A 57,671-nucleotide genomic window follows, 5' to 3' on the forward strand; every position below is an offset into this window, starting at 1 on the left:
CGCGTTTATAGGTTCTAGCGTATGTTTCATTCAAATGTATACCCAAACTGTTGCAAAGCTTTACTATGCTAAGCCTAGCTTTATCCATTAAATAAACATCGTGTGGGTGTTTGATATTCTTAATTTGTACAGTCGTATCAGCGATGATTAATTCCAAATCTTTTTTTTTAATTGTGTTAGTTTTTATCCCAACCCTGATCAACTCCGATAATATCTCATTATATCCAGCTTCACCTAATACACTACGAAACCGTCGTATACTAGTTTCCGAGATAGCTATGTCTTTTTCTATATATTCCCACCCGCAGAAATACTGCCAATACATATTCTCTTTTAGCTCTTCCTCTGATAATGAATCTGAAAAATTATACATTGCTTGTAGCATCGTTATGCCAAGCATCACTCTATGACATTTTCTATTTCTACCAAATTTCTTAATACAAACATTTTTTGATAACCACTCTTCGAGCCTAGACCAATTTATTAATTCTCTTAATTTATATAGCTTATTATTTGGGTTTAATTCTTCTTTTAATTTATAACCAAACAGTTTCCCTTGTTCTTGCGATTTGATAATGTTGTCTATTGGCATTGACTGAAATCCATAAGGTTTATGACCATATTTTATCATTTTCTTACGGATTGTTGTATTACTTCTTGTCTTAAAACCATATTATCTATAAGGCTTGTAGAGTTTTGGCGGACGGACTAGTTAGTCTATCCGCCAAAAACACTTCAAATCCTGATCATTTGTAATGGGATAGAGTTTTGACAACAAATTGCTAAGATTTTCAATAAAAATTAATAAGTTATGTTAATTTTTACTGATACATTTCTGTGTTGGTCTAATTTTGATATGGAGCTATTGTTAACGATTTTTTATCGTTCATCTAGTTTTTGCATGATGATATTTTTGATTTATGTGGAGTTAGACACGATTTGTAAATGATTTGCAATGCATCGTAAATTCAAACCAATAGCAGAGATTATTGGATTGATAATATCTCCTATCATACCTTTCAAGAAGTTTCTACCCATCCGACCATATTGCTTTAAGTGACCTATTATTGGTTCTATGGCACTGCGTCTCTTGATCATAGACTTGTCCTCTTGTAACAACTTCTTCCGCGTTTTTGGGGTATATACCTTACTCTTCTCCTTTACATTGCTACCACTATACCCAAGATCAACAAATGATTTCTTTATCTTGATTCCAGTGACACTCTCTACTGCTTCAAAGCTCTGATGCAATGTATGACCATCATAAGGATTATTATGAAACGATTTTGCGGATAAAACAAAATTTCTACGACCACTTACTACTACCGCTACTTTATTGCCAAACTCATATGGCTTGTTGCGTTTTCCCTTTCCTATACACTCTACTTCAGGGGCATGAAAACTATATAATACTTTGTTATCTTCTTTATATTGCTTTTTAGCTTCTCTTTTTAAAACAGATTGGTTATGTATTTGTTTTATTTTTTGCAATACTTCTTGATTTTTGAGAGACAAGTTTAATTGCTTATTTTTGATCTCACGCTCACATACTCTAATCAAACGACCCAGTAATATTTTTAAATGCTTCATTATTTTCCAACGCTTCTTGGCTTTACTATGTTCTTTATATTTCCATAGCTTTACTATATCGCGTTTATAGGTTCTAGCGTATGTTTCATTCAAATGTATACCCAAACTGTTGCAAAGCTTTACTATGCTAAGCCTAGCTTTATCCATTAAATAAACATCGTGTGGGTGTTTGATATTCTTAATTTGTACAGTCGTATCAGCGATGATTAATTCCAAATCTTTTTTTTTAATTGTGTTAGTTTTTATCCCAACCCTGATCAACTCCGATAATATCTCATTATATCCAGCTTCACCTAATACACTACGAAACCGTCGTATACTAGTTTCCGAGATAGCTATGTCTTTTTCTATATATTCCCACCCGCAGAAATACTGCCAATACATATTCTCTTTTAGCTCTTCCTCTGATAATGAATCTGAAAAATTATACATTGCTTGTAGCATCGTTATGCCAAGCATCACTCTATGACATTTTCTATTTCTACCAAATTTCTTAATACAAACATTTTTTGATAACCACTCTTCGAGCCTAGACCAATTTATTAATTCTCTTAATTTATATAGCTTATTATTTGGGTTTAATTCTTCTTTTAATTTATAACCAAACAGTTTCCCTTGTTCTTGCGATTTGATAATGTTGTCTATTGGCATTGACTGAAATCCATAAGGTTTATGACCATATTTTATCATTTTCTTACGGATTGTTGTATTACTTCTTGTCTTAAAACCATATTATCTATAAGGCTTGTAGAGTTTTGGCGGACGGACTAGTTAGTCTATCCGCCAAAAACACTTCAAATCCTGATCATTTGTAATGGGATAGAGTTTTGACAACAAATTGCTAAGATTTTCAATAAAAATTAATAAGTTATGTTAATTTTTACTGATACATTTCTGTGTTGGTCTAATTTTGATATGGAGCTATTGTTAACGATTTTTTATCGTTCATCTAGTTTTTGCATGATGATATTTTTGATTTATGTGGAGTTAGACACGATTTGTAAATGATTTGCAATGCATCGTAAATTCAAACCAATAGCAGAGATTATTGGATTGATAATATCTCCTATCATACCTTTCAAGAAGTTTCTACCCATCCGACCATATTGCTTTAAGTGACCTATTATTGGTTCTATGGCACTGCGTCTCTTGATCATAGACTTGTCCTCTTGTAACAACTTCTTCCGCGTTTTTGGGGTATATACCTTACTCTTCTCCTTTACATTGCTACCACTATACCCAAGATCAACAAATGATTTCTTTATCTTGATTCCAGTGACACTCTCTACTGCTTCAAAGCTCTGATGCAATGTATGACCATCATAAGGATTATTATGAAACGATTTTGCGGATAAAACAAAATTTCTACGACCACTTACTACTACCGCTACTTTATTGCCAAACTCATATGGCTTGTTGCGTTTTCCCTTTCCTATACACTCTACTTCAGGGGCATGAAAACTATATAATACTTTGTTATCTTCTTTATATTGCTTTTTAGCTTCTCTTTTTAAAACAGATTGGTTATGTATTTGTTTTATTTTTTGCAATACTTCTTGATTTTTGAGAGACAAGTTTAATTGCTTATTTTTGATCTCACGCTCACATACTCTAATCAAACGACCCAGTAATATTTTTAAATGCTTCATTATTTTCCAACGCTTCTTGGCTTTACTATGTTCTTTATATTTCCATAGCTTTACTATATCGCGTTTATAGGTTCTAGCGTATGTTTCATTCAAATGTATACCCAAACTGTTGCAAAGCTTTACTATGCTAAGCCTAGCTTTATCCATTAAATAAACATCGTGTGGGTGTTTGATATTCTTAATTTGTACAGTCGTATCAGCGATGATTAATTCCAAATCTTTTTTTTTAATTGTGTTAGTTTTTATCCCAACCCTGATCAACTCCGATAATATCTCATTATATCCAGCTTCACCTAATACACTACGAAACCGTCGTATACTAGTTTCCGAGATAGCTATGTCTTTTTCTATATATTCCCACCCGCAGAAATACTGCCAATACATATTCTCTTTTAGCTCTTCCTCTGATAATGAATCTGAAAAATTATACATTGCTTGTAGCATCGTTATGCCAAGCATCACTCTATGACATTTTCTATTTCTACCAAATTTCTTAATACAAACATTTTTTGATAACCACTCTTCGAGCCTAGACCAATTTATTAATTCTCTTAATTTATATAGCTTATTATTTGGGTTTAATTCTTCTTTTAATTTATAACCAAACAGTTTCCCTTGTTCTTGCGATTTGATAATGTTGTCTATTGGCATTGACTGAAATCCATAAGGTTTATGACCATATTTTATCATTTTCTTACGGATTGTTGTATTACTTCTTGTCTTAAAACCATATTATCTATAAGGCTTGTAGAGTTTTGGCGGACGGACTAGTTAGACTTCAAAATCGTCATTGCAAGAAAATTACGTAGTAAATGATGCTCCTCCGCAGCAGAGCTACGAGGTATCTATCCAAAAAGCTTTAACTGTTTTTGTTGAAATGCTTTATAAGAAGGTTTGCCTGAACCTTGATTCTGTACATAATTACGTAATTTCTGCTCATCACCATGTTTACCTACTGTGCTCATAAAATATCCTTTACTCCAAAACTCACTTCCCCATAATTTTTCTTTAAGATTTGGAGATTTCTCAAACATGGTAAATTCCAGTATTAATTAAGCCAGATTTATATTTTCTTCCCATACCTCATTGGGTGTTTTATAACCGAGCACTTTTCTTGGTAAATTATTTAAAAAATCCTCAATTTCTTGTAATTGCTTTATTGTTAATTTTTTTATATCTAAAGATTTAGAGTATACTCTGTGCACCATTGAGTTAATCTTCTCTATCAATGGTTTTTGCCATGGAGAATAAGGATTGCAAAAATATACTTTTCGTTCAGATTTTGGCAATAGTTGTTCATGATTGGTAAATTCTTTGCCATTATCTAACGTTATGCTTTTGATTATATGCGACAATTGTTTAAGTTTTTTATTCATGTTACCAATCACATCTTGTGTTCTTTTTGAACGGTTTAAAGTGAGAAACACTTTTTGTGTTCTGATATCCACAAGAGCGCCTATATTACGACTTTGATTACCTTTGTTAAAAGTTAAATCACCTTCTAAATGACCTATTGCTGCTATCTTTCTATTTATCTCTGGTCTTTCAGTAATGGAAACTCGATTTGGTATTGTAATTCTTTTGTTTCTGATTCTTGTACCATGATGCAACCTATTTTTCCTTTTTCTTGCTAAAGATAAATATAATTTTTGCCTTTGTGCTATAGGAGATGTATAAATAAACTGGTATATACTCTCTGTAGAAATATTGACAGTATCTCGTGATAGTTTACGTCTACCTGAAATTATATCTGGTGAAATACCCTGTGTTAACTGCTTTATTATTTCTGCTCGTAAATTATTATCAATATCTAATTTTCTTTTTCTCTTACCTTGCCTTAAACTGCAAGCAAGTGTGTTAGCCCTATCTGGTCTATAATTATGCCTCATTCTCTTGAGTTCATAACATATAGTGCTTTTATCACGGCCAATCTTTGTCCCTATATATCGCGAGCTATAACCACTCTTATTCATTTCGTATATTTTAAATCTTTCATCTATCGTTAAATGAGCCATGATATATCTATATTTAAATGATGCTCCTCGCAGCAGAGCTACGAGGTATCTAAAAAAGTTTTAGTTGTTTCTTATGATATCACGAAGCAGAGCTTCGGGGAATTAAACCCTGAGAGATTAAAAAAAGTGGCGAGTGTATCAATCTATAATTTGTATTATATATCAAATAATTTACTTTAAATTGTAGAAATATCGCTTTTACGCTGATAAAAGCACTAAATATTGAACTTTAAATATAAATTTTTACTTTAGTCAGAAAAATTAGAATTTTTGTCAAAACTTCAGGTAAAGAGTTATGGTTTAAACTCTATTCTAGAAATTTAAGAATGATAACTAATATTCGCAAGGATATGAAGAATTATTTACTAGAATTAGAAGATAAAGCTATGTTACCTGAAGTTTTGACAAAAATTCTAATTTTTCTGACTAAAGTAAAAATTTATATTTAAAGTTCAATATTTAGTGCTTTTATCAGCGTAAAAGCGATATTTCTACAATTTAAAGTAAATTATTTGATATATAATACACATTGTAGATTGATACACTCACCACTTTTTTTAATAAAAATTTTTTGTCAAAACTTCAGTTTAAAATAATCTAATATAATAATTTTTGACTATTGGTATCGTATATGTGCTTTATTTTTAGGAGTATAATTCGGTGTTAAAGAAGGTGCTAAAGAAGTGGAATTTGTATTATAATATTGAGTTTGTTGTTGAGTTCTATTTCTATACTTTTTGATTGGGAAAATTTCAATGGTGTTGAATTTATCATGGTTATATTTAATATTCATTAAATTTAGTTTTTCATCTGATCTTGCTTGCTCAATTTCTTTTTGTTTTTTTTCTACTAGCTCTAAATCTAATTCTATTCCATTATATATAAATTTTCCTGTACTAATATCTTTAGCTGCTTCTTTTAATTCTTTGCCTATTATAGTATGAATTGTTCCTAATTCATTTGCTCCTTTTCCTATTTTACTAACATATTCTGCTTTTACACCCCAGTAACTATCAGTCTTGCTACTTTCAATTATTGCTATTTCTAAATTATATAATGCAAGTGCTGTAATTGCATATTCTTTGCCTCTTTTGCCTCCATTTTTAATAAAATCTCTTTGAATGTTAGCCATTATATTATGCTTTTCTCCTTCGTGCCAACCTTTAGGACTTAATTTATTTAGACCACTTATTCTTGTAAATTTTGAGGCTTCATCTTCTTTTAAGCTTTTTATATATTTTACTATTTCTTGAACAGATTGAAATATTGATAGATTTTGTTTTTGCTGATAAACATTGGCTATTTTTAATATTTCATTTTCATAACCTTGATTGATTAATAGTTCAATTTTTTTTGCTTGAAATTCAGTTTCACGACACATTATCGAATCATATGGATCAGTATTTACAAATAGACCAGCAATCGAATCATTTTGATTTCTACATGCTATTCCAATTAAAAAACGAGATAATGTATTTGATTTTAATTTATAAATTTTTTGTTTCATTTCATTAATTTATAATTTTTATTTACTCTTATTTTGTTCCCTAGATATATGGTTCTTATTCGGTATAAACCTAATGGAATCAGAAGGAGTATGCTTTATAACATTTCTTATTTTCTCTACAGTTGTTGAAATATTTTGTCTAGAATCTTTTATGGCATGTAAATAGAAATTTATTTTCTTTTTTTCTCGCTCAAAGGTTGTTTTATTACCTGCATTTAAGATAGCTAGTATTGCATGTTTTACTACCTTGCCAAAATTTCTCAATATATGAGTTTTATCAGTATTTATATTTTTATCGCACCAATCTTCTAAATCTCTTAATTTTTGTTTTAATAATGGAAGTTCTTTTTTACTGTCTGTATTTATAATATTATTTACTTTTTCTTTAAACTCTTTATAACTTTGATTTTGTTTTAGCATTGCTATTATATCAGCTTGTAATAATTCTTTAAGGTTATTTATTATACTAGGGATTCTTTTTTCTTCGGCTAATTCTTTCGATAAAATATCTTCTATAGACTTGTAATTTTCAAGTTGAGGAAAACTATCTTTTTCAGCACGTAGGCTTTGCATAGTTGATAAGGCTGTTAGTACTTTATCTTCTAATTCTTGTTTATTTAACTTTTTAGAATTTTCATTAATAATTGCCTTATCTTTTTCTTCAAGTTCAACAAATAAATTTTTTATATCTTCTTTATGAATTATAAAATCTTTTAAGTCATCAATAGTACTTAAATTATCATTTTGTAAGCGATTATTAACTAAATTAAATAATTTTTGTAAATTATTTTCTGTATTATTACTATCTATATCATCAAAAAATTTTTTTACTTCATTATACGTTACTTCATTTTTATTTAAGGAAATTAATTCTTCGCCTTTATAAGCAAAACCATATTTAGGATGGTTCTCAATATTTGTTTTTGCTAATAATTCTTTAATTTCTGATATAGTAGGATTCCAAGGTATTAATTTCTTATTTTTTACTATAGTCATAGGTAAATCCATATTATATTTTTCAGAAACATAATATTTTGCTTCCAAAGCATATAATTTATGCTCAAGATCATCATTTTGTAAAGCTATACCAATAAGTCCTTTAGGATATAAATTAGCTATTATTTCGTTATAATCTTTTTGGGGATTATCTTTTAAAAAATTTTTATATGTTTTTAGAAATTTTGCTTTTGAGTGGGTTTGAATAAATTTTTTATTATCAAGCCTCATATTAAAAAAATCTTCTGTTCTACGTGCATTATCGGTCCAAAAATCATGCGGCATAAAATGCCTAATGGTAGAATCATTTGCATTATATAACAAACCTATACCTGTAAAAAATAGAGATATATTTACATCGGGTACGAGAAGGGTGGCACTTCTTCCTCTATTACCTTCACGTTCAATATTTTTATAATATCCGTCTTGACGATATTGATATAAGTATTTAGTTTCGTCTTCAATACGTCCTGTTCTTGCTATTATATTTGACTCTTCAAACAATTCTTGTAGCTGTTTATTGCTTATTTTTTTGCTAATGCCCTTAAAATCTTCTTCTACTTTATCTAATGCAGTCTTACCAATCTTATTCTTAATATTTATATCAGCTCCTAACTTTATTAGTTCTTTGATCATTTCCCCATTTTGTGCTCTTGCTAAAATATGTAAAACTGTTTCACCATCTGCATTTCTAGCATTTATATCAAAACCAAGCTTTTGAAAATTTTTTATTATTTCAAATTGACTATTTTGAGCTGCTATATGTATTGGGGTATTGCGTTGTTTATCAACAAATTGAGTTAATATCTTTTTACCATTATCATGATTTTTCTTTACTAAATATTCTAGTACTTCTTTATTCCCTCCAGTAGCAATATAGTATAAATAATTTTGTCCATTTTTATCATTTATATTATTTAAAAATTCTTTTGTAAATAAATATTTTGTTGCAGTAAGGTTACCGCTTTCTAAAGCTTGACAGAATAGCTCATATCTATTTTTTTAAATTTAGCATTATTTTTTATTAGCAATTTAAATATTTTAGAATCGTTAATACGAATAGCATATTCAAGAGGAGTAAAACCATAATAATCGACAGCATTAGGATTAGCTCCACTTTTTATCAATTTTAGTACTATATTATGGATATTTTTAATATTGACTTGACGTTTATTAGCTTGAAGAATGGCATTATGTAAAGGAGTGCGTCCTAGTTTATTTTGAGCTTCTGTATTTGAACCGACTTTTAATAAAATTTTTGCCATTTTTGATGTTTTTAGCATATGTAATGCAGTTTCACCAGTTATATCCTGAGCTTCAACATTAATATTATGGTTAATTAACATTTGTGCTTTTTTAATGTTATTTCGTTCAGCAGCCTGATGTAATAATGTTCTATTAAATTTTCCTATAGTAGTATTAATATCATTTGCGGGTTTCAATAAGATTGAAAATAATTTATTATGTAAACGTGATAAAGCACGTAAATCCATAGAATTAATATTTATATTTGTTTTTAGCAGCAACTCAAATGTTTGATCGCTTGCTGAATTATACATAGCTAATTCAAATAAATTGCTCCCATTTTGAGTTTTAACATTTATATTTGCTCCAGCATCAATTAGCAATTTTGCTAATTCTGGTTTATCATTTATAATAGCATATTGTAAAGGAGTTTTACTAAGCCTTCCACGTTTGCCGAAACTATCTATTTTTATAGTATTCGAACTAATTAATTCTTTAATTTTATCAAGATCATAATCCTCTATAGCTTTTAAAAACTTTGCTTGGTTAATAGTATTAAATTTTATATTTGGTAGTGTAGAAACAGAAGGGGTTTTAGACGTTTGTAATAATACATGATCAGGCATAGGAGGTGGAACTGGTATAGAAGAATTTTTAGTATCCAAATTTAGAGGTGATTTATGAGTTTCTTCCCAAGCTTTTATCTGTTTTGGGGTGGGTTTTGGAGCAACAGCAGGCTTTCCAGATTTTAATTTGGATTTAATATTCTTAATTTCATCTAGTAGTTTTATATCTTTGTGCATAATAAACCTCAATAAAATATATTTTTTTGTTAAATATATTTACTATTTAGATACTAATTAACCTGAATTCTGGATTAATCTAGGTTTGGCAGTAAGTATTTACAAAGGATAGAAGATACTCTATATAATTTTTAGCAAAAAAACAAGAGTATCCCCATGAAGAAAGATATTACTGCATTATTTTGTTTTGTCGATGATTTTTGTAAAATTAGCGAGCAGTGGATTAATAAATCATTTCTATAGCTAACGCGAAAAGGTTTTTACCATAGTTTTTGTATTTACTCACATATTCACCAGATCTAAATCCTAATGATGCTCCTCGCAGCAGAGCTACGAGGTATCTAAAAAAGTTTTAGTTGTTTCTTATGATATCACGAAGCAGAGCTTCGGGGAATTAAACCCTGAGAGATTAATAAATCAGTATATGTAGCTTTAGGAATAGATTTATCTGGCAGAAAGGATATTTTAGGCTTATGGATAAGTGAGAATGAAGGAGCTAAATTTTGGCTTGGTAATTTTACTGAAATGAAGAATCGAGGAGTAAAAGATATCTTAATTGCTTGTAGTGATAATCTAACTGGTATGTCTGATGCTATTGCATCAGTATATCCGAAAACTGAACATCAAATTTGTATTGTCCATCAGATCAGGAATAGCCTCAAATATGTATCATATAAAGATAGAAAGCAATTAGCAGCGGATTTGAAACTAATCTATACTTCTGCTACTGAAAAAGAAGCAGCATTAGCTCTTGAGTCATTTGATCAAAAATGGAGTAAGCAATATCCGCATATAGCTAAATCTTGGTATAATAATTGGGATAATTTGATAATTTTCTTGCAATATCCAAAGGAGATTCGTAAGATTATTTACACTACAAATGCGATAGAATCGCTGAATAGCCAATTGAGAAAAGTTACTAAGAATAAACGCATCTTTCCAAATGATGACGCAGTATTTAAGGTTTTATATCTGACAATTGATTATATTACCAAAAAATGGTCTATGCCTATCCCCAATTGGAATGAAGCTATGGCTCATTTTATGATCAAATTTGATGGTAGGATTTAATGGCTCACGAAATTTACACAATTGATGAAACAGAGCCGAATCAGTATTTAATATACTAAAAAATCGAATGAACCTAGAGCATACAAGGCATAGATCTCCTGTTAATTTCTTGGTGCATATTCTAGCTTGTGTTACTTCTTATGCTATCACTAAATCTCGTATAAAACTTGATGCTTTAGCTCCAGAACAACTTCTCTTATCCTAAATTGGCGTTGATAAGGTGGCACAGATACATAGATATGTACGTGATTTGAAGCTATCTTCCCTCTTAATATCTCTACACCATTATTCTTACATATCTCTTGGATTAGGTCCTTGACTCTCCTACCAATATATTATAGCGATATTTAGTCACCCATACTATATGATAAGTGCAATCGTAAACTGTGTGGCTTAGCTTCTTGTAATACTGCATCTCTTCATTCTATATGTTAAAACGACGCACTGCAAGTGCGGGGTTTTTCTCCCAAATTTGGGACAATAAAATTTAAAGAAAGAATCTAGTCCTTTGGAAAAATTTACACACTTAATTGTGAAGACTCTTTTACATTTCATACACACGGATCCAATTATCTAAATCACATACTCCCATTACATCAGATAATTGCATATTATTTGTTATATTCATTATCATCTCTGGAGGTAAAGCCTCAATACTGTGATATAAAGTATGTAATTTTGCTTTATGGTTCAGAGTACTTACTTGTGTTAGGTTAAAATAATTTACATTAATATAATTAACCACCTTCTTGTCAAAGCACGATATGTCATTTGCTGACATCATCTCTTTTAACACTGACTGTACTAAATTATCTTTGGCATGACACTGATAAAAATTAAGCAGTTTTGCAGCATCAAGCGAATCATACTTCGAATCATCTTCACATAAGGACGAAATATTATGCATCACTTCTTTTACTTTATCATAACAAAGCATATTATGTTGTATTGCATTGTTAATACGGTATCTTATCCCTGGTTCTATCTTATGAGAACTTAAGTCTATCAGGAGTTTCGCACTTAGCAAAATTGTGTATTAGTTAGAAGCCATTTAATGTTGTTCTGAATTGATGTTTTTATAACTTCCCAAGTTTGTTGATATAAAGTAATGTTTTCATTTATCCTCCTTTTGTTCATATCAAGCCAGGCCAATACAGCAAGGCAAATATGATTTCTTTGAGCTCGACCCGTGCGTGCCTGACAGCATTCAATACCACAAGTTTGTTTCAATTCTCGATGATAAACTTCTATAGACCAACGCGCCTTAACAATTTTCTCTATTTGCTCACGTGTAGGATTCTCTAAATTAGTTGTTATGTAATCAATGCGACCATTTTTTGCCACAAACTTAAATACCGTAACCCAACCGTATCCACGTAGGTGAATTTTTAGCCCTTCATCGGGAATCTCTAAAGTTTCCAAGCTAACATTACGATTAACTTTTCTATTTTTTCTTAGGTTGGTAACCCATATCCAACCTAAATTACGTATATGTTTTAAATTATCCAAACCACTATACCAAGCATCCATAACTATAGCATCAGGCTTGATACCTCTTTCTTTAGCTAAAGTAAGCATATCACAAAAATGCTCGTTCTTTGTTTTACCATCAGTTTCTTTATCATATATTCTATAATCTACAGGAGTAGATTGATCAATTTGAGTATTGTAATGCAGTAAGTTTACCATTCCTATACCAGGTATAACATCATGTACAGCCCCAGAATATTGATAATTTACAAGCTCGATCCTCTTACTGTATTGCTTTGACAATAAGGTGTCATCTCCCACTAATAAACAAGGATCTTCCAGATCAATATATTTTGACACTTTGCTATAGATTTCGCTAGGGCGAAAATCCTTACTCTTTAACCATCGACTTGCACTATCGTGCGATAGATCTAATGGACTTACTTCAGATAATGCTTTGCTAGTATATCTTACACTACTTGCTTGTAAGAATGATTTATATAAATCTTTGCTACATTTTGATCTTGTCATTTTTATCTAAAACTATTTTTCTCTAGATTAGCATATTATTTGCTAAGTGCGAAACTCCTGTCTATTACTATTGACCTTATTAATCGATTTGATTCTATAGCAATTGTTAATTCCTCTAAGCCATAAGAAATAATAATATTGCCGTCAATATTAATAGAAGTAAGGCTAGTATGATCTTGAATAAATTCTGATAACTCTGCTGCTCCTTCATCGTCCAAACCGCACCGCGATAAATCAAGATGTGTTAGAGATTGATTCTTTTTTAATGCAGCTAATAAGTTTAATAATTCGCCGGGACGTATATAATTACCAGATAAATTAAGATGTTTAATCATATTATTGTTGCATATGATATGCTGTATAATCAATCGCATGCTTGCCGGGGCGATATTAGTATATGCCAAATCAATGTGATTAATAGTTGTGTTGTGTTGTAATTTTAGTACAATCTTTTTTATATCTGTGTAGTTAATATCAATATTTGATAACTTGATAGATGTGATAGAGTTTTGATCCGTGCTTAAGAATTCGTCAAACTTTTTGATATTTCTTGCGATATCTGCTGAGTATTCCCGTTGCATCTCGTCCTCTAATATGTCCCATGCTCTCATGTCAGGGTCTCCAGTTGATGCATTAAATTTATAGTCTTTATAAGTCTCTGTATAGATTTCACTATATCTTTGCAGAATATTTCTAGTGCCTTCGTACTCAAGTAAGTGTTTGTATTTATCCTGAGTGATATCGATTTTCTCAGGAAATTCTCGAAGATTATACACTTCTTGTTTTGTACCAGTGTTATAATTTGCATCAGTACCTGTATGGATTATTACTTTTTGTCTCTTTATGTACGGTGTATTATTGAATGGCTGATTTTCATGGGATGAGCATGTCGTAATATCACTTATTGCTTTATTGGGTTGATTGATGGTTATTGATTCTGGTTTTGTGAAGTTTATATTCAATTCCATTGTTTGAATATGATCAAGATTATTATTATCGTGTTGTGGGTAAATTCCAGTATTAATTAAGCCAGATTTATATTTTCTTCCCATACCTCATTGGGTGTTTTATAACCGAGCACTTTTCTTGGTAAATTATTTAAAAAATCCTCAATTTCTTGTAATTGCTTTATTGTTAATTTTTTTATATCTAAAGATTTAGAGTATACTCTGTGCACCATTGAGTTAATCTTCTCTATCAATGGTTTTTGCCATGGAGAATAAGGATTGCAAAAATATACTTTTCGTTCAGATTTTGGCAATAGTGGTAAATTCCAGTATTAATTAAGCCAGATTTATATTTTCTTCCCATACCTCATTGGGTGTTTTATAACCGAGCACTTTTCTTGGTAAATTATTTAAAAAATCCTCAATTTCTTGTAATTGCTTTATTGTTAATTTTTTTATATGGAAAGTTCTATAATTAATTAAGCCAGATATAATCAATTTTTAATCTCTCAGGGTTTAATTCCCCGAAGCTCTGCTTCGTGATATCATAAGAAACAACTAAAACTTTTTTAGATACCTCGTAGCTCTGCTGCGAGGAGCATCATTTAAATATAGATATATCATGGCTCATTTAACGATAGATGAAAGATTTAAAATATACGAAATGAATAAGAGTGGTTATAGCTCGCGATATATAGGGACAAAGATTGGCCGTGATAAAAGCACTATATGTTATGAACTCAAGAGAATGAGGCATAATTATAGACCAGATAGGGCTAACACACTTGCTTACAGTTTAAGGCAAGGTAAGAGAAAAAGAAAATTAGATATTGATAATAATTTACGAGCAGAAATAATAAAGCAGTTAACACAGGGTATTTCACCAGATATAATTTCAGGTAGACGTAAACTATCACGAGATACTGTCAATATTTCTACAGAGAGTATATACCAGTTTATTTATACATCTCCTATAGCACAAAGGCAAAAATTATATTTATCTTTAGCAAGAAAAAGGAAAAATAGGTTGCATCATGGTACAAGAATCAGAAACAAAAGAATTACAATACCAAATCGAGTTTCCATTACTGAAAGACCAGAGATAAATAGAAAGATAGCAGCAATAGGTCATTTAGAAGGTGATTTAACTTTTAACAAAGGTAATCAAAGTCGTAATATAGGCGCTCTTGTGGATATCAGAACACAAAAAGTGTTTCTCACTTTAAACCGTTCAAAAAGAACACAAGATGTGATTGGTAACATGAATAAAAAACTTAAACAATTGTCGCATATAATCAAAAGCATAACGTTAGATAATGGCAAAGAATTTACCAATCATGAACAACTATTGCCAAAATCTGAACGAAAAGTATATTTTTGCAATCCTTATTCTCCATGGCAAAAACCATTGATAGAGAAGATTAACTCAATGGTGCACAGAGTATACTCTAAATCTTTAGATATAAAAAAATTAACAATAAAGCAATTACAAGAAATTGAGGATTTTTTAAATAATTTACCAAGAAAAGTGCTCGGTTATAAAACACCCAATGAGGTATGGGAAGAAAATATAAATCTGGCTTAATTAATACTGGAATTTACCCATTATGACTCTTATGTATATAACTGCTTTCGTCCATTCAAGTAGTATATCACGAAGCAGAGCTTCGGGGAATTAAACCCTGAGAGATTAATCAAAAGTGCATAGAACCTAGATAATATAAGGTAAATAGAATTTACACCTTTTAAAAAACTATGTTATAATATAGTTCTATAGAGAACACATAGTATAACATGACCATAAAAATTCATTCTGAGAAAGATTTTGAGAAAATGCGTGCAGCTGGCAGGCTTGCGGCTGAAACACTTGATTTTATAGAACCGCATGTAAAGCCAGGCGTTACCACAAATAGTTTAAATGATCTTTGTCATAATTTTATTATTTCGAATAATGCCATTCCTGCCCCTTTAAATTATAAAGGTTTCCCGAAATCTATTTGCACCTCGATAAATCATGTAGTTTGTCACGGAATTCCAAACGATAAGCCATTACGAAATGGTGATATAATAAATATTGATGTTACAGTAATTTTAGATGGTTGGTATGGTGACACTAGTCGTATGTATTATGTAGGTAGCGTAGCAATAAAACCAAAACGCCTTATTCAAGTAACTTATGATGCGATGATGAAAGGAATCGAGGTAGTAAAGCCAGGAGCAAGGCTCGGTGATATAGGTCATGCTATTCAAAGCTATGCTGAGAAACATAATTATTCTGTGGTACGAGATTATACCGGTCATGGAATTGGTCGTGTTTTTCATGATGAACCATCAATATTAAATTATGGTCGTAGCGGAACAGGGCTTGTTTTAGAAGAAGGTATGTTGTTTACTGTTGAACCTATGGTAAATGCCGGCGGATATGATACTATATTAAGTAGTTTAGATGGTTGGACAGTTACCACACGTGATAAGTCTTTATCGGCACAGTTTGAGCATACTATAGGTGTTACTAAAGAGGGCTTTGAAATATTTACATTATCCCCTAAAAAATTAGATTATCCTCCCTATGTTAAACTATAAGCTAATGGAATTCTTTGACGGCGAACCTGAGATAGTTTCCGATATAGCTATAAAAGAAGAGGTAACGCCTCATGGCTTTGTTGCATAAATAAGCTTTTGAATATACTGCCCCTAACCCCGCAATGCCAGCCTAGCCAACAGGCACAGAGATAGGTTTACCAATTTCAAATGATGAACGAACATTAGAATTACCCATGACGAATATTAAAATTACCCATTTTTGAGTAAAAAATATTGTCTAAAGTGTTACATTATTATCCTCCGATTTTATAGTTAATTTTTTGCCTTTAGCTGTAGCGATTCTATAACTTTCAGTATTGAGTTCAAGAATTGAAGAATGGTGAACCAATCTGTCAATAACTGCTGACGTAGTCATTTCATCTTTAAAAATAGTATTCCATTTTGCCAAAACTAAATTGCTAGTAATTAATACAATACGCATTTCATAACGTTCAGCTAATAAGGTAAATAAAACATCAGTTTCTTCACGATTATATGGTACATATGATATATCATCAATTATCAATATTTCAGAGTCTTTTGCAATGATTGTGTAAATTTTTGTTGAGCCTATATTAGAAGTAATTAAAAATATAGGTAACAGAAATGCAAATAGAGAAGAATAAAAAAATAAATGAAGCAATAGATTTGCTGATAGAAGGTGGAGTAGATTTAAAAACAGTACTAAGTCAGAATGGATTAATTAAGGAATTAACCAAGGGTATTTTAGAGCGAGCACTGCATGCTGAGATGTCAGAACATTTAGGTTATAGCAAGTATGATAGAGCTGAAACTGAGAATGCGAGGAATGGTAGTTTTAGTAAGAATCTGATTAGTGAGAATGGTACTATAGAGCTAAATGTTCCAAGAGACAGACAAGGTAAATTTGAACCTATAATAGTCTCAAAGAAACAAACAAGAATAGATGGCTTAGACCAAAAGATAATATCCTTATATGCGAAGGGTATGAGTGTGTCTGATATTAAAACACAATTGCAAGAATTATATGGTCCGTCCGCCAAAACTCTACAAGCCTTATAGATAATATGGTTTTAAGACAAGAAGTAATACAACAATCCGTAAGAAAATGATAAAATATGGTCATAAACCTTATGGATTTCAGTCAATGCCAATAGACAACATTATCAAATCGCAAGAACAAGGGAAACTGTTTGGTTATAAATTAAAAGAAGAATTAAACCCAAATAATAAGCTATATAAATTAAGAGAATTAATAAATTGGTCTAGGCTCGAAGAGTGGTTATCAAAAAATGTTTGTATTAAGAAATTTGGTAGAAATAGAAAATGTCATAGAGTGATGCTTGGCATAACGATGCTACAAGCAATGTATAATTTTTCAGATTCATTATCAGAGGAAGAGCTAAAAGAGAATATGTATTGGCAGTATTTCTGCGGGTGGGAATATATAGAAAAAGACATAGCTATCTCGGAAACTAGTATACGACGGTTTCGTAGTGTATTAGGTGAAGCTGGATATAATGAGATATTATCGGAGTTGATCAGGGTTGGGATAAAAACTAACACAATTAAAAAAAAAGATTTGGAATTAATCATCGCTGATACGACTGTACAAATTAAGAATATCAAACACCCACACGATGTTTATTTAATGGATAAAGCTAGGCTTAGCATAGTAAAGCTTTGCAACAGTTTGGGTATACATTTGAATGAAACATACGCTAGAACCTATAAACGCGATATAGTAAAGCTATGGAAATATAAAGAACATAGTAAAGCCAAGAAGCGTTGGAAAATAATGAAGCATTTAAAAATATTACTGGGTCGTTTGATTAGAGTATGTGAGCGTGAGATCAAAAATAAGCAATTAAACTTGTCTCTCAAAAATCAAGAAGTATTGCAAAAAATAAAACAAATACATAACCAATCTGTTTTAAAAAGAGAAGCTAAAAAGCAATATAAAGAAGATAACAAAGTATTATATAGTTTTCATGCCCCTGAAGTAGAGTGTATAGGAAAGGGAAAACGCAACAAGCCATATGAGTTTGGCAATAAAGTAGCGGTAGTAGTAAGTGGTCGTAGAAATTTTGTTTTATCCGCAAAATCGTTTCATAATAATCCTTATGATGGTCATACATTGCATCAGAGCTTTGAAGCAGTAGAGAGTGTCACTGGAATCAAGATAAAGAAATCATTTGTTGATCTTGGGTATAGTGGTAGCAATGTAAAGGAGAAGAGTAAGGTATATACCCCAAAAACGCGGAAGAAGTTGTTACAAGAGGACAAGTCTATGATCAAGAGACGCAGTGCCATAGAACCAATAATAGGTCACTTGATAGTGGACTAATGGTATGGACCTCCTGATATAGAGAATGAAAAGCAGTTGCTAATCTTCTAGGGTTAATATTTAACATATTAAAACAACAATTAAGGAGGTCCATATGGAGGTTACTACAATTGGTATAGATATTGCAAAAAGAATTTTTCAAATTCATGGTGTAGATAAAAATGGCAAGACAGTATTAAAGAAAAAATTGATGAGAGATCAGGTTTTGACATTTATGGCTAATTTACCACAATGTTTAGTAGGGATGGAAGCTTGTGGTGGTTCTAGTTATTGGGCAAGAGAAATAACTAAATTAGGGCATGAAGTAAAACTAATGGCACCGCAATTTGTCAAACCATATGTTAAAACTAATAAAAATGATCAAGCAGATGCTGAAGCGATATGTGAAGCCGTGACAAGACCTAATATGAGATTTGTTGCAATTAAAACTATAGAGCAACAAGAAATTTTATCAATACATAGGGTAAGAGAGAGATTGGTAAAAAATCGTACAGCACTTGCTAATGAAATTAGGGGGCTACTACATGAGTTTGGTTTTATTGTTCCTCAAGGCATTAATAAGGTTATCACAAAATTAATTGAGATTTTAGATGCAGGGAAATTAAGCCAGTTAAGTTATCAAACATTTAGTGAACTAAAAGAAGAATTCTTAGATAATAACAGAAAAATAAAAGAGATAGAAAAACGATTAACAATGATAGCAAGTAACCTAACTCAATATCAACGATTAAGAGCTATACCTGGTCTTGGTTTAATTACTGCTACTGCTTTAATAGCATCAATAGGTAATGCTACAAGTTTTGAGAATGGCAGGCAATTATCGGCATGGCTAGGATTAGTGCCAAGACAACATTCAAGTGGTGGGAAGGATAAGCTGCTGGGAATTAGCAAGCGAGGTGATGTATACTTACGCACTTTATTAATTCAAGGGGCTAGAGCTGTACTAAATGCCAAGATAAGATTTACATCGGAAGAACAGAAATCTAAAAAAGATTTTAGCCAATTTACGAAATGGATGTTTAATTTATCTGAGCGAAGTAGCCATAATAAAACGACAGTTGCCATAGCTAATAAGTTGGCAAGAGTGGTGTTTGCTGTACTAAGATCAGGAGATGATTATGTAGAGAGTAAAGTTTGTAGCTAAAGAGTGTGTAGCATAGCACTTATAAGTAAAATAAATGGTGATTTATATAATGAATAGGTAAAAGCAAAACAATATGTAAGAGATTCCAACCCGAAATATGCTTGAGATAATTAATATTGATGGTAAATAAGACAAACCTTAGCTTACAAAAAAACTGCGTTTTTCAGTGGCTCTTTTAGAAGCCGATGGACTGATAAGTATATAGTTTGTAAGCCAGCGAATTCCATCAGGGCTGTAGAATAAATTAGGTTGATTTATCAGCTATAAGCCGGATACATGACTGCATTTGTTTGTTTTTATTATTGATGTTATTTTTTTCTTGCATTCTACAGGAGGTCCATACATGAAAAATCAAGACAAAAAAATGAGTAGTATGTTTTCCTAATTGAGTCTTTTGCAATGATTGTGTAAATTTTTGTTGAGCCTATATTAGAAGTAATTAAAAATATAGGTAACAGAAATGCAAATAGAGAAGAATAAAAAAATAAATGAAGCAATAGATTTGCTGATAGAAGGTGGAGTAGATTTAAAAACAGTACTAAGTCAGAATGGATTAATTAAGGAATTAACCAAGGGTATTTTAGAGCGAGCACTGCATGCTGAGATGTCAGAACATTTAGGTTATAGCAAGTATGATAGAGCTGAAACTGAGAATGCGAGGAATGGTAGTTTTAGTAAGAATCTGATTAGTGAGAATGGTACTATAGAGCTAAATGTTCCAAGAGACAGACAAGGTAAATTTGAACCTATAATAGTCTCAAAGAAACAAACAAGAATAGATGGCTTAGACCAAAAGATAATATCCTTATATGCGAAGGGTATGAGTGTGTCTGATATTAAAACACAATTGCAAGAATTATATGGAGCTGAGATCAGTGAGAGCCTAATCAGCAGGATTACAGATGAAGTAATAGATGAGGTCAAGATTTGGCAGAGTAGACCTCTTGAATCAGTATACCCTATAGTATATTTTGACTGTTTAGTAGTGAAAGTAAGACAAGATAAACTTATTATTAATAAATCAGTATATGTAGCTTTAGGAATAGATTTATCTGGCAGAAAGGATATTTTAGGCTTATGGATAAGTGAGAATGAAGGAGCTAAATTTTGGCTCGGTAATTTTACTGAAATGAAGAATCGAGGAGTAAAAGATATCTTAATTGCTTGTAGTGATAATCTAACTGGTATGTCTGATGCTATTGCATCAGTATATCCGAAAACTGAACATCAAATTTGTATTGTCCATCAGATCAGGAATAGCCTCAAATATGTATCATATAAAGATAGAAAGCAATTAGCAGCGGATTTGAAACTAATCTATACTTCTGCTACTGAAAAAGAAGCAGAATTAGCTCTTGAGTCATTTGATCAAAAATGGAGTAAGCAATATCCGCATATAGCTAGTCCGTCCGCCAAAACTCTACAAGCCTTATAGATAATATGGTTTTAAGACAAGAAGTAATACAACAATCCGTAAGAAAATGATAAAATATGGTCATAAACCTTATGGATTTCAGTCAATGCCAATAGACAACATTATCAAATCGCAAGAACAAGGGAAACTGTTTGGTTATAAATTAAAAGAAGAATTAAACCCAAATAATAAGCTATATAAATTAAGAGAATTAATAAATTGGTCTAGGCTCGAAGAGTGGTTATCAAAAAATGTTTGTATTAAGAAATTTGGTAGAAATAGAAAATGTCATAGAGTGATGCTTGGCATAACGATGCTACAAGCAATGTATAATTTTTCAGATTCATTATCAGAGGAAGAGCTAAAAGAGAATATGTATTGGCAGTATTTCTGCGGGTGGGAATATATAGAAAAAGACATAGCTATCTCGGAAACTAGTATACGACGGTTTCGTAGTGTATTAGGTGAAGCTGGATATAATGAGATATTATCGGAGTTGATCAGGGTTGGGATAAAAACTAACACAATTAAAAAAAAAGATTTGGAATTAATCATCGCTGATATAGCTAACGCGGAAAGGTTTTTACCATAGTTTTTGTATTTACTCACATATTCACCAGATCTAAATCCTATTAAACATTGCTGGACTAACTTTAAAAACTGTTTACGTAAAATTATTGATCAATGCCTAAGTTTTTCCTAATCTGTGGTAGAAACATTTCCGTGTTAGCTAGTCTCTCCGCCAAAACTCTAAAAGCCTTATAGGCAATAGGGTTTTAAGGCAAAAATGCATAGTAAAATCCATAAGAAAATGAAAGGTTTTATATGAAAAGCTTATGGAAATACGAAAAAATGGCAATGAGAACATTGAGTACATTTTGAGAAATAGTGTGTTTTTTCATAGAAAAATTTAAAATTAGCCCTCAAAATTAGAGTAATTTGCTCTAAAATCGCACTATTTTTGGAAATTAGTGACACAAGTGATATTTTTTAGAGTTTTGGCGGACGGACTAGCTATACGACTGTACAAATTAAGAATATCAAACACCCACACGATGTTTATTTAATGGATAAAGCTAGGCTTAGCATAGTAAAGCTTTGCAACAGTTTGGGTATACATTTGAATGAAACATACGCTAGAACCTATAAACGCGATATAGTAAAGCTATGGAAATATAAAGAACATAGTAAAGCCAAGAAGCGTTGGAAAATAATGAAGCATTTAAAAATATTACTGGGTCGTTTGATTAGAGTATGTGAGCGTGAGATCAAAAATAAGCAATTAAACTTGTCTCTCAAAAATCAAGAAGTATTGCAAAAAATAAAACAAATACATAACCAATCTGTTTTAAAAAGAGAAGCTAAAAAGCAATATAAAGAAGATAACAAAGTATTATATAGTTTTCATGCCCCTGAAGTAGAGTGTATAGGAAAGGGAAAACGCAACAAGCCATATGAGTTTGGCAATAAAGTAGCGGTAGTAGTAAGTGGTCGTAGAAATTTTGTTTTATCCGCAAAATCGTTTCATAATAATCCTTATGATGGTCATACATTGCATCAGAGCTTTGAAGCAGTAGAGAGTGTCACTGGAATCAAGATAAAGAAATCATTTGTTGATCTTGGGTATAGTGGTAGCAATGTAAAGGAGAAGAGTAAGGTATATACCCCAAAAACGCGGAAGAAGTTGTTACAAGAGGACAAGTCTATGATCAAGAGACGCAGTGCCATAGAACCAATAATAGGTCACTTAAAGCAATATGGTCGGATGGGTAGAAACTTCTTGAAAGGTATGATAGGAGATATTATCAATCCAATAATCTCTGCTATTGGTTTGAATTTACGATGCATTGCAAATCATTTACAAATCGTGTCTAACTCCACATAAATCAAAAATATCATCATGCAAAAACTAGATGAACGATAAAAAATCGTTAACAATAGCTCCATATCAAAATTAGACCAACACAGAAATGTATCAGTAAAAATTAACATAACTTATTAATTTTTATTGAAAATCTTAGCAATTTGTTGTCAAAACTCTATCCCATTACAAATGATCAGGATTTGAAGTGTTTTTGGCGGATAGACTAGCTAAATCTTGGTATAATAATTGGGATAATTTGATAATTTTCTTGCAATATCCAAAGGAGATTCGTAAGATTATTTACACTACAAATGCGATAGAATCGCTGAATAGCCAATTGAGAAAAGTTACTAAGAATAAACGCATCTTTCCAAATGATGACGCAGTATTTAAGGTTTTATATCTGACAATTGATTATATTACCAAAAAATGGTCTATGCCTATCCCCAATTGGAATGAAGCTATGGCTCATTTTATGATCAAATTTGATGGTAGAATTTAATGGTTCACGAAATTTACACAATTGATGAGACAGAGCCTCCTAATTTTTCGATTATCAGGCAGCAATTTGCTGATAATTTTGCATATAATTCAGATATACATTCATAGGCTTTTTATAACCAATACTTGAATGAAATCTGTGATAATTATATTTATTCAGATAATGATCAATCCCCTCTTTTAACTCTTTAACATTGTTAAAATCATTAATAAAGATACAATTATATTTTAAAGTTCTAAAAAACCTTTCTATTACTATATTATCAATACTTCTACCTTTGCCATTCATTGAAATTTGGATATCATGCTCCTTGAGAATATTTATGTGGTCATAACTGGTATATTGGCTACCTTGATCACTATTAAATATCTGTGGAGCGTTATACTTACTGAGAGCTTGTTTCAAGACATCAGTTACAAGAGATGCATCCATAGAATTTGACAGTTTATAGCTCAATATGGCCTTGCTATGCCAATCTATAATAGCTGCCATATACATAAAGCCACCATTAGTTCTAATGTAAGTAATGTCACCACTCCAAACCTCATTCACATTAGGCACATACACTTGCTTTGTTGAGCCAGATTTAGTCCAATATTGATCAAGTAAGTAGCTATAGATCTTATGCTCACTATCGTTTCGAGAAGTAGATTTTTTCTTATGTGGGTAAATAGCTTCTATACCCATCATCCTCATATATTTCAGTACTCGATCTTTACCGACAATAAAACCATCTTCTAGTAACTGTTGATGAATATAGCGATAACCAAATTCAGGATTATCTGTATATATTTCATCTATTCTATTTAAAATACTTAATTTATTTATACTCATCTCCTTGGATTTATAGTAGGCTGTAGATCGACTAATCTTTAATAGTTCACACTGTCTTGATTTTGAGAGTTGATTTAGCTTGGAGTGTACAAGACTCTTTTTATTTGATAAATCCAAGCTTTTGAGCTTTCCCACGGCCCAGTCCCTCTCAACTGTGATTCTACCAAGAGCTTTAGCAAGTTCATCATTTTGCTCTTGTAAATGATTTATTTGTTCTTGATATTCACTCAAAACTTTAGCTGGTTCAAAAGCTAATGCCGCATTACCTAAAAACTGTTTTTTCCAATTTTGAATTGTTTTAACACTTATTGCATATTTTGAAGCTAACTGACCAAGTGTCGACTCCTCTTTTATTAATTCTAATACTATCCCCGTTTTTTCTGAAGCACTGAAAATTTTTACTTTATTTTTCTTCATCTTTCCTCTTAAGTTTATTGCTATTTATTCTAACTTATTGCGGAAACACACTCCTTCATTTTTTTGTCCAATTTTTTCATGTATGGACCTCCTGTAGAATGCAAGAAAAAAATAACATCAATAATAAAAACAAACAAATGCAGTCATGTATCCGGCTTATAGCTGATAAATCAACCTAATTTATTCTACAGCCCTGATGGAATTCGCTGGCTTACAAACTATATACTTATCAGTCCATCGGCTTCTAAAAGAGCCACTGAAAAACGCAGTTTTTTTGTAAGCTAAGGTTTGTCTTATTTACCATCAATATTAATTATCTCAAGCATATTTCGGGTTGGAATCTCTTACATATTGTTTTGCTTTTACCTATTCATTATATAAATCACCATTTATTTTACTTATAAGTGCTATGCTACACACTCTTTAGCTACAAACTTTACTCTCTACATAATCATCTCCTGATCTTAGTACAGCAAACACCACTCTTGCCAACTTATTAGCTATGGCAACTGTCGTTTTATTATGGCTACTTCGCTCAGATAAATTAAACATCCATTTCGTAAATTGGCTAAAATCTTTTTTAGATTTCTGTTCTTCCGATGTAAATCTTATCTTGGCATTTAGTACAGCTCTAGCCCCTTGAATTAATAAAGTGCGTAAGTATACATCACCTCGCTTGCTAATTCCCAGCAGCTTATCCTTCCCACCACTTGAATGTTGTCTTGGCACTAATCCTAGCCATGCCGATAATTGCCTGCCATTCTCAAAACTTGTAGCATTACCTATTGATGCTATTAAAGCAGTAGCAGTAATTAAACCAAGACCAGGTATAGCTCTTAATCGTTGATATTGAGTTAGGTTACTTGCTATCATTGTTAATCGTTTTTCTATCTCTTTTATTTTTCTGTTATTATCTAAGAATTCTTCTTTTAGTTCACTAAATGTTTGATAACTTAACTGGCTTAATTTCCCTGCATCTAAAATCTCAATTAATTTTGTGATAACCTTATTAATGCCTTGAGGAACAATAAAACCAAACTCATGTAGTAGCCCCCTAATTTCATTAGCAAGTGCTGTACGATTTTTTACCAATCTCTCTCTTACCCTATGTATTGATAAAATTTCTTGTTGCTCTATAGTTTTAATTGCAACAAATCTCATATTAGGTCTTGTCACGGCTTCACATATCGCTTCAGCATCTGCTTGATCATTTTTATTAGTTTTAACATATGGTTTGACAAATTGCGGTGCCATTAGTTTTACTTCATGCCCTAATTTAGTTATTTCTCTTGCCCAATAACTAGAACCACCACAAGCTTCCATCCCTACTAAACATTGTGGTAAATTAGCCATAAATGTCAAAACCTGATCTCTCATCAATTTTTTCTTTAATACTGTCTTGCCATTTTTATCTACACCATGAATTTGAAAAATTCTTTTTGCAATATCTATACCAATTGTAGTAACCTCCATATGGACCTCCTTAATTGTTGTTTTAATCTCTCAGGGTTTAATTCCCCGAAGCTCTGCTTCGTGATATCATAAGAAACAACTAAAACTTTTTTAGATACCTCGTAGCTCTGCTGCGAGGAGCATCATTATGTTAAATATTAACCCTAGAAGATTAGCAACTGCTTTTCATTCTCTATATCAGGAGGTCCATACCATTAGTCCATTATACTTAAAGCAATATGGTCGGATGGGTAGAAACTTCTTGAAAGGTATGATAGGAGATATTATCAATCCAATAATCTCTGCTATTGGTTTGAATTTACGATGCATTGCAAATCATTTACAAATCGTGTCTAACTCCACATAAATCAAAAATATCATCATGCAAAAACTAGATGAACGATAAAAAATCGTTAACAATAGCTCCATATCAAAATTAGACCAACACAGAAATGTATCAGTAAAAATTAACATAACTTATTAATTTTTATTGAAAATCTTAGCAATTTGTTGTCAAAACTCTATCCCATTACAAATGATCAGGATTTGAAGTGTTTTTGGCGGATAGACTATATGGAGCTGAGATCAGTGAGAGCCTAATCAGCAGGATTACAGATGAAGTAATAGATGAGGTCAAGATTTGGCAGAGTGTAGAAGTCAAGATTTGATCTTACAGACACTATAAATTTCGTACCTGATTGTCAGTTAAATTTTGACTGTCAGATACATATTCAAGATACAAGATTTCATTATTCTTTTCAACAGCTAATTTCTTACTATCCTTAAAAGTTTGCATAGGAGTTTTACCATAACAATATTTACCAGAATGAGGTCTTTCATTATTGAAATACTCTAGCCAGATATCAAGATCTAATTGTAGGTCATCAAGATTTGTATAAATCTTTTTCCGCATAGCTGTATCAAAGAATTCTTGTTTCATTGTTTTATTAAAACGCTCACACATACCGTTTGTTTGAGGAGAATATGCTTTAGTAGTAGTATGCTCTATACCTTCGATACTTAGAAATAATTCAAAAGCATGATGCTCTATATTCCCCTTATATTCTGACCCACGATCTGTAAGAATACGAAGTATTGGTATCCCTTGAGTCTCATACCATGGTAACACTCGGTCATTAAGCATATCAGCAGCAGTTAAAGCTGTTTTATCAGTATATAGTTTAACATCAGCTACTCTGCTGTAGCTATCAATAAATACCTGAGAATAAACCTTACCTATACCCTTAAAGTTGCCTACATAATATGTATCTTGGCATCCTAGATACCCTGGATGCTGTGTCTCAATTTCTCCATGAGCTTCTTTTTCATTACGACGCTTCTCTAGCACTTGTAATTGTGCCTCAGTAAGCACAATACCATCTTGAGCCATTTTTGCTTCTAATGCTTTAAGTCTTTTACTGATGTTGTTTAAATCATTACGTAACCAAATTGATCTTACTCCCCCAGGTGATACAAGTACACCAGTTTTTTTAAGCTCATTTGATACTCTTAGCTGACCATATGCTGGATATTCTATTGCCATCTCTAGTACTGCTTTCTCTACAGCAGGATCAACTCTATTCGCTATTATTGGCTTTCTTCGACTAATTTCATACAACGCTTCTTCGCCACCAGTTTCATACAGTTCTTTAAATCTGTAATAACTATCTCTACTATATCCCATCGCTTTACATGCTGATGATATACTACCAAGGCTCTTAGCTAATTCAAGTAAACCTAATTTTGGTTTTATTATTTTTTGATTTAAGTTCATTCTTTATCTCCATTTAATAATTAATTTATTTTACTAAATGTAAGATATAATCTCAACTATTACACAGTATTTAAGGTTTTATATCTGACAATTGATTATATTACCAAAAAATGGTCTATGCCTATCCCCAATTGGAATGAAGCTATGGCTCATTTTATGATCAAATTTGATGGTAGAATTTAATGGTTCACGAAATTTACACAATTGATGAGACAGAGCCATATTTCAAAATAATCGAATTTTTTAATAATTTGCTTAAGTTTTAAACTAAGCTTTGCTTCTAGTAATTGTTGAACCAAATTAGCTGCTGTTGTATATAATACACGTCTACCAGCAAGACCACCACTCACGTGCTAAACCTATACTAAGATGACTTTTGCCAGTGCCAGGATTACCAAAAATAAGTATATTTTCATAGCGATCCATAAATTCTCCTTGTGCAAGATATTGGATCTTAGTTGGCGATAATCCTGGGATACGCTTAATATCAAAGTTGCTTAATAACTTATCTCGAGAGAGTTTTGCTTGCTTCAGCAATCTGGCAATACGTTGTTGTTGTCTATGTTCTAACTCACGTATGGCTAACTCCTGTAGATAATCTATATATGTTTTCTTTTCTTGCTCAAAGCTTTCTGCAACTGATTTATAGCACGATGCAAAAGTAGGTAAGCAAAGGTTCTTGAGTAAATTATTTAGCGGTTGCGGAGTTATTATCTGTTTACTCATGCAACCTCCATTGTTTTAAAGCAATGTAATTGATCATATTCAGACAGTATTGGTTGATTAATTTTTACTGAACAAACAGTTTGAGTCTGGCTATTTAGTAAATGGCTCTGTCTCATCAATTGTGTAAATTTCGTGAACCATTAAATTCTACCATCAAATTTGATCATAAAATGAGCCATAGCTTCATTCCAATTGGGGATAGGCATAGACCATTTTTTGGTAATATAATCAATTGTCAGATATAAAACCTTAAATACTGCGTCATCATTTGGAAAGATGCGTTTATTCTTAGTAACTTTTCTCAATTGGCTATTCAGCGATTCTATCGCATTTGTAGTGTAAATAATCTTACGAATCTCCTTTGGATATTGCAAGAAAATTATCAAATTATCCCAATTATTATACCAAGATTTAGCTATATGCGGATATTGCTTACTCCATTTTTGATCAAATGACTCAAGAGCTAATTCTGCTTCTTTTTCAGTAGCAGAAGTATAGATTAGTTTCAAATCCGCTGCTAATTGCTTTCTATCTTTATATGATACATATTTGAGGCTATTCCTGATCTGATGGACAATACAAATTTGATGTTCAGTTTTCGGATATACTGATGCAATAGCATCAGACATACCAGTTAGATTATCACTACAAGCAATTAAGATATCTTTTACTCCTCGATTCTTCATTTCAGTAAAATTACCAAGCCAAAATTTAGCTCCTTCATTCTCACTTATCCATAAGCCTAAAATATCCTTTCTGCCAGATAAATCTATTCCTAAAGCTACATATACTGATTTATTAATAATAAGTTTATCTTGTCTTACTTTCACTACTAAACAGTCAAAATATACTATAGGGTATACTGATTCAAGAGGTCTACTCTGCCAAATCTTGACCTCATCTATTACTTCATCTGTAATCCTGCTGATTAGGCTCTCACTGATCTCAGCTCCATATAATTCTTGCAATTGTGTTTTAATATCAGACACACTCATACCCTTCGCATATAAGGATATTATCTTTTGGTCTAAGCCATCTATTCTTGTTTGTTTCTTTGAGACTATTATAGGTTCAAATTTACCTTGTCTGTCTCTTGGAACATTTAGCTCTATAGTACCATTCTCACTAATCAGATTCTTACTAAAACTACCATTCCTCGCATTCTCAGTTTCAGCTCTATCATACTTGCTATAACCTAAATGTTCTGACATCTCAGCATGCAGTGCTCGCTCTAAAATACCCTTGGTTAATTCCTTAATTAATCCATTCTGACTTAGTACTGTTTTTAAATCTACTCCACCTTCTATCAGCAAATCTATTGCTTCATTTATTTTTTTATTCTTCTCTATTTGCATTTCTGTTACCTATATTTTTAATTACTTCTAATATAGGCTCAACAAAAATTTACACAATCATTGCAAAAGACTCATAATTTACAAGCTCGATCCTCTTACTGTATTGCTTTGACAATAAGGTGTCATCTCCCACTAATAAACAAGGATCTTCCAGATCAATATATTTTGACACTTTGCTATAGATTTCGCTAGGGCGAAAATCCTTACTCTTTAACCATCGACTTGCACTATCGTGCGATAGATCTAATGGACTTACTTCAGATAATGCTTTGCTAGTATATCTTACACTACTTGCTTGTAAGAATGATTTATATAAATCTTTGCTACATTTTGATCTTGTCATTTTTATCTAAAACTATTTTTCTCTAGATTAGCATATTATTTGCTAAGTGCGAAACTCCTGGAAGTAATACTTTTTATGATTTGAGTTATTTTTGTTGGGCTATACATTGGTATTGACTGTAATAAAAAATGTACGTGATCTTTATCTACTCCTATTTCTAAAAATCTAATTTCATAACGATCTTCTATGTGCTCACAAATTTTACACAAATAATCATCTAGTTCTTGATTGAATATTACTCTTCTATACTTTGCCGGCGTTACTAAATGATATATTAGTACTGTGACATTATGGCTCTTATGTATATAACTGCTTTCTTCCATTCAAGTAGTATATCACGAAGCTCTGCTTCGTGATATCATAAGAAACAACTAAAACTTTTTTAGATACCTCGTAGCTCTGCTGCGAGGAGCATCATTCCACTGCTCGCTAATTTTACAAAAATCATCGACAAAACAAAATAATGCAGTAATATCTTTCTTCATGGGGATACTCTTGTTTTTTTGCTAAAAATTATATAGAGTATCTTCTATCCCTTGTAAATACTTACTTCCAAACCTAGATTAATCCAGAATTCAGGTTTATTGCATATTTTGAAGCTAACTGACCAAGTGTCGACTCCTCTTTTATTAATTCTAATACTATCCCCGTTTTTTCTGAAGCACTGAAAATTTTTACTTTATTTTTCTTCATCTTTCCTCTTAAGTTTATTGCTATTTATTCTAACTTATTGCGGAAACACACTCCTTCATTTTTTTGTCCAATTTTTTCATGTATGGACCTCCTGTAGAATGCAAGAAAAAAATAACATCAATAATATAGCTAACGCGGAAAGGTTTTTACCATAGTTTTTGTATTTACTCACATATTCACCAGATCTAAATCCTATTAAACATTGCTGGACTAACTTTAAAAACTGTTTACGTAAAATTATTGATCAATGCCTAAGTTTTTCCTAATCTGTGGTAGAAACATTTCCGTGTTAGCTATAAAAACAAACAAATGCAGTCATGTATCCGGCTTATAGCTGATAAATCAACCTAATTTATTCTACAGCCCTGATGGAATTCGCTGGCTTACAAACTATATACTTATCAGTCCATCGGCTTCTAAAAGAGCCACTGAAAAACGCAGTTTTTTTGTAAGCTAAGGTTTGTCTTATTTACCATCAATATTAATTATCTCAAGCATATTTCGGGTTGGAATCTCTTACATATTGTTTTGCTTTTACCTATTCATTATATAAATCACCATTTATTTTACTTATAAGTGCTATGCTACACACTCTTTAGCTACAAACTTTACTCTCTACATAATCATCTCCTGATCTTAGTACAGCAAACACCACTCTTGCCAACTTATTAGCTATGGCAACTGTCGTTTTATTATGGCTACTTCGCTCAGATAAATTAAACATCCATTTCGTAAATTGGCTAAAATCTTTTTTAGATTTCTGTTCTTCCGATGTAAATCTTATCTTGGCATTTAGTACAGCTCTAGCCCCTTGAATTAATAAAGTGCGTAAGTATACATCACCTCGCTTGCTAATTCCCAGCAGCTTATCCTTCCCACCACTTGAATGTTGTCTTGGCACTAATCCTAGCCATGCCGATAATTGCCTGCCATTCTCAAAACTTGTAGCATTACCTATTGATGCTATTAAAGCAGTAGCAGTAATTAAACCAAGACCAGGTATAGCTCTTAATCGTTGATATTGAGTTAGGTTACTTGCTATCATTGTTAATCGTTTTTCTATCTCTTTTATTTTTCTGTTATTATCTAAGAATTCTTCTTTTAGTTCACTAAATGTTTGATAACTTAACTGGCTTAATTTCCCTGCATCTAAAATCTCAATTAATTTTGTGATAACCTTATTAATGCCTTGAGGAACAATAAAACCAAACTCATGTAGTAGCCCCCTAATTTCATTAGCAAGTGCTGTACGATTTTTTACCAATCTCTCTCTTACCCTATGTATTGATAAAATTTCTTGTTGCTCTATAGTTTTAATTGCAACAAATCTCATATTAGGTCTTGTCACGGCTTCACATATCGCTTCAGCATCTGCTTGATCATTTTTATTAGTTTTAACATATGGTTTGACAAATTGCGGTGCCATTAGTTTTACTTCATGCCCTAATTTAGTTATTTCTCTTGCCCAATAACTAGAACCACCACAAGCTTCCATCCCTACTAAACATTGTGGTAAATTAGCCATAAATGTCAAAACCTGATCTCTCATCAATTTTTTCTTTAATACTGTCTTGCCATTTTTATCTACACCATGAATTTGAAAAATTCTTTTTGCAATATCTATACCAATTGTAGTAACCTCCATATGGACCTCCTTAATTGTTGTTTTAATATGTTAAATATTAACCCTAGAAGATTAGCAACTGCTTTTCATTCTCTATATCAGGAGGTCCATACCATTAGTCCATTATACCCCCGTGGCTTGACCACGGGGTCTTGTATCGCAAACTACGTCCTAAGATACCGCGATCAAGTTGCGGTATGACAAGGGAAAAACTGGTCCACGCAGGCAATGCCATAACACCACTATTTTTGCTTATAGACAGTCACTCGCATCTGGTGTATTGCTTTAAAGCCTAAATAAATTGCGATACGTTCTAGTATAATTTCTTGGTAAAAAGATACTTCTAAAGCTGTTGCATGATCTTCTGCTTGTATAAACAACGTATTAATCTTTTGTTTTTTATTACTGAAGTTTTGACAAAAAGATAACCAAACTTATAAAGTATGATATAAATACGCTCAAATACAAAATGGTTTTTAGTGTGTATGATTATGCAAGAAATGTTGCAAGAAATAAAAAATTTTCCCCTATAATCAAGATGTGGTTTTAGAATTAATACTATCACTAGTAACTAATGATAGCGTTAAAGCAAGATCTGTTGTTGAATTAACAACTAATAAATATTTTCAGCGTAGTTGGTCAAGTGTATACAGAGCTATAGAGAATTTTTACTGTGCTCGTGATGAATCATTAAATATAAGAGATGAGCAACGTTTTAAGACTCGAGAAGATATAGAAAAATACTTAATAAGTAAACTGATTAATGAGGGTAAAAACTTACTGCAAATAGATACTACAGTGAGTAGCAAGAAAGATTCCAAGAAAGCAATTGATCGTACATATATTAGACAGAATGCTAATAACCGACCAGTTGCGGGTTATGAATATAGTGTAGTTTGCATCGGTGCTCAGCCTAAATGGTCTGTACCAATATCTATAAATAGAGTAAAATCAGATGAGAATAAGTATAGCAAAGGTAGCAAACAAATAATGAAAATTGTTAAGCAAATACCACAAAAGGCTCTAAATATAACAGTAGGTGATGCAGGTTATAGCGCTCTATCTTTTATTCACCCGCTGCACAATGAAGCAAATACGGTAACAATAACCCGCCAAAGAATTAATCGCAGTATTTACAAAATATATATAGAGGAGCAAAAAACAAGAGGTCGTAAAAGATCTTATGGAGCTAAGATTTCTTGTAGTAGTTCTGATAATTTACTGATTCCAGATACAGCAGAAACTGTAGTAAAGGCTACAAAAAATGGTGACATATCAATTAGTATTTCACTATTTAAGAATTATCTAATCAAGGGTAAGAAACAGCATATCATGTCTGATAAACCGCTGAATTTTATTCAGGTTAAGGTGTTAGATGCATCAGGAAATAGGAAATATAACAGAGATTTATGGTTATGTGTTTCTGGCCAACAAAAAGATAAAATCAGTGGTAAAGAAGTATATGAATACTATAGACAAAGGTTTGATATTGAGCATTTTTTTAAATTTGGTAAGTCAAAATTATTGATGGATAAATTTCAAACGAATGATCCAAATAAAGATGAGGATTATATGTTATTCGTAATGCTAGCGTACAACATATTGTATCATGCACAATCTTCAGTTAAGGCAAGAAAAGTAAGGGCATGGGATAAAAAAATCAATAGCAATATGTTGTCTCCAAGTGAAGTTTATAGATCTATGCCACAAATTGCCCTTGAAGAAATATTAGAAAAGTCTGTATCCAGAGGGATACCAGATCATAGAAATATTAGAAATAATCATCAGGTCAAACCATTTGCACCAGTAATACGCAAAAGTAATAAACACGGTAAGTTGGAAATTACAATAAAATCAAGTTTTGATGGAAGTAACCAAATTACCAAAACCTCATTTAATAAAAAGCTAGAATTACCAAATAATATTAGTAAGTATAAACCAGCAATATTAGACAAAATTGCTACAGTTTTTGACACATTATGTACCCAAATAGAATAAATAAATTTTGTTATTACTAAAAAAGTATAAAAAAATTGGAATACATTTCTCCTTATGGAAAGGATTTTGTCAAAACTTCAGTTATTAGTATCAGCAATTATTTTTAAAGGTAATACCTTATCGCTAAATTTAAATCCGACTATTTGGTTCCAATTAAACATAATTTCAGGAAGCAAAGGATGTTGCCTTGCAAATATATGCCTAACTATTTTATGAACATCACCTTTAATTAGCTTCATCTTAATAAACTTTGGACAGTTAAAGTAATTACTGCTAAAGCAAGCATCACAGATATTATAGGTAAGTATAACGACAGTACGGATAATATCATCAAGAATATATTACAAATTGCTATAATTGATACTACCCGTTTATGAGATTTGCCTTTTTTGACAGCTTTTTGGAAAAAATGCTTTAAGTGAGGTTGCCAAATTTTTTCTTTATTTACTAATCTAATTAATATAGTCAGTACCGCATCGGTTAAGTAATATAAACTAGCGATAAAGCAAGCTATAAATAAGTTAATATTTGTAGTAGCAAGCATCAACAAACAAAAACCTAGTAAGAAACCAAGGCTAATGCTACCCACATCTCCTAAGAATATTTTTGCCGGCTGCCAATTAAATATTAAAAAGGTAAATTCCAGTATTAATTAAGCCAGATTTATATTTTCTTCCCATACCTCATGGCTTTGTTGCATAAATAAGCTTTTGAATATACTGCCCCTAACCCCGCAATGCTAGCCTAGCCAACAGGCACAGAGATAGGTTTACCAATTTCAAACATTTTGTTTAATAAGTGGCATTTAATCTCTCAGGGTTTAATTCCCCGAAGCTCTGCTTCGTGATATCATAAGAAACAACTAAAACTTTTTTAGATACCTCGTAGCTCTGCTGCGAGGAGCATCATTTAAATATAGATATATCATGGCTCATTTAACGATAGATGAAAGATTTAAAATATACGAAATGAATAAGAGTGGTTATAGCTCGCGATATATAGGGACAAAGATTGGCCGTGATAAAAGCACTATATGTTATGAACTCAAGAGAATGAGGCATAATTATAGACCAGATAGGGCTAACACACTTGCTTGCAGTTTAAGGCAAGGTAAGAGAAAAAGAAAATTAGATATTGATAATAATTTACGAGCAGAAATAATAAAGCAGTTAACACAGGGTATTTCACCAGATATAATTTCAGGTAGACGTAAACTATCACGAGATACTGTCAATATTTCTACAGAGAGTATATACCAGTTTATTTATACATCTCCTATAGCACAAAGGCAAAAATTATATTTATCTTTAGCAAGAAAAAGGAAAAATAGGTTGCATCATGGTACAAGAATCAGAAACAAAAGAATTACAATACCAAATCGAGTTTCCATTACTGAAAGACCAGAGATAAATAGAAAGATAGCAGCAATAGGTCATTTAGAAGGTGATTTAACTTTTAACAAAGGTAATCAAAGTCGTAATATAGGCGCTCTTGTGGATATCAGAACACAAAAAGTGTTTCTCACTTTAAACCGTTCAAAAAGAACACAAGATGTGATTGGTAACATGAATAAAAAACTTAAACAATTGTCGCATATAATCAAAAGCATAACGTTAGATAATGGCAAAGAATTTACCAATCATGAACAACTATTGCCAAAATCTGAACGAAAAGTATATTTTTGCAATCCTTATTCTCCATGGCAAAAACCATTGATAGAGAAGATTAACTCAATGGTGCACAGAGTATACTCTAAATCTTTAGATATAAAAAAATTAACAATAAAGCAATTACAAGAAATTGAGGATTTTTTAAATAATTTACCAAGAAAAGTGCTCGGTTATAAAACACCCAATGAGGTATGGGAAGAAAATATAAATCTGGCTTAATTAATACTGGAATTTACCAATCTATACTTCTGCTACTGAAAAAGAAGCAGAATTAGCTCTTGAGTCATTTGATCAAAAATGGAGTAAGCAATATCCGCATATAGCTAAATCTTGGTATAATAATTGGGATAATTTGATAATTTTCTTGCAATATCCAAAGGAGATTCGTAAGATTATTTACACTACAAATGCGATAGAATCGCTGAATAGCCAATTGAGAAAAGTTACTAAGAATAAACGCATCTTTCCAAATGATGACGCAGTATTTAAGGTTTTATATCTGACAATTGATTATATTACCAAAAAATGGTCTATGCCTATCCCCAATTGGAATGAAGCTATGGCTCATTTTATGATCAAATTTGATGGTAGAATTTAATGGTTCACGAAATTTACACAATTGATGAGACAGAGCCGGAAATAGGAAATATAACAGAGATTTATGGTTATGTGTTTCTGGCCAACAAAAAGATAAAATCAGTGGTAAAGAAGTATATGAATACTATAGACAAAGGTTTGATATTGAGCATTTTTTTAAATTTGGTAAGTCAAAATTATTGATGGATAAATTTCAAACGAATGATCCAAATAAAGATGAGGATTATATGTTATTCGTAATGCTAGCGTACAACATATTGTATCATGCACAATCTTCAGTTAAGGCAAGAAAAGTAAGGGCATGGGATAAAAAAATCAATAGCAATATGTTGTCTCCAAGTGAAGTTTATAGATCTATGCCACAAATTGCCCTTGAAGAAATATTAGAAAAGTCTGTATCCAGAGGGATACCAGATCATAGAAATATTAGAAATAATCATCAGGTCAAACCATTTGCACCAGTAATACGCAAAAGTAATAAACACGGTAAGTTGGAAATTACAATAAAATCAAGTTTTGATGGAAGTAACCAAATTACCAAAAGGCTCTGTTTCATCAATTGTGTAAATTTCGTGAGCCATTAAATCCTACCATCAAATTTGATCATAAAATGAGCCATAGCTTCATTCCAATTGGGGATAGGCATAGACCATTTTTTGGTAATATAATCAATTGTCAGATATAAAACCTTAAATAGTCTATCCGCCAAAAACACTTCAAATCCTGATCATTTGTAATGGGATAGAGTTTTGACAACAAATTGCTAAGATTTTCAATAAAAATTAATAAGTTATGTTAATTTTTACTGATACATTTCTGTGTTGGTCTAATTTTGATATGGAGCTATTGTTAACGATTTTTTATCGTTCATCTAGTTTTTGCATGATGATATTTTTGATTTATGTGGAGTTAGACACGATTTGTAAATGATTTGCAATGCATCGTAAATTCAAACCAATAGCAGAGATTATTGGATTGATAATATCTCCTATCATACCTTTCAAGAAGTTTCTACCCATCCGACCATATTGCTTTAAGTGACCTATTATTGGTTCTATGGCACTGCGTCTCTTGATCATAGACTTGTCCTCTTGTAACAACTTCTTCCGCGTTTTTGGGGTATATACCTTACTCTTCTCCTTTACATTGCTACCACTATACCCAAGATCAACAAATGATTTCTTTATCTTGATTCCAGTGACACTCTCTACTGCTTCAAAGCTCTGATGCAATGTATGACCATCATAAGGATTATTATGAAACGATTTTGCGGATAAAACAAAATTTCTACGACCACTTACTACTACCGCTACTTTATTGCCAAACTCATATGGCTTGTTGCGTTTTCCCTTTCCTATACACTCTACTTCAGGGGCATGAAAACTATATAATACTTTGTTATCTTCTTTATATTGCTTTTTAGCTTCTCTTTTTAAAACAGATTGGTTATGTATTTGTTTTATTTTTTGCAATACTTCTTGATTTTTGAGAGACAAGTTTAATTGCTTATTTTTGATCTCACGCTCACATACTCTAATCAAACGACCCAGTAATATTTTTAAATGCTTCATTATTTTCCAACGCTTCTTGGCTTTACTATGTTCTTTATATTTCCATAGCTTTACTATATCGCGTTTATAGGTTCTAGCGTATGTTTCATTCAAATGTATACCCAAACTGTTGCAAAGCTTTACTATGCTAAGCCTAGCTTTATCCATTAAATAAACATCGTGTGGGTGTTTGATATTCTTAATTTGTACAGTCGTATCAGCGATGATTAATTCCAAATCTTTTTTTTTAATTGTGTTAGTTTTTATCCCAACCCTGATCAACTCCGATAATATCTCATTATATCCAGCTTCACCTAATACACTACGAAACCGTCGTATACTAGTTTCCGAGATAGCTATGTCTTTTTCTATATATTCCCACCCGCAGAAATACTGCCAATACATATTCTCTTTTAGCTCTTCCTCTGATAATGAATCTGAAAAATTATACATTGCTTGTAGCATCGTTATGCCAAGCATCACTCTATGACATTTTCTATTTCTACCAAATTTCTTAATACAAACATTTTTTGATAACCACTCTTCGAGCCTAGACCAATTTATTAATTCTCTTAATTTATATAGCTTATTATTTGGGTTTAATTCTTCTTTTAATTTATAACCAAACAGTTTCCCTTGTTCTTGCGATTTGATAATGTTGTCTATTGGCATTGACTGAAATCCATAAGGTTTATGACCATATTTTATCATTTTCTTACGGATTGTTGTATTACTTCTTGTCTTAAAACCATATTATCTATAAGGCTTGTAGAGTTTTGGCGGACGGACTAAATACTGCGTCATCATTTGGAAAGATGCGTTTATTCTTAGTAACTTTTCTCAATTGGCTATTCAGCGATTCTATCGCATTTGTAGTGTAAATAATCTTACGAATCTCCTTTGGATATTGCAAGAAAATTATCAAATTATCCCAATTATTATACCAAGATTTAGCTATATGCGGATATTGCTTACTCCATTTTTGATCAAATGACTCAAGAGCTAATTCTGCTTCTTTTTCAGTAGCAGAAGTATAGATTAGTTTCAAATCCGCTGCTAATTGCTTGCTATCTTTATATGATACATATTTGAGGCTATTCCTGATCTGATGGACAATACAAATTTGATGTTCAGTTTTCGGGTATACTGATGCAATAGCATCAGACATACCAGTTAGATTATCACTACAAGCAATTAAGATATCTTTTACTCCTCTATTTTTCATCTCAGTAAAATTACCAAGCCAAAATTTAGCTCCTTCATTCTCACTTATCCATAAGCCTAAAATATCCTTTCTACCAGATAAATCTATTCCTAAAGCTACATAGTCTCTCCGCCAAAACTCTAAAAGCCTTATAGGCAATAGGGTTTTAAGGCAAAAATGCATAGTAAAATCCATAAGAAAATGAAAGGTTTTATATGAAAAGCTTATGGAAATACGAAAAAATGGCAATGAGAACATTGAGTACATTTTGAGAAATAGTGTGTTTTTTCATAGAAAAATTTAAAATTAGCCCTCAAAATTAGAGTAATTTGCTCTAAAATCGCACTATTTTTGGAAATTAGTGACACAAGTGATATTTTTTAGAGTTTTGGCGGACGGACTACATATACTGATTTATTAATAATAAGTTTATCTTGTCTTACTTTCACTACTAAACAGTCAAAATATACTATAGGGTATACTGATTCAAGAGGTCTACTCTGCCAAATCTTGACCTCATCTATTACTTCATCTGTAATCCTGCTGATTAGGCTCTCACTGATCTCAGCTCCATATAATTCTTGCAATTGTGTTTTAATATCAGACACACTCATACCCTTCGCATATAAGGATATTATCTTTTGGTCTAAGCCATCTATTCTTGTTTGTTTCTTTGAGACTATTATAGGTTCAAATTTACCTTGTCTGTCTCTTGGAACATTTAGCTCTATAGTACCATTCTCACTAATCAGATTCTTACTAAAACTACCATTCCTCGCATTCTCAGTTTCAGCTCTATCATACTTGCTATAACCTAAATGTTCTGACATCTCAGCATGCAGTGCTCGCTCTAAAATACCCTTGGTTAATTCCTTAATTAATCCATTCTGACTTAGTACTGTTTTTAAATCTACTCCACCTTCTATCAGCAAATCTATTGCTTCATTTATTTTTTTATTCTTCTCTATTTGCATTTCTGTTACCTATATTTTTAATGTCCCCCTTCGGGGATCAAAAATCCCTCGCCTTTAGGCGAAGGGAAGATATAATGAAATTGCTTTAGCAATGAATTTATATCAAGAAATATGAGAAGTTATAGAAAGAATAGTCATAGTCAGTATGATTTAAAAGTGCATCTTATATGGATACCAAAATATAGGAAGAGAATATTGATAGGCAAAGTATCGGAAAGGACTAGAGATTTACTGAGGCAGATTTGCATGGAACATGAAGTACATATAATTTCAGGGAAAATATCATGTGATCACGTACATATGTTTATCTCATATAAGCCGCAAATATCTCTTAGCAAGTTAGTACAGTATTTAAAAGGCATTAGCTCAAGAATTTTATTGCAAGAATTTACTCATTTACGAAAACAATTTTGGGGCAATCATTTGTGGGCTAGGGGCTATATGGCAGTCAGTTCAGGTAATATAACTGATGAAATGATACAGCACTATATTGATGAACAGGAAGGTGAACCTGTGAATGATGATCGATTTCTAATCGATTCCACTTTATAACCCCTCAGCTTATAGCTGAGGGTTGTTTAGTTACTTCTAATATAGGCTCAACAAAAATTTACACAATCATTGCAAAAGACTCTATTTTTTGCTCAAAAATGGGTAATTTTAATATTCGTCATGGGTAATTCTAATGTTCGTTCATCAGCATGCAGTGCTCGCTCTAAAATACCCTTGGTTAATTCCTTAATTAATCCATTCTGACTTAGTACTGTTTTTAAATCTACTCCGCCTTTTATCAGCAAATCTATTGCTTCATTTATTTTTTTATTCTTCTCTATTTGCATTTCTGTTACCTATATTTTTAATCTCTCAGGGTTTAATTCCCCGAAGCTCTGCTTCGTGATATCATAAGAAACAACTAAAACTTTTTTAGATACCTCGTAGCTCTGCTGCGAGGAGCATCATTTACTTCTAATATAGGCTCAACAAAAATTTACACAATCATTGCAAAAGACTCTTTTTTTGTCTTGATTTTTCATGTATGGACCTCCTGTAGAATGCAAGAAAAAAATAACATCAATAATAAAAACAAACAAATGCAGTCATGTATCCGGCTTATAGCTGATAAATCAACCTAATTTATGCTACAGCCCTGATGGAATTCGCTGGCTTACAAACTATATACTTATCAGTCCATCGGCTTCTAAAAGAGCCACTGAAAAACGCAGTTTTTTTGTAAGCTAAGGTTTGTCTTATTTACCATCAATATTAATTATCTCAAGCATATTTCGGGTTGGAATCTCTTACATATTGTTTTGCTTTTACCTATTCATTATATAAATCACCATTTATTTTACTTATAAGTGCTATGCTACACACTCTTTAGCTACAAACTTTACTCTCTACATAATCATCTCCTGATCTTAGTACAGCAAACACCACTCTTGCCAACTTATTAGCTATGGCAACTGTCGTTTTATTATGGCTACTTCGCTCAGATAAATTAAACATCCATTTCGTAAATTGGCTAAAATCTTTTTTAGATTTCTGTTCTTCCGATGTAAATCTTATCTTGGCATTTAGTACAGCTCTAGCCCCTTGAATTAATAAAGTGCGTAAGTATACATCACCTCGCTTGCTAATTCCCAGCAGCTTATCCTTCCCACCACTTGAATGTTGTCTTGGCACTAATCCTAGCCATGCCGATAATTGCCTGCCATTCTCAAAACTTGTAGCATTACCTATTGATGCTATTAAAGCAGTAGCAGTAATTAAACCAAGACCAGGTATAGCTCTTAATCGTTGATATTGAGTTAGGTTACTTGCTATCATTGTTAATCGTTTTTCTATCTCTTTTATTTTTCTGTTATTATCTAAGAATTCTTCTTTTAGTTCACTAAATGTTTGATAACTTAACTGGCTTAATTTCCCTGCATCTAAAATCTCAATTAATTTTGTGATAACCTTATTAATGCCTTGAGGAACAATAAAACCAAACTCATGTAGTAGCCCCCTAATTTCATTAGCAAGTGCTGTACGATTTTTTACCAATCTCTCTCTTACCCTATGTATTGATAAAATTTCTTGTTGCTCTATAGTTTTAATTGCAACAAATCTCATATTAGGTCTTGTCACGGCTTCACATATCGCTTCAGCATCTGCTTGATCATTTTTATTAGTTTTAACATATGGTTTGACAAATTGCGGTGCCATTAGTTTTACTTCATGCCCTAATTTAGTTATTTCTCTTGCCCAATAACTAGAACCACCACAAGCTTCCATCCCTACTAAACATTGTGGTAAATTAGCCATAAATGTCAAAACCTGATCTCTCATCAATTTTTTCTTTAATACTGTCTTGCCATTTTTATCTACACCATGAATTTGAAAAATTCTTTTTGCAATATCTATACCAATTGTAGTAACCTCCATATGGACCTCCTTAATTGTTGTTTTAATATGTTAAATATTAACCCTAGAAGATTAGCAACTGCTTTTCATTCTCTATATCAGGAGGTCCATACCATTAGTCCACTATCTTTTACTGAAGAGTTTGGGGGTCTAATAACTGGTTTTATCTTCTTCTTTCTCAACAATTGATATGTAGATTCACCGTCATACCCTCGATCTCCCAGAAAATCCTTGGCTCTGACATTAGCTGTTAGTAGTCCAATCTGTGATCTATCATCTATAGTATGCTCTGTGGTACTATCGGCAAGTATCATACCTTGATCTTCTATAACGATATGTAGCTTTTTCCATATGCGACGCTTATATTGCTTACCATGCTTATTTCCTAGCCATTCGTTCCCTGTGTAGGCTTGTATCCCTGTACTATCCATTGAAATACAACTAAATTCTTTATCTTGATTTCCATGTAAATACCTAAGATCTAATGACTTCATACGCTTACTTAATGTTGTATAGTCTGGACATCTAATAGATAAACCCGATATTTCAAAGAGCCAGTTTATAAAGCCTTGGGTTTGGCGTAACTTAAGACCGAATAAGCATCTGATCTTCAAACACTGTAATATAGCGTGATCACTATAGCGTCTAGGTCTTCCTCGTTTCATTTCCTCTCTGTAATCAGCATACCAGCCAATCGCCAAATCACTGGCAATCATAAAATCTATGCGACCCCTATTGCGTAAAAAATTATTATATTCTGACCAATTCGTTATTTTATATTTAGAATACTTGCGTGATTTACTAAAAGGGGCTTTCTTCCGAGATTTCATATAATCTGGATTATTTTTAATTCAGGACATCTTACCAGATTATCACCACTCTTTCTCTACAAATCTTATTTATGCAACAAAGCCATTGTTAACACTTAAATACACGTATCTTGGATTAACGGATCATTTCCCCATTTTGTGCTCTTGCTAAAATATGTAAAACTGTTTCACCATCTGCATTTCTAGCATTTATATCAAAACCAAGCTTTTGAAAATTTTTTATTATTTCAAATTGACTATTTTGAGCTGCTATATGTATTGGGGTATTGCGTTGTTTATCAACAAATTGAGTTAATATCTTTTTACCATTATCATGATTTTTCTTTACTAAATATTCTAGTACTTCTTTATTCCCTCCAGTAGCAATATAGTATAAATAATTTTGTCCATTTTTATCATTTATATTATTTAAAAATTCTTTTGTAAATAAATATTTTGTTGCAGTAAGGTTACCGCTTTCTAAAGCTTGACAGAATAGCTCATATCTATTTTTTTTAAATTTAGCATTATTTTTTATTAGCAATTTAAATATTTTAGAATCGTTAATACGAATAGCATATTCAAGAGGAGTAAAACCATAATAATCGACAGCATTAGGATTAGCTCCACTTTTTATCAATTTTAGTACTATATTATGGATATTTTTAATATTGACTTGACGTTTATTAGCTTGAAGAATGGCATTATGTAAAGGAGTGCGTCCTAGTTTATTTTGAGCTTCTGTATTTGAACCGACTTTTAATAAAATTTTTGCCATTTTTGATGTTTTTAGCATATGTAATGCAGTTTCACCAGTTATATCCTGAGCTTCAACATTAATATTATGGTTAATTAACATTTGTGCTTTTTTAATGTTATTTCGTTCAGCAGCCTGATGTAATAATGTTCTATTAAATTTTCCTATAGTAGTATTAATATCATTTGCGGGTTTCAATAAGATTGAAAATAATTTATTATGTAAACGTGATAAAGCACGTAAATCCATAGAATTAATCTCTCAGGGTTTAATTCCCCGAAGCTCTGCTTCGTGATATCATAAGAAACAACTAAAACTTTTTTAGATACCTCGTAGCTCTGCTGCGAGGAGCATCATTTATATTTGTTTTTAGCAGCAACTCAAATGTTTGATCGCTTGCTGAATTATACATAGCTAATTCAAATAAATTGCTCCCATTTTGAGTTTTAACATTTATATTTGCTCCAGCATCAATTAGCAATTTTGCTAATTCTGGTTTATCATTTATAATAGCATATTGTAAAGGAGTTTTACTAAGCCTTCCACGTTTGCCGAAACTATCTATTTTTATAGTATTCGAACTAATTAATTCTTTAATTTTATCAAGATCATAATCCTCTATAGCTTTTAAAAACTTTGCTTGGTTAATAGTATTAAATTTTATATTTGGTAGTGTAGAAACAGAAGGGGTTTTAGACGTTTGTAATAATACATGATCAGGCATAGGAGGTGGAACTGGTATAGAAGAATTTTTAGTATCCAAATTTAGAGGTGATTTATGAGTTTCTTCCCAAGCTTTTATCTGTTTTGGGGTGGGTTTTGGAGCAACAGCAGGCTTTCCAGATTTTAATTTGGATTTAATATTCTTAATTTCATCTAGTAGTTTTATATCTTTGTGCATAATAAACCTCAATAAAATATATTTTTTTGTTAAATATATTTACTATTTAGATACTAATTAACCTGAATTCTGGATTAATCTAGGTTTGGCAGTAAGTATTTACAAAGGATAGAAGATACTCTATATAATTTTTAGCAAAAAAACAAGAGTATCCCCATGAAGAAAGATATTACTGCATTATTTTGTTTTGTCGATGATTTTTGTAAAATTAGCGAGCAGTGGATTAATAAATCATTTCTATAGCTAACGCGAAAAGGTTTTTACCATAGTTTTTGTATTTACTCACATATTCACCAGATCTAAATCCTAATGATGCTCCTCGCAGCAGAGCTACGAGGTATCTAAAAAAGTTTTAGTTGTTTCTTATGATATCACGAAGCAGAGCTTCGGGGAATTAAACCCTGAGAGATTAATCATCGCTGATACGACTGTACAAATTAAGAATATCAAACACCCACACGATGTTTATTTAATGGATAAAGCTAGGCTTAGCATAGTAAAGCTTTGCAACAGTTTGGGTATACATTTGAATGAAACATACGCTAGAACCTATAAACGCGATATAGTAAAGCTATGGAAATATAAAGAACATAGTAAAGCCAAGAAGCGTTGGAAAATAATGAAGCATTTAAAAATATTACTGGGTCGTTTGATTAGAGTATGTGAGCGTGAGATCAAAAATAAGCAATTAAACTTGTCTCTCAAAAATCAAGAAGTATTGCAAAAAATAAAACAAATACATAACCAATCTGTTTTAAAAAGAGAAGCTAAAAAGCAATATAAAGAAGATAACAAAGTATTATATAGTTTTCATGCCCCTGAAGTAGAGTGTATAGGAAAGGGAAAACGCAACAAGCCATATGAGTTTGGCAATAAAGTAGCGGTAGTAGTAAGTGGTCGTAGAAATTTTGTTTTATCCGCAAAATCGTTTCATAATAATCCTTATGATGGTCATACATTGCATCAGAGCTTTGAAGCAGTAGAGAGTGTCACTGGAATCAAGATAAAGAAATCATTTGTTGATCTTGGGTATAGTGGTAGCAATGTAAAGGAGAAGAGTAAGGTATATACCCCAAAAACGCGGAAGAAGTTGTTACAAGAGGACAAGTCTATGATCAAGAGACGCAGTGCCATAGAACCAATAATAGGTCACTTAAAGCAATATGGTCGGATGGGTAGAAACTTCTTGAAAGGTATGATAGGAGATATTATCAATCCAATAATCTCTGCTATTGGTTTGAATTTACGATGCATTGCAAATCATTTACAAATCGTGTCTAACTCCACATAAATCAAAAATATCATCATGCAAAAACTAGATGAACGATAAAAAATCGTTAACAATAGCTCCATATCAAAATTAGACCAACACAGAAATGTATCAGTAAAAATTAACATAACTTATTAATTTTTATTGAAAATCTTAGCAATTTGTTGTCAAAACTCTATCCCATTACAAATGATCAGGATTTGAAGTGTTTTTGGCGGATAGACTATTTAATATACTAAAAAATCGAATGAACCTAGAGCATACAAGGCATAGATCTCCTGTTAATTTCTTGGTGCATATTCTAGCTTGTGTTACTTCTTATGCTATCACTAGTCTATCCGCCAAAAACACTTCAAATCCTGATCATTTGTAATGGGATAGAGTTTTGACAACAAATTGCTAAGATTTTCAATAAAAATTAATAAGTTATGTTAATTTTTACTGATACATTTCTGTGTTGGTCTAATTTTGATATGGAGCTATTGTTAACGATTTTTTATCGTTCATCTAGTTTTTGCATGATGATATTTTTGATTTATGTGGAGTTAGACACGATTTGTAAATGATTTGCAATGCATCGTAAATTCAAACCAATAGCAGAGATTATTGGATTGATAATATCTCCTATCATACCTTTCAAGAAGTTTCTACCCATCCGACCATATTGCTTTAAGTGACCTATTATTGGTTCTATGGCACTGCGTCTCTTGATCATAGACTTGTCCTCTTGTAACAACTTCTTCCGCGTTTTTGGGGTATATACCTTACTCTTCTCCTTTACATTGCTACCACTATACCCAAGATCAACAAATGATTTCTTTATCTTGATTCCAGTGACACTCTCTACTGCTTCAAAGCTCTGATGCAATGTATGACCATCATAAGGATTATTATGAAACGATTTTGCGGATAAAACAAAATTTCTACGACCACTTACTACTACCGCTACTTTATTGCCAAACTCATATGGCTTGTTGCGTTTTCCCTTTCCTATACACTCTACTTCAGGGGCATGAAAACTATATAATACTTTGTTATCTTCTTTATATTGCTTTTTAGCTTCTCTTTTTAAAACAGATTGGTTATGTATTTGTTTTATTTTTTGCAATACTTCTTGATTTTTGAGAGACAAGTTTAATTGCTTATTTTTGATCTCACGCTCACATACTCTAATCAAACGACCCAGTAATATTTTTAAATGCTTCATTATTTTCCAACGCTTCTTGGCTTTACTATGTTCTTTATATTTCCATAGCTTTACTATATCGCGTTTATAGGTTCTAGCGTATGTTTCATTCAAATGTATACCCAAACTGTTGCAAAGCTTTACTATGCTAAGCCTAGCTTTATCCATTAAATAAACATCGTGTGGGTGTTTGATATTCTTAATTTGTACAGTCGTATCAGCGATGATTAATTCCAAATCTTTTTTTTTAATTGTGTTAGTTTTTATCCCAACCCTGATCAACTCCGATAATATCTCATTATATCCAGCTTCACCTAATACACTACGAAACCGTCGTATACTAGTTTCCGAGATAGCTATGTCTTTTTCTATATATTCCCACCCGCAGAAATACTGCCAATACATATTCTCTTTTAGCTCTTCCTCTGATAATGAATCTGAAAAATTATACATTGCTTGTAGCATCGTTATGCCAAGCATCACTCTATGACATTTTCTATTTCTACCAAATTTCTTAATACAAACATTTTTTGATAACCACTCTTCGAGCCTAGACCAATTTATTAATTCTCTTAATTTATATAGCTTATTATTTGGGTTTAATTCTTCTTTTAATTTATAACCAAACAGTTTCCCTTGTTCTTGCGATTTGATAATGTTGTCTATTGGCATTGACTGAAATCCATAAGGTTTATGACCATATTTTATCATTTTCTTACGGATTGTTGTATTACTTCTTGTCTTAAAACCATATTATCTATAAGGCTTGTAGAGTTTTGGCGGACGGACTCACTAAATCTCGTATAAAACTTGATGCTTTAGCTCCAGAACAACTTCTCTTATCCTAAATTGGCGTTGATAAGGTGGCACAGATACATAGATATGTACGTGATTTGAAGCTATCTTCCCTCTTAATATCTCTACACCATTATTCTTACATATCTCTTGGATTAGGTCCTTGACTCTCCTACCAATATATTATAGCGATATTTAGTCACCCATACTATATGATAAGTGCAATCGTAAACTGTGTGGCTTAGCTTCTTGTAATACTGCATCTCTTCATTCTATATGTTAAAACGACGCACTGCAAGTGCGGGGTTTTTCTCCCAAATTTGGGACAATAAAATTTAAAGAAAGACTCTAGTCCTTTGGAAAAATTTACACACTTAATTGTGAAGACTCTTTTACATTTCATACACACGGATCCAATTATCTAAATCACATACTCCCATTACATCAGATAATTGCATATTATTTGTTATATTCATTATCATCTCTGGAGGTAAAGCCTCAATACTGTGATATAAAGTATGTAATTTTGCTTTATGGTTCAGAGTACTTACTTGTGTTAGGTTAAAATAATTTACATTAATATAATTAACCACCTTCTTGTCAAAGCACGATATGTCATTTGCTGACATCATCTCTTTTAACACTGACTGTACTAAATTATCTTTGGCATGACACTGATAAAAATTAAGCAGTTTTGCAGCATCAAGCGAATCATACTTCGAATCATCTTCACATAAGGACGAAATATTATGCATCACTTCTTTTACTTTATCATAACAAAGCATATTATGTTGTATTGCATTGTTAATACGGTATCTTATCCCTGGTTCTATCTTATGAGAACTTAAGTCTATTACTATTGACCTTATTAATCGATTTGATTCTATAGCAATTGTTAATTCCTCTAAGCCATAAGAAATAATAATATTGCCGTCAATATTAATAGAAGTAAGGCTAGTATGATCTTGAATAAATTCTGATAACTCTGCTGCTCCTTCATCGTCCAAACCGCACCGCGATAAATCAAGATGTGTTAGAGATTGATTCTTTTTTAATGCAGCTAATAAGTTTAATAATTCGCCGGGACGTATATAATTACCAGATAAATTAAGATGTTTAATCATATTATTGTTGCATATGATATGCTGTATAATCAATCGCATGCTTGCCGGGGCGATATTAGTATATGCCAAATCAATGTGATTAATAGTTGTGTTGTGTTGTAATTTTAGTACAATCTTTTTTATATCTGTGTAGTTAATATCAATATTTGATAACTTGATAGATGTGATAGAGTTTTGATCCGTGCTTAAGAATTCGTCAAACTTTTTGATATTTCTTGCGATATCTGCTGAGTATTCCCGTTGCATCTCGTCCTCTAATATGTCCCATGCTCTCATGTCAGGGTCTCCAGTTGATGCATTAAATTTATAGTCTTTATAAGTCTCTGTATAGATTTCACTATATCTTTGCAGAATATTTCTAGTGCCTTCGTACTCAAGTAAGTGTTTGTATTTATCCTGAGTGATATCGATTTTCTCAGGAAATTCTCGAAGATTATACACTTCTTGTTTTGTACCAGTGTTATAATTTGCATCAGTACCTGTATGGATTATTACTTTTTGTCTCTTTATGTACGGTGTATTATTGAATGGCTGATTTTCATGGGATGAGCATGTCGTAATATCACTTATTGCTTTATTGGGTTGATTGATGGTTATTGATTCTGGTTTTGTGAAGTTTATATTCAATTCCATTGTTTGAATATGATCAAGATTATTATTATCGTGTTGTGTAAAAAACTTAAATGGTTTACCAGCACGAGTTAGAACTTGTAATTCTGTAATACCTGCAGAATGGGTCAATATTTGAATATTCATGTTGTTGTCTTGAATTTTTAATATATACCACAGCGATTTCAAAGGTAGAAAGTCAAATGAGTGGTCGCCCTGAACAGTAGGCAATAGTAAGCGAGTAAAGTTGAATTTCGCAATTTGACTTACCAAATCTTGAAATATCAAAGGTATATTTACTACTCTTGGATTATACAAAGCAGTATATATGTTATTGATAACTCTTGTTATTATGGGATTTTGATTTTTATACTGCCAATGTGCAGCATGTCCACATAATGCTGTTATGTGCATTGCGTGAGTGCGTATCTGTATCTCTATATTTCGTTTAGATGAGTCCATCACGATGGTATGTAAGGATTGATAACCATTAGGTTTTGGTATATTGATATAATCTTTTACATGTCCTCTCCTAATCTGATATTGTTTATGTACGCAATCAAGAGCTTTATAACATTCTTCAATATCGTTAACTATAATCCTAATTCCTAGGATATCATATAATTGTGCTAAATTTACATTGTGATCTAGCATTTTTAGCCAGACAGAATAAGGATTTTTGACTCTACCAATGATTTCTGCATGAATATTTGATGCATGCAAAATGTTACTTAATAAATTAGAGACATCACATATCAATTTGTTACTGTTCCCATAAATTGTGTGTATATATTCTGTAATATATTGGTACTCATCTGGTTTTAGAAACTGCAAACAAATATCCTGTAATTCATTTTGGATTGCTCCTAAGCAAGCTTTCTGAACACATGGGAGATAAAATTCTATTATCTCTAAAATAACTATAGTGTTTTCTGTATGTGATTGATTTAAGTTAAATATACTAATTTTATGCAATAAGTAGCTTAATTTAATGCACAGTGTATGTGTCATAATATTTTCTGGAAGTGCAAATAAGCAGTCCATAAAATTCTTTTGCTGTACTTTGTGAGAAGGGATGTAATGAATTTTTGATAATTGAATAATACCCTGTATTATATTAGCAACTTTGATACCAAAATCATCTCTAATTATGTCTAACTTTAGATCATATAACTCTTCTTTTATCGGATCAATAAATGAACTGAGTAATGATGCAATTAAAGCATCTTGATAAGGATTAATAGTTAAAATGATTTCAGCAATTTCTAATGAATAAGAATGATCATTTTTATTATAAATTAAATAATCAATTATTCGACCTAAAGTTCTATCATCAATTGATACAATAGGACGACATCTTGAGAATAATAATCTTATTAATTTCTGCAACTTTTGATCATTTTGCATATGTATAACTTAATCCATGAAGATATTGCTACTAAATTTTGGCATGCCTGGTAAATTCCAGTATTAATTAAGCCAGATTTATATTTTCTTCCCATACCTCATTGGGTGTTTTATAACCGAGCACTTTTCTTGGTAAATTATTTAAAAAATCCTCAATTTCTTGTAATTGCTTTATTGTTAATTTTTTTATATCTAAAGATTTAGAGTATACTCTGTGCACCATTGAGTTAATCTTCTCTATCAATGGTTTTTGCCATGGAGAATAAGGATTGCAAAAATATACTTTTCGTTCAGATTTTGGCAATAGTTGTTCATGATTGGTAAATTCTTTGCCATTATCTAACGTTATGCTTTTGATTATATGCGACAATTGTTTAAGTTTTTTATTCATGTTACCAATCACATCTTGTGTTCTTTTTGAACGGTTTAAAGTGAGAAACACTTTTTGTGTTCTGATATCCACAAGAGCGCCTATATTACGACTTTGATTACCTTTGTTAAAAGTTAAATCACCTTCTAAATGACCTATTGCTGCTATCTTTCTATTTATCTCTGGTCTTTCAGTAATGGAAACTCGATTTGGTATTGTAATTCTTTTGTTTCTGATTCTTGTACCATGATGCAACCTATTTTTCCTTTTTCTTGCTAAAGATAAATATAATTTTTGCCTTTGTGCTATAGGAGATGTATAAATAAACTGGTATATACTCTCTGTAGAAATATTGACAGTATCTCGTGATAGTTTACGTCTACCTGAAATTATATCTGGTGAAATACCCTGTGTTAACTGCTTTATTATTTCTGCTCGTAAATTATTATCAATATCTAATTTTCTTTTTCTCTTACCTTGCCTTAAACTGCAAGCAAGTGTGTTAGCCCTATCTGGTCTATAATTATGCCTCATTCTCTTGAGTTCATAACATATAGTGCTTTTATCACGGCCAATCTTTGTCCCTATATATCGCGAGCTATAACCACTCTTATTCATTTCGTATATTTTAAATCTTTCATCTATCGTTAAATGATGCTCCTCGCAGCAGAGCTACGAGGTATCTAAAAAAGTTTTAGTTGTTTCTTATGATATCACGAAGCAGAGCTTCGGGGAATTAAACCCTGAGAGATTAAAAATTGATTATATCTGGCTTAATTAATTATAGAACTTTCCATTAATCCATTCTGACTTAGTACTGTTTTTAAATCTACTCCACCTTCTATCAGCAAATCTATTGCTTCATTTATTTTTTTATTCTTCTCTATTTGCATTTCTGTTACCTATATTTTTAATTACTTCTAATATAGGCTCAACAAAAATTTACACAATCATTGCAAAAGACTCTGATATAAAGTAATGTTTTCATTTATCCTCCTTTTATTCATATCAAGCCAGGCAAATACTGCAAGGCAAATATGATTTCTTTGAGCTCGGCCCGTGCGTGCCTGACAGCGTTCAATACCACAAGTTTGTTTTAATTCTCGATGATAAACCTCTATAGACCAACGTGCCTTAACAATTTTCTCTATTTGCTCACGTGTGGGATTTTCCAAGTTCGTTGTTATGTAATCAATGCGACCATTCTTTGCCACAAACTTAAATACCGTAACCCAACCGTATCCACGTAGGTGAATTTTTAGCCCCTCATCGGGTATCTCTAAACTTTCCAAGCTAACATTATGATTAACTTTTCTATTTTTCCTTAGGGTGGTAACCCATAGCCAGCCTAAATTACGTATATGTTTTAAATTCTCCAACCCGCTATACCAAGCATCCATGACTATGGCATCAGGATTGAGACCTCTTTCTTTAGCTAAAGTAAGCATATCACAAAAATGCTCATTCTTTGTTTTACCATCAGTGTCTTTATCATATACAGGAGTTTCGCACTTAGCAAAATTGTGTATTAGTTAGAAGCCATTTAATGTTGTTCTGAATTGATGTTTTTATAACTTCCCAAGTTTGTTGATATAAAGTAATGTTTTCATTTATCCTCCTTTTGTTCATATCAAGCCAGGCCAATACAGCAAGGCAAATATGATTTCTTTGAGCTCGACCCGTGCGTGCCTGACAGCATTCAATACCACAAGTTTGTTTCAATTCTCGATGATAAACTTCTATAGACCAACGCGCCTTAACAATTTTCTCTATTTGCTCACGTGTAGGATTCTCTAAATTAGTTGTTATGTAATCAATGCGACCATTTTTTGCCACAAACTTAAATACCGTAACCCAACCGTATCCACGTAGGTGAATTTTTAGCCCTTCATCGGGAATCTCTAAAGTTTCCAAGCTAACATTACGATTAACTTTTCTATTTTTTCTTAGGTTGGTAACCCATATCCAACCTAAATTACGTATATGTTTTAAATTATCCAAACCACTATACCAAGCATCCATAACTATAGCATCAGGCTTGATACCTCTTTCTTTAGCTAAAGTAAGCATATCACAAAAATGCTCGTTCTTTGTTTTACCATCAGTTTCTTTATCATATATTCTATAATCTACAGGAGTAGATTGATCAATTTGAGTATTGTAATGCAGTAAGTTTACCATTCCTATACCAGGTATAACATCATGTACAGCCCCAGAATATTGATAATTTACAAGCTCGATCCTCTTACTGTATTGCTTTGACAATAAGGTGTCATCTCCCACTAATAAACAAGGATCTTCCAGATCAATATATTTTGACACTTTGCTATAGATTTCGCTAGGGCGAAAATCCTTACTCTTTAACCATCGACTTGCACTATCGTGCGATAGATCTAATGGACTTACTTCAGATAATGCTTTGCTAGTATATCTTACACTACTTGCTTGTAAGAATGATTTATATAAATCTTTGCTACATTTTGATCTTGTCATTTTTATCTAAAACTATTTTTCTCTAGATTAGCATATTATTTGCTAAGTGCGAAACTCCTGATATATTCTATAATCTACGGGAGTAGATTGAGCAATTTTAGTATTGTAATGTAGTAAGTTTACCATTCCTATACCAGGTATAACATCATGTACAGCTCCAGAATATTGATAACGTACAAGCTCAATCTTCTGACTGTATTGCTTTGATAATAAGGTGTCATCCCCCACTAATAAACACGGTGCTTCCCAATCTATATATTTTGACACTTCCTTATAGATTTCGCTAGGACGAAAATCCTTACTCTTTAACCATCGACTTGCACTATCGTGAGATAGATCTACTGGACTCACTTCAGATAATGCCTTGCTAGTATATCTGACACTACTTGCTTGTAAAAATGATTTATATAAGTCCTTGCTACATGGAAAGTTCTATAATTAATTAAGCCAGATATAATCAATTTTTAATCTCTCAGGGTTTAATTCCCCGAAGCTCTGCTTCGTGATATCATAAGAAACAACTAAAACTTTTTTAGATACCTCGTAGCTCTGCTGCGAGGAGCATCATTTAAATATAGATATATCATGGCTCATTTAACGATAGATGAAAGATTTAAAATATACGAAATGAATAAGAGTGGTTATAGCTCGCGATATATAGGGACAAAGATTGGCCGTGATAAAAGCACTATATGTTATGAACTCAAGAGAATGAGGCATAATTATAGACCAGATAGGGCTAACACACTTGCTTGCAGTTTAAGGCAAGGTAAGAGAAAAAGAAAATTAGATATTGATAATAATTTACGAGCAGAAATAATAAAGCAGTTAACACAGGGTATTTCACCAGATATAATTTCAGGTAGACGTAAACTATCACGAGATACTGTCAATATTTCTACAGAGAGTATATACCAGTTTATTTATACATCTCCTATAGCACAAAGGCAAAAATTATATTTATCTTTAGCAAGAAAAAGGAAAAATAGGTTGCATCATGGTACAAGAATCAGAAACAAAAGAATTACAATACCAAATCGAGTTTCCATTACTGAAAGACCAGAGATAAATAGAAAGATAGCAGCAATAGGTCATTTAGAAGGTGATTTAACTTTTAACAAAGGTAATCAAAGTCGTAATATAGGCGCTCTTGTGGATATCAGAACACAAAAAGTGTTTCTCACTTTAAACCGTTCAAAAAGAACACAAGATGTGATTGGTAACATGAATAAAAAACTTAAACAATTGTCGCATATAATCAAAAGCATAACGTTAGATAATGGCAAAGAATTTACCAATCATGAACAACTATTGCCAAAATCTGAACGAAAAGTATATTTTTGCAATCCTTATTCTCCATGGCAAAAACCATTGATATAGCTAACGCGAAAAGGTTTTTACCATAGTTTTTGTATTTACTCACATATTCACCAGATCTAAATCCTATTAAACATTGCTGGACTAACTTTAAAAACTGTTTACATAAAATTATTGATCAATGCCTAAGTTTTTCCTAATCTGTGGTAGAAACATTTCCGTGTTAGCTATAGAGAAGATTAACTCAATGGTGCACAGAGTATACTCTAAATCTTTAGATATAAAAAAATTAACAATAAAGCAATTACAAGAAATTGAGGATTTTTTAAATAATTTACCAAGAAAAGTGCTCGGTTATAAAACACCCAATGAGGTATGGGAAGAAAATATAAATCTGGCTTAATTAATACTGGAATTTACCCATTTTGTTCTTGTCATTTTTATCTAAAACTATTTTTCTCTAGATTAACATACTTTTTGCTAAGTGCGAAACTCCTGTCTAACTGGTATGTCTGATGCTATTGCATCAGTATATCCGAAAACTGAACATCAAATTTGTATTGTCCATCAGATCAGGAATAGCCTCAAATATGTATCATATAAAGATAGCAAGCAATTAGCAGCGGATTTGAAACTAATCTATACTTCTGCTACTGAAAAAGAAGCAGAATTAGCTCTTGAGTCATTTGATCAAAAATGGAGTAAGCAATATCCTCATATAGCTAAATCTTGGTATAATAATTGGGATAATTTGATAATTTTCTTGCAATATCCAAAGGAGATTCGTAAGATTATTTACACTACAAATGCGATAGAATCGCTGAATAGCCAATTGAGAAAAGTTACTAAGAATAAACGCATCTTTCCAAATGATGACGCAGTATTTAAGGTTTTATATCTGACAATTGATTATATTACCAAAAAATGGTCTATGCCTATCCCCAATTGGAATGAAGCTATGGCTCATTTTATGATCAAATTTGATGGTATAGCTAACACGGAAATGTTTCTACCACAGATTAGGAAAAACTTAGGCATTGATCAATAATTTTACGTAAACAGTTTTTAAAGTTAGTCCAGTAATGTTTAATAGGATTTAGATCTGGTGAATATGTGAGTAAATACAAAAACTATGGTAAAAACCTTTCCGCGTTAGCTATAGAATTTAATGGTTCACGAAATTTACACAATTGATGAGACAGAGCCTTCTTGGTGCATATTCTAGCTTGTGTTACTTCTTATGCTATCACTAAATCTCGTATAAAACTTGATGCTTTAGCTCCAGAACAACTTCTCTTATCCTAAATTGGCGTTACTAAGAATAAACGCATCTTTCCAAATGATGACGCAGTATTTAAG

General features: G+C 31.8%; 44 protein-coding genes and 23 pseudogenes (1 of these 67 running past the window's edge). 23 read left to right on the forward strand and 44 right to left on the reverse strand.

Features of this window, described 5'->3' with window-relative positions; translation table 11 throughout:
- From AAHI98_RS13800 to AAHI98_RS13840, 9 genes and pseudogenes are all read right to left on the reverse strand, one after another.
- Positions 1 to 631 (reverse strand): transposase (locus tag AAHI98_RS13800; RefSeq protein WP_342226230.1); only part of this gene is annotated, 631 nt, incomplete at its 3' end.
- Positions 632 to 918: 287 nt separating this feature from the next.
- On the reverse strand, positions 919 to 2,280 hold the full coding sequence (locus tag AAHI98_RS13805) for an IS5 family transposase (RefSeq protein ID WP_342224717.1): 1,362 nt from the start codon (positions 2,278 to 2,280) through the stop codon (positions 919 to 921).
- A 287-nt stretch (positions 2,281 to 2,567) separates the two neighbouring features.
- Entirely contained in the window at positions 2,568 to 3,929 is a 1,362-nt protein-coding gene (locus AAHI98_RS13810; protein WP_342224717.1) for an IS5 family transposase, read from the reverse strand.
- A 155-nt stretch (positions 3,930 to 4,084) separates the two neighbouring features.
- The gene (locus tag AAHI98_RS13815; RefSeq protein WP_342225357.1) at positions 4,085 to 4,273 is read right to left on the reverse strand and encodes a transposase; all 189 of its coding nucleotides are present in this window, start codon (positions 4,271 to 4,273) and stop codon (positions 4,085 to 4,087) included.
- Positions 4,274 to 4,291: 18 nt separating this feature from the next.
- Positions 4,292 to 5,254 (reverse strand): IS30 family transposase, encoded by a 963-nt coding sequence (locus tag AAHI98_RS13820; RefSeq protein ID WP_342224646.1) that lies wholly within the window; start codon positions 5,252 to 5,254, stop codon positions 4,292 to 4,294.
- 616 nt (positions 5,255 to 5,870) lie between these two features.
- On the reverse strand, positions 5,871 to 6,761 hold the full coding sequence (locus AAHI98_RS13825; protein WP_342226231.1) for a hypothetical protein: 891 nt from the start codon (positions 6,759 to 6,761) through the stop codon (positions 5,871 to 5,873).
- Between the two features lie 18 nt (positions 6,762 to 6,779).
- Positions 6,780 to 8,525 (reverse strand): ankyrin repeat domain-containing protein, encoded by a 1,746-nt coding sequence (locus tag AAHI98_RS13830; RefSeq protein WP_342226655.1) that lies wholly within the window; start codon positions 8,523 to 8,525, stop codon positions 6,780 to 6,782.
- Positions 8,505 to 8,675 (reverse strand): annotated as a pseudogene (locus AAHI98_RS13835) (ankyrin repeat domain-containing protein); the annotation flags it as partial. The gene AAHI98_RS13830 and the pseudogene AAHI98_RS13835, both read right to left, overlap by 21 nt.
- Positions 8,676 to 8,725: 50 nt before the next feature.
- Entirely contained in the window at positions 8,726 to 9,805 is a 1,080-nt protein-coding gene (locus AAHI98_RS13840) for an ankyrin repeat domain-containing protein (protein WP_342226232.1), read from the reverse strand.
- A gap of 411 nt (positions 9,806 to 10,216) precedes the next feature.
- On the opposite strand from AAHI98_RS13840, the pseudogene AAHI98_RS13845 reads away from it, so the two are divergent.
- Positions 10,217 to 10,876, forward strand: a pseudogene (locus AAHI98_RS13845) (IS256 family transposase); the annotation flags it as partial.
- Positions 10,877 to 10,913: 37 nt separating this feature from the next.
- A pseudogene (locus tag AAHI98_RS18805) lies at positions 10,914 to 11,081 on the forward strand (IS982 family transposase); the annotation flags it as partial.
- Between the two features lie 10 nt (positions 11,082 to 11,091).
- Here AAHI98_RS18805 and tnpA (AAHI98_RS13850) read toward each other — a convergent pair.
- From tnpA (AAHI98_RS13850) to AAHI98_RS13875, 6 genes and pseudogenes are all read right to left on the reverse strand, one after another.
- A pseudogene (gene tnpA / locus AAHI98_RS13850) lies at positions 11,092 to 11,291 on the reverse strand (IS200/IS605 family transposase); the annotation flags it as partial.
- A 129-nt stretch (positions 11,292 to 11,420) separates the two neighbouring features.
- Positions 11,421 to 11,903, reverse strand: coding sequence for a hypothetical protein (locus AAHI98_RS13855; protein WP_342226233.1), 483 nt, complete (start codon positions 11,901 to 11,903; stop codon positions 11,421 to 11,423).
- Positions 11,897 to 12,877, reverse strand: a complete 981-nt coding sequence (locus AAHI98_RS13860) for an IS701 family transposase (RefSeq protein ID WP_342224656.1) — start codon at positions 12,875 to 12,877, stop codon at positions 11,897 to 11,899. The genes AAHI98_RS13855 and AAHI98_RS13860 overlap by 7 nt, the downstream gene beginning before the upstream one ends.
- A 35-nt stretch (positions 12,878 to 12,912) precedes the next feature.
- Positions 12,913 to 13,929, reverse strand: a complete 1,017-nt coding sequence (locus AAHI98_RS13865) for a leucine-rich repeat domain-containing protein (protein WP_342226234.1) — start codon at positions 13,927 to 13,929, stop codon at positions 12,913 to 12,915.
- A pseudogene (locus AAHI98_RS13870) lies at positions 13,902 to 14,141 on the reverse strand (transposase); the annotation flags it as partial. The gene AAHI98_RS13865 and the pseudogene AAHI98_RS13870, both read right to left, overlap by 28 nt.
- 19 nt (positions 14,142 to 14,160) lie before the next feature.
- Positions 14,161 to 14,295: pseudogene (locus tag AAHI98_RS13875) on the reverse strand (IS30 family transposase); the annotation flags it as partial.
- A 151-nt stretch (positions 14,296 to 14,446) separates the two neighbouring features.
- Here AAHI98_RS13875 and AAHI98_RS13880 point away from each other — a divergent pair.
- Both AAHI98_RS13880 and map read left to right on the forward strand, forming a co-directional pair.
- Complete coding sequence (locus AAHI98_RS13880) at positions 14,447 to 15,409, forward strand: IS30 family transposase (protein WP_342226237.1); 963 nt, start codon at positions 14,447 to 14,449, stop codon at positions 15,407 to 15,409.
- Positions 15,410 to 15,618: 209 nt separating this feature from the next.
- A complete protein-coding gene (gene map, locus AAHI98_RS13885) occupies positions 15,619 to 16,407 on the forward strand; it encodes a type I methionyl aminopeptidase (RefSeq protein WP_342226238.1) in 789 nt (262 codons plus the stop codon).
- Positions 16,408 to 16,645: 238 nt separating this feature from the next.
- On the opposite strand, the gene AAHI98_RS13890 is transcribed toward map, so the two are convergent.
- The gene (locus AAHI98_RS13890) at positions 16,646 to 16,933 is read right to left on the reverse strand and encodes an ATP-binding protein (protein ID WP_342226239.1); all 288 of its coding nucleotides are present in this window, start codon (positions 16,931 to 16,933) and stop codon (positions 16,646 to 16,648) included.
- A gap of 86 nt (positions 16,934 to 17,019) precedes the next feature.
- Here AAHI98_RS13890 and AAHI98_RS13895 point away from each other — a divergent pair.
- From AAHI98_RS13895 to AAHI98_RS13925, 7 genes and pseudogenes are all read left to right on the forward strand, one after another.
- Positions 17,020 to 17,418: pseudogene (locus AAHI98_RS13895) on the forward strand (transposase); the annotation flags it as partial.
- Between the two features lie 76 nt (positions 17,419 to 17,494).
- Positions 17,495 to 18,733 (forward strand): IS5 family transposase, encoded by a 1,239-nt coding sequence (locus AAHI98_RS13900; protein WP_342226241.1) that lies wholly within the window; start codon positions 17,495 to 17,497, stop codon positions 18,731 to 18,733.
- A 94-nt stretch (positions 18,734 to 18,827) separates the two neighbouring features.
- Positions 18,828 to 19,877, forward strand: coding sequence for an IS110 family RNA-guided transposase (locus tag AAHI98_RS13905; RefSeq protein ID WP_342224642.1), 1,050 nt, complete (start codon positions 18,828 to 18,830; stop codon positions 19,875 to 19,877).
- A 460-nt stretch (positions 19,878 to 20,337) separates the two neighbouring features.
- A pseudogene (locus AAHI98_RS13910) lies at positions 20,338 to 21,279 on the forward strand (IS256 family transposase); the annotation flags it as partial.
- A gap of 79 nt (positions 21,280 to 21,358) precedes the next feature.
- Positions 21,359 to 21,883, forward strand: coding sequence for a transposase (locus AAHI98_RS13915; protein ID WP_342226243.1), 525 nt, complete (start codon positions 21,359 to 21,361; stop codon positions 21,881 to 21,883).
- A 474-nt stretch (positions 21,884 to 22,357) separates the two neighbouring features.
- A complete protein-coding gene (locus AAHI98_RS13920; RefSeq protein WP_342224702.1) occupies positions 22,358 to 23,176 on the forward strand; it encodes a hypothetical protein in 819 nt (272 codons plus the stop codon).
- Positions 23,177 to 23,375: 199 nt separating this feature from the next.
- Positions 23,376 to 23,657, forward strand: a pseudogene (locus tag AAHI98_RS13925) (transposase); the annotation flags it as partial.
- Between the two features lie 54 nt (positions 23,658 to 23,711).
- On the opposite strand, the gene AAHI98_RS13930 reads toward AAHI98_RS13925, so the two are convergent.
- Together AAHI98_RS13930 and AAHI98_RS13935 are read right to left on the reverse strand one after the other, a co-directional pair.
- Positions 23,712 to 24,908: an IS3 family transposase gene (locus tag AAHI98_RS13930; RefSeq protein WP_342224663.1), complete on the reverse strand. Its 1,197-nt coding sequence runs from the start codon at positions 24,906 to 24,908 to the stop codon at positions 23,712 to 23,714.
- Positions 24,909 to 25,331: 423 nt separating this feature from the next.
- Complete coding sequence (locus tag AAHI98_RS13935; RefSeq protein ID WP_342224642.1) at positions 25,332 to 26,381, reverse strand: IS110 family RNA-guided transposase; 1,050 nt, start codon at positions 26,379 to 26,381, stop codon at positions 25,332 to 25,334.
- Positions 26,382 to 26,917: 536 nt separating this feature from the next.
- On the opposite strand from AAHI98_RS13935, the gene AAHI98_RS18290 reads away from it, so the two are divergent.
- The gene (locus AAHI98_RS18290; protein ID WP_410526264.1) at positions 26,918 to 27,028 is read left to right on the forward strand and encodes a transposase; all 111 of its coding nucleotides are present in this window, start codon (positions 26,918 to 26,920) and stop codon (positions 27,026 to 27,028) included.
- 11 nt (positions 27,029 to 27,039) lie between these two features.
- Here AAHI98_RS18290 and AAHI98_RS13940 read toward each other — a convergent pair whose 3' ends face one another.
- The 8 genes and pseudogenes from AAHI98_RS13940 to AAHI98_RS13975 all read right to left on the reverse strand — a co-directional run.
- Positions 27,040 to 28,134, reverse strand: coding sequence for an IS481 family transposase (locus AAHI98_RS13940; protein WP_342226245.1), 1,095 nt, complete (start codon positions 28,132 to 28,134; stop codon positions 27,040 to 27,042).
- Between the two features lie 327 nt (positions 28,135 to 28,461).
- On the reverse strand, positions 28,462 to 28,860 hold the full coding sequence (locus tag AAHI98_RS13945) for an ATP-binding protein (RefSeq protein ID WP_342224844.1): 399 nt from the start codon (positions 28,858 to 28,860) through the stop codon (positions 28,462 to 28,464).
- Positions 28,861 to 29,000: 140 nt separating this feature from the next.
- The gene (locus tag AAHI98_RS13950; RefSeq protein ID WP_342224662.1) at positions 29,001 to 30,215 is read right to left on the reverse strand and encodes an IS256 family transposase; all 1,215 of its coding nucleotides are present in this window, start codon (positions 30,213 to 30,215) and stop codon (positions 29,001 to 29,003) included.
- A gap of 70 nt (positions 30,216 to 30,285) precedes the next feature.
- Positions 30,286 to 30,558 (reverse strand): annotated as a pseudogene (locus AAHI98_RS13955) (IS701 family transposase); the annotation flags it as partial.
- Positions 30,559 to 30,614: 56 nt separating this feature from the next.
- Positions 30,615 to 30,881: pseudogene (gene tnpA / locus AAHI98_RS13960) on the reverse strand (IS200/IS605 family transposase); the annotation flags it as partial.
- Positions 30,882 to 31,116: 235 nt separating this feature from the next.
- Entirely contained in the window at positions 31,117 to 31,251 is a 135-nt protein-coding gene (locus AAHI98_RS13965; protein ID WP_342226247.1) for a hypothetical protein, read from the reverse strand.
- A gap of 595 nt (positions 31,252 to 31,846) precedes the next feature.
- Complete coding sequence (locus tag AAHI98_RS13970) at positions 31,847 to 32,896, reverse strand: IS110 family RNA-guided transposase (RefSeq protein WP_342224642.1); 1,050 nt, start codon at positions 32,894 to 32,896, stop codon at positions 31,847 to 31,849.
- 221 nt (positions 32,897 to 33,117) lie between these two features.
- Positions 33,118 to 33,285, reverse strand: a pseudogene (locus AAHI98_RS13975) (DUF721 domain-containing protein); the annotation flags it as partial.
- Between the two features lie 130 nt (positions 33,286 to 33,415).
- On the opposite strand from AAHI98_RS13975, the gene AAHI98_RS13980 reads away from it, so the two are divergent.
- Positions 33,416 to 34,873: a transposase gene (locus tag AAHI98_RS13980; RefSeq protein ID WP_342225861.1), complete on the forward strand. Its 1,458-nt coding sequence runs from the start codon at positions 33,416 to 33,418 to the stop codon at positions 34,871 to 34,873.
- 86 nt (positions 34,874 to 34,959) lie between these two features.
- Here AAHI98_RS13980 and AAHI98_RS13985 read toward each other — a convergent pair.
- Together AAHI98_RS13985 and AAHI98_RS13990 are read right to left on the reverse strand one after the other, a co-directional pair.
- Positions 34,960 to 35,112: pseudogene (locus AAHI98_RS13985) on the reverse strand (DUF721 domain-containing protein); the annotation flags it as partial.
- Positions 35,109 to 35,507: pseudogene (locus AAHI98_RS13990) on the reverse strand (MraY family glycosyltransferase); the annotation flags it as partial. The pseudogenes AAHI98_RS13990 and AAHI98_RS13985, both read right to left, overlap by 4 nt.
- 292 nt (positions 35,508 to 35,799) lie before the next feature.
- Here AAHI98_RS13990 and AAHI98_RS13995 point away from each other — a divergent pair.
- From AAHI98_RS13995 to AAHI98_RS14010, 4 genes and pseudogenes are all read left to right on the forward strand, one after another.
- Positions 35,800 to 36,762, forward strand: coding sequence for an IS30 family transposase (locus AAHI98_RS13995; protein ID WP_342224646.1), 963 nt, complete (start codon positions 35,800 to 35,802; stop codon positions 36,760 to 36,762).
- A gap of 16 nt (positions 36,763 to 36,778) precedes the next feature.
- A pseudogene (locus tag AAHI98_RS14000) lies at positions 36,779 to 37,141 on the forward strand (transposase); the annotation flags it as partial.
- Positions 37,141 to 37,323, forward strand: coding sequence for a hypothetical protein (locus AAHI98_RS14005; RefSeq protein WP_342226248.1), 183 nt, complete (start codon positions 37,141 to 37,143; stop codon positions 37,321 to 37,323). The pseudogene AAHI98_RS14000 and the gene AAHI98_RS14005, both read left to right, overlap by 1 nt.
- Positions 37,284 to 37,724 carry a hypothetical protein gene (locus AAHI98_RS14010; RefSeq protein ID WP_342226657.1) on the forward strand — a complete coding sequence of 147 codons (441 nt, stop codon included), beginning with the start codon at positions 37,284 to 37,286 and terminating at the stop codon, positions 37,722 to 37,724. The genes AAHI98_RS14005 and AAHI98_RS14010 overlap by 40 nt, the downstream gene beginning before the upstream one ends.
- Here the strand turns inward: AAHI98_RS14010 and AAHI98_RS14015 are convergent.
- From AAHI98_RS14015 to AAHI98_RS14030, 4 genes and pseudogenes are all read right to left on the reverse strand, one after another.
- Positions 37,721 to 37,849 (reverse strand): hypothetical protein, encoded by a 129-nt coding sequence (locus AAHI98_RS14015; protein WP_342225304.1) that lies wholly within the window; start codon positions 37,847 to 37,849, stop codon positions 37,721 to 37,723. The genes AAHI98_RS14010 and AAHI98_RS14015 overlap by 4 nt on opposite strands.
- Before the next feature lie 190 nt (positions 37,850 to 38,039).
- Positions 38,040 to 39,401, reverse strand: a complete 1,362-nt coding sequence (locus tag AAHI98_RS14020; RefSeq protein ID WP_342224717.1) for an IS5 family transposase — start codon at positions 39,399 to 39,401, stop codon at positions 38,040 to 38,042.
- 82 nt (positions 39,402 to 39,483) lie between these two features.
- Positions 39,484 to 40,017 (reverse strand): annotated as a pseudogene (locus tag AAHI98_RS14025) (IS256 family transposase); the annotation flags it as partial.
- Between the two features lie 284 nt (positions 40,018 to 40,301).
- Positions 40,302 to 40,868: pseudogene (locus AAHI98_RS14030) on the reverse strand (IS256 family transposase); the annotation flags it as partial.
- A gap of 111 nt (positions 40,869 to 40,979) precedes the next feature.
- On the opposite strand from AAHI98_RS14030, the gene tnpA (AAHI98_RS14035) reads away from it, so the two are divergent.
- Positions 40,980 to 41,420: an IS200/IS605 family transposase gene (gene tnpA / locus AAHI98_RS14035; protein ID WP_095568239.1), complete on the forward strand. Its 441-nt coding sequence runs from the start codon at positions 40,980 to 40,982 to the stop codon at positions 41,418 to 41,420.
- A gap of 92 nt (positions 41,421 to 41,512) precedes the next feature.
- On the opposite strand, the gene AAHI98_RS14040 is transcribed toward tnpA (AAHI98_RS14035), so the two are convergent.
- The 5 genes from AAHI98_RS14040 to AAHI98_RS14060 form a co-directional block, all read right to left on the reverse strand.
- Positions 41,513 to 41,707 (reverse strand): hypothetical protein, encoded by a 195-nt coding sequence (locus tag AAHI98_RS14040; protein WP_342226250.1) that lies wholly within the window; start codon positions 41,705 to 41,707, stop codon positions 41,513 to 41,515.
- Positions 41,708 to 42,245: 538 nt separating this feature from the next.
- Positions 42,246 to 43,295, reverse strand: a complete 1,050-nt coding sequence (locus tag AAHI98_RS14045) for an IS110 family RNA-guided transposase (RefSeq protein WP_342224642.1) — start codon at positions 43,293 to 43,295, stop codon at positions 42,246 to 42,248.
- Between the two features lie 77 nt (positions 43,296 to 43,372).
- Positions 43,373 to 44,104, reverse strand: coding sequence for an IS5 family transposase (locus AAHI98_RS14050; RefSeq protein WP_342226251.1), 732 nt, complete (start codon positions 44,102 to 44,104; stop codon positions 43,373 to 43,375).
- Positions 44,105 to 44,219: 115 nt separating this feature from the next.
- Complete coding sequence (locus AAHI98_RS14055; protein WP_342226252.1) at positions 44,220 to 45,089, reverse strand: ankyrin repeat domain-containing protein; 870 nt, start codon at positions 45,087 to 45,089, stop codon at positions 44,220 to 44,222.
- A gap of 61 nt (positions 45,090 to 45,150) precedes the next feature.
- Positions 45,151 to 45,741 carry an ankyrin repeat domain-containing protein gene (locus AAHI98_RS14060; protein WP_342226253.1) on the reverse strand — a complete coding sequence of 197 codons (591 nt, stop codon included), beginning with the start codon at positions 45,739 to 45,741 and terminating at the stop codon, positions 45,151 to 45,153.
- A gap of 472 nt (positions 45,742 to 46,213) precedes the next feature.
- Between AAHI98_RS14060 and AAHI98_RS14065 the strand changes: the two genes are divergently transcribed.
- Positions 46,214 to 47,032, forward strand: a complete 819-nt coding sequence (locus AAHI98_RS14065) for a hypothetical protein (RefSeq protein ID WP_342224702.1) — start codon at positions 46,214 to 46,216, stop codon at positions 47,030 to 47,032.
- Positions 47,033 to 47,546: 514 nt separating this feature from the next.
- Here the strand turns inward: AAHI98_RS14065 and AAHI98_RS14070 are convergent.
- From AAHI98_RS14070 to AAHI98_RS14095, 7 genes and pseudogenes are all read right to left on the reverse strand, one after another.
- On the reverse strand, positions 47,547 to 48,908 hold the full coding sequence (locus tag AAHI98_RS14070) for an IS5 family transposase (protein ID WP_342224717.1): 1,362 nt from the start codon (positions 48,906 to 48,908) through the stop codon (positions 47,547 to 47,549).
- An 81-nt stretch (positions 48,909 to 48,989) separates the two neighbouring features.
- A pseudogene (tnpA, locus tag AAHI98_RS18295) lies at positions 48,990 to 49,255 on the reverse strand (IS200/IS605 family transposase).
- A gap of 129 nt (positions 49,256 to 49,384) precedes the next feature.
- Entirely contained in the window at positions 49,385 to 52,132 is a 2,748-nt protein-coding gene (locus AAHI98_RS14075) for a hypothetical protein (RefSeq protein WP_342226254.1), read from the reverse strand.
- Positions 52,133 to 52,199: 67 nt separating this feature from the next.
- Positions 52,200 to 53,147 (reverse strand): IS30 family transposase, encoded by a 948-nt coding sequence (locus tag AAHI98_RS14080; RefSeq protein WP_342226658.1) that lies wholly within the window; start codon positions 53,145 to 53,147, stop codon positions 52,200 to 52,202.
- 320 nt (positions 53,148 to 53,467) lie between these two features.
- Positions 53,468 to 54,001: pseudogene (locus AAHI98_RS14085) on the reverse strand (transposase); the annotation flags it as partial.
- 13 nt (positions 54,002 to 54,014) lie between these two features.
- Positions 54,015 to 54,995: an IS701 family transposase gene (locus AAHI98_RS14090; RefSeq protein ID WP_342224656.1), complete on the reverse strand. Its 981-nt coding sequence runs from the start codon at positions 54,993 to 54,995 to the stop codon at positions 54,015 to 54,017.
- Between the two features lie 54 nt (positions 54,996 to 55,049).
- Positions 55,050 to 55,418, reverse strand: a pseudogene (locus AAHI98_RS14095) (IS701 family transposase); the annotation flags it as partial.
- Positions 55,419 to 55,580: 162 nt separating this feature from the next.
- On the opposite strand from AAHI98_RS14095, the pseudogene AAHI98_RS14100 reads away from it, so the two are divergent.
- From AAHI98_RS14100 to AAHI98_RS18810, 4 genes and pseudogenes are all read left to right on the forward strand, one after another.
- Positions 55,581 to 56,372: pseudogene (locus tag AAHI98_RS14100) on the forward strand (IS30 family transposase); the annotation flags it as partial.
- Between the two features lie 121 nt (positions 56,373 to 56,493).
- Entirely contained in the window at positions 56,494 to 56,715 is a 222-nt protein-coding gene (locus AAHI98_RS14105) for a hypothetical protein (RefSeq protein ID WP_342226257.1), read from the forward strand.
- Positions 56,716 to 56,811: 96 nt separating this feature from the next.
- Positions 56,812 to 57,360, forward strand: a pseudogene (locus tag AAHI98_RS14110) (IS256 family transposase); the annotation flags it as partial.
- A gap of 263 nt (positions 57,361 to 57,623) precedes the next feature.
- Positions 57,624 to 57,671: pseudogene (locus tag AAHI98_RS18810) on the forward strand (IS256 family transposase); its annotated part runs 108 nt beyond the window's last position; the annotation flags it as partial.

The organism is Rickettsia endosymbiont of Urophora cardui, from assembly GCF_964030725.1.
Classification (GTDB): Bacteria; Pseudomonadota; Alphaproteobacteria; order Rickettsiales; family Rickettsiaceae; genus Rickettsia.

Excerpts from the sequence above, each read along its gene's own strand:
- AAHI98_RS13905 (WP_342224642.1), top strand. The coding sequence starts at position 18,828 with ATGGAGGTTACTACAATTGGTATAGATATTGCAAAAAGAATTTTTCAA.
- AAHI98_RS13860 (WP_342224656.1), bottom strand. The coding sequence starts at position 12,877 with ATGACAAGATCAAAATGTAGCAAAGATTTATATAAATCATTCTTACAA.
- tnpA (WP_095568239.1), top strand. The coding sequence starts at position 40,980 with ATGAGAAGTTATAGAAAGAATAGTCATAGTCAGTATGATTTAAAAGTG.
- AAHI98_RS14045 (WP_342224642.1), bottom strand. The coding sequence starts at position 43,295 with ATGGAGGTTACTACAATTGGTATAGATATTGCAAAAAGAATTTTTCAA.
- AAHI98_RS13970 (WP_342224642.1), bottom strand. The coding sequence starts at position 32,896 with ATGGAGGTTACTACAATTGGTATAGATATTGCAAAAAGAATTTTTCAA.
- AAHI98_RS14090 (WP_342224656.1), bottom strand. The coding sequence starts at position 54,995 with ATGACAAGATCAAAATGTAGCAAAGATTTATATAAATCATTCTTACAA.
- AAHI98_RS13810 (WP_342224717.1), bottom strand. The coding sequence starts at position 3,929 with ATGATAAAATATGGTCATAAACCTTATGGATTTCAGTCAATGCCAATA.
- AAHI98_RS13815 (WP_342225357.1), bottom strand. The coding sequence starts at position 4,273 with ATGTTTGAGAAATCTCCAAATCTTAAAGAAAAATTATGGGGAAGTGAG.
- AAHI98_RS14060 (WP_342226253.1), bottom strand. The coding sequence starts at position 45,741 with ATGCACAAAGATATAAAACTACTAGATGAAATTAAGAATATTAAATCC.
- map (WP_342226238.1), top strand. The coding sequence starts at position 15,619 with ATGACCATAAAAATTCATTCTGAGAAAGATTTTGAGAAAATGCGTGCA.
- AAHI98_RS14050 (WP_342226251.1), bottom strand. The coding sequence starts at position 44,104 with ATGAAATCTCGGAAGAAAGCCCCTTTTAGTAAATCACGCAAGTATTCT.
- AAHI98_RS14005 (WP_342226248.1), top strand. The coding sequence starts at position 37,141 with ATGGTTCACGAAATTTACACAATTGATGAGACAGAGCCGGAAATAGGA.
- AAHI98_RS14065 (WP_342224702.1), top strand. The coding sequence starts at position 46,214 with ATGGATAAAGCTAGGCTTAGCATAGTAAAGCTTTGCAACAGTTTGGGT.
- AAHI98_RS14040 (WP_342226250.1), bottom strand. The coding sequence starts at position 41,707 with ATGCAAATAGAGAAGAATAAAAAAATAAATGAAGCAATAGATTTGCTG.
- AAHI98_RS13995 (WP_342224646.1), top strand. The coding sequence starts at position 35,800 with ATGGCTCATTTAACGATAGATGAAAGATTTAAAATATACGAAATGAAT.
- AAHI98_RS13950 (WP_342224662.1), bottom strand. The coding sequence starts at position 30,215 with ATGCAAATAGAGAAGAATAAAAAAATAAATGAAGCAATAGATTTGCTG.
- AAHI98_RS14105 (WP_342226257.1), top strand. The coding sequence starts at position 56,494 with ATGCCTAAGTTTTTCCTAATCTGTGGTAGAAACATTTCCGTGTTAGCT.
- AAHI98_RS13945 (WP_342224844.1), bottom strand. The coding sequence starts at position 28,860 with ATGAGTAAACAGATAATAACTCCGCAACCGCTAAATAATTTACTCAAG.
- AAHI98_RS13900 (WP_342226241.1), top strand. The coding sequence starts at position 17,495 with ATGATAAAATATGGTCATAAACCTTATGGATTTCAGTCAATGCCAATA.
- AAHI98_RS13930 (WP_342224663.1), bottom strand. The coding sequence starts at position 24,908 with ATGAAGAAAAATAAAGTAAAAATTTTCAGTGCTTCAGAAAAAACGGGG.
- AAHI98_RS13880 (WP_342226237.1), top strand. The coding sequence starts at position 14,447 with ATGGCTCATTTAACGATAGATGAAAGATTTAAAATATACGAAATGAAT.
- AAHI98_RS13965 (WP_342226247.1), bottom strand. The coding sequence starts at position 31,251 with ATGAAGAAAAATAAAGTAAAAATTTTCAGTGCTTCAGAAAAAACGGGG.
- AAHI98_RS14075 (WP_342226254.1), bottom strand. The coding sequence starts at position 52,132 with ATGCAAAATGATCAAAAGTTGCAGAAATTAATAAGATTATTATTCTCA.
- AAHI98_RS13805 (WP_342224717.1), bottom strand. The coding sequence starts at position 2,280 with ATGATAAAATATGGTCATAAACCTTATGGATTTCAGTCAATGCCAATA.
- AAHI98_RS14070 (WP_342224717.1), bottom strand. The coding sequence starts at position 48,908 with ATGATAAAATATGGTCATAAACCTTATGGATTTCAGTCAATGCCAATA.
- AAHI98_RS13825 (WP_342226231.1), bottom strand. The coding sequence starts at position 6,761 with ATGAAACAAAAAATTTATAAATTAAAATCAAATACATTATCTCGTTTT.
- AAHI98_RS13940 (WP_342226245.1), bottom strand. The coding sequence starts at position 28,134 with ATGAACTTAAATCAAAAAATAATAAAACCAAAATTAGGTTTACTTGAA.
- AAHI98_RS13820 (WP_342224646.1), bottom strand. The coding sequence starts at position 5,254 with ATGGCTCATTTAACGATAGATGAAAGATTTAAAATATACGAAATGAAT.
- AAHI98_RS14055 (WP_342226252.1), bottom strand. The coding sequence starts at position 45,089 with ATGGATTTACGTGCTTTATCACGTTTACATAATAAATTATTTTCAATC.
- AAHI98_RS13935 (WP_342224642.1), bottom strand. The coding sequence starts at position 26,381 with ATGGAGGTTACTACAATTGGTATAGATATTGCAAAAAGAATTTTTCAA.
- AAHI98_RS14020 (WP_342224717.1), bottom strand. The coding sequence starts at position 39,401 with ATGATAAAATATGGTCATAAACCTTATGGATTTCAGTCAATGCCAATA.
- AAHI98_RS13865 (WP_342226234.1), bottom strand. The coding sequence starts at position 13,929 with ATGGGAAGAAAATATAAATCTGGCTTAATTAATACTGGAATTTACCCA.
- AAHI98_RS13920 (WP_342224702.1), top strand. The coding sequence starts at position 22,358 with ATGGATAAAGCTAGGCTTAGCATAGTAAAGCTTTGCAACAGTTTGGGT.
- AAHI98_RS13915 (WP_342226243.1), top strand. The coding sequence starts at position 21,359 with ATGATAAAATATGGTCATAAACCTTATGGATTTCAGTCAATGCCAATA.
- AAHI98_RS13840 (WP_342226232.1), bottom strand. The coding sequence starts at position 9,805 with ATGCACAAAGATATAAAACTACTAGATGAAATTAAGAATATTAAATCC.